The organism is Fusicatenibacter saccharivorans, from assembly GCF_027667425.1.
Classification (GTDB): Bacteria; Bacillota; Clostridia; order Lachnospirales; family Lachnospiraceae; genus Fusicatenibacter; species Fusicatenibacter saccharivorans.
Map to the genome: position 1 here is coordinate 1 of NZ_JAQEGR010000013.1, position 57,671 is coordinate 57,671.

Annotated in this window: 43 protein-coding genes and 1 pseudogene (1 of these 44 running past the window's edge); 33 read left to right on the forward strand and 11 right to left on the reverse strand. The window is 45.8% G+C overall.

Translation table 11 applies throughout. The features are described 5' to 3' along the window. Positions 1-239 precede the first annotated feature (239 nt). The 5 genes from PGS38_RS12550 to PGS38_RS12570 all read left to right on the forward strand — a co-directional run bounded on the left by PGS38_RS12550 (position 240) and on the right by PGS38_RS12570 (position 14,160). Positions 240-1,694 carry an Rrf2 family transcriptional regulator gene (locus tag PGS38_RS12550; RefSeq protein WP_118601325.1) on the forward strand — a complete coding sequence of 485 codons (1,455 nt, stop codon included), beginning with the start codon at positions 240-242 and terminating at the stop codon, positions 1,692-1,694. 21 nt (positions 1,695-1,715) lie between these two features. Further along, on the forward strand, positions 1,716-10,598 hold the full coding sequence (locus PGS38_RS12555; protein ID WP_118640994.1) for a Cna B-type domain-containing protein: 8,883 nt from the start codon (positions 1,716-1,718) through the stop codon (positions 10,596-10,598). A gap of 115 nt (positions 10,599-10,713) precedes the next feature. Further along, positions 10,714-12,483, forward strand: a complete 1,770-nt coding sequence (locus PGS38_RS12560) for a SpaH/EbpB family LPXTG-anchored major pilin (RefSeq protein WP_118640998.1) — start codon at positions 10,714-10,716, stop codon at positions 12,481-12,483. A 137-nt stretch (positions 12,484-12,620) separates the two neighbouring features. Beyond that, entirely contained in the window at positions 12,621-13,475 is an 855-nt protein-coding gene (locus PGS38_RS12565; RefSeq protein WP_118601328.1) for a class C sortase, read from the forward strand. Next, positions 13,459-14,160, forward strand: a complete 702-nt coding sequence (locus PGS38_RS12570) for a pilin N-terminal domain-containing protein (RefSeq protein WP_118601329.1) — start codon at positions 13,459-13,461, stop codon at positions 14,158-14,160. The genes PGS38_RS12565 and PGS38_RS12570 overlap by 17 nt, the downstream gene beginning before the upstream one ends. 163 nt (positions 14,161-14,323) lie before the next feature. Here the strand turns inward: PGS38_RS12570 and PGS38_RS12575 are convergent, their stop codons facing one another. Further along, positions 14,324-15,325, reverse strand: a complete 1,002-nt coding sequence (locus PGS38_RS12575) for a relaxase family protein (protein WP_243104930.1) — start codon at positions 15,323-15,325, stop codon at positions 14,324-14,326. Here PGS38_RS12575 and PGS38_RS12580 point away from each other — a divergent pair. The 8 genes from PGS38_RS12580 (at position 15,318) to PGS38_RS12615 (ending at position 23,424) form a co-directional block, all read left to right on the forward strand. Beyond that, entirely contained in the window at positions 15,318-15,587 is a 270-nt protein-coding gene (locus PGS38_RS12580) for an ATP-binding protein (protein WP_242856692.1), read from the forward strand. The genes PGS38_RS12575 and PGS38_RS12580 overlap by 8 nt on opposite strands. A 95-nt stretch (positions 15,588-15,682) precedes the next feature. Beyond that, positions 15,683-16,105, forward strand: coding sequence for an IS200/IS605 family transposase (gene tnpA / locus PGS38_RS12585; RefSeq protein WP_055227164.1), 423 nt, complete (start codon positions 15,683-15,685; stop codon positions 16,103-16,105). Beyond that, complete coding sequence (tnpB, locus tag PGS38_RS12590; RefSeq protein ID WP_055221357.1) at positions 16,105-17,202, forward strand: IS200/IS605 family element RNA-guided endonuclease TnpB; 1,098 nt, start codon at positions 16,105-16,107, stop codon at positions 17,200-17,202. The genes tnpA and tnpB overlap by 1 nt, the downstream gene beginning before the upstream one ends. A 135-nt stretch (positions 17,203-17,337) precedes the next feature. Further along, complete coding sequence (locus tag PGS38_RS17700) at positions 17,338-17,529, forward strand: HTH domain-containing protein (RefSeq protein WP_238033612.1); 192 nt, start codon at positions 17,338-17,340, stop codon at positions 17,527-17,529. A 124-nt stretch (positions 17,530-17,653) separates the two neighbouring features. Continuing rightward, entirely contained in the window at positions 17,654-17,833 is a 180-nt protein-coding gene (locus PGS38_RS12600) for a hypothetical protein (RefSeq protein WP_028086473.1), read from the forward strand. Positions 17,834-18,265: 432 nt separating this feature from the next. Beyond that, positions 18,266-21,139, forward strand: a complete 2,874-nt coding sequence (locus PGS38_RS12605; RefSeq protein ID WP_118640990.1) for a response regulator — start codon at positions 18,266-18,268, stop codon at positions 21,137-21,139. A gap of 80 nt (positions 21,140-21,219) precedes the next feature. After that, positions 21,220-21,423, forward strand: a complete 204-nt coding sequence (locus PGS38_RS12610; RefSeq protein WP_022462380.1) for a hypothetical protein — start codon at positions 21,220-21,222, stop codon at positions 21,421-21,423. A gap of 78 nt (positions 21,424-21,501) precedes the next feature. Then, positions 21,502-23,424: a hybrid sensor histidine kinase/response regulator gene (locus tag PGS38_RS12615; RefSeq protein ID WP_118640988.1), complete on the forward strand. Its 1,923-nt coding sequence runs from the start codon at positions 21,502-21,504 to the stop codon at positions 23,422-23,424. 93 nt (positions 23,425-23,517) lie between these two features. On the opposite strand, the gene PGS38_RS12620 is transcribed toward PGS38_RS12615, so the two are convergent. Continuing rightward, complete coding sequence (locus tag PGS38_RS12620; protein WP_082424725.1) at positions 23,518-24,573, reverse strand: DUF4097 family beta strand repeat-containing protein; 1,056 nt, start codon at positions 24,571-24,573, stop codon at positions 23,518-23,520. Positions 24,574-24,590: 17 nt separating this feature from the next. Continuing rightward, positions 24,591-24,908 (reverse strand): PadR family transcriptional regulator, encoded by a 318-nt coding sequence (locus PGS38_RS12625; RefSeq protein WP_022463160.1) that lies wholly within the window; start codon positions 24,906-24,908, stop codon positions 24,591-24,593. Positions 24,909-25,121: 213 nt separating this feature from the next. Between PGS38_RS12625 and pflA the strand changes: the two genes are divergently transcribed. The 3 genes from pflA (at position 25,122) to PGS38_RS12640 (ending at position 28,309) form a co-directional block, all read left to right on the forward strand. Further along, positions 25,122-25,901: a pyruvate formate-lyase-activating protein gene (pflA, locus tag PGS38_RS12630; RefSeq protein WP_330415499.1), complete on the forward strand. Its 780-nt coding sequence runs from the start codon at positions 25,122-25,124 to the stop codon at positions 25,899-25,901. Positions 25,902-26,136: 235 nt separating this feature from the next. After that, on the forward strand, positions 26,137-26,484 hold the full coding sequence (locus tag PGS38_RS12635; protein WP_022463162.1) for a HEAT repeat domain-containing protein: 348 nt from the start codon (positions 26,137-26,139) through the stop codon (positions 26,482-26,484). Positions 26,485-26,731: 247 nt separating this feature from the next. Then, the gene (locus tag PGS38_RS12640) at positions 26,732-28,309 is read left to right on the forward strand and encodes a flotillin family protein (RefSeq protein ID WP_226906392.1); all 1,578 of its coding nucleotides are present in this window, start codon (positions 26,732-26,734) and stop codon (positions 28,307-28,309) included. Positions 28,310-28,402: 93 nt separating this feature from the next. Here the strand turns inward: PGS38_RS12640 and PGS38_RS12645 are convergent, their stop codons facing one another. The 4 genes and pseudogenes from PGS38_RS12645 to PGS38_RS12660 form a co-directional block, all read right to left on the reverse strand. Then, the gene (locus PGS38_RS12645) at positions 28,403-29,293 is read right to left on the reverse strand and encodes a LysR family transcriptional regulator (protein WP_022463164.1); all 891 of its coding nucleotides are present in this window, start codon (positions 29,291-29,293) and stop codon (positions 28,403-28,405) included. Between the two features lie 147 nt (positions 29,294-29,440). Continuing rightward, positions 29,441-29,677, reverse strand: a complete 237-nt coding sequence (locus PGS38_RS12650) for a response regulator (RefSeq protein WP_242998512.1) — start codon at positions 29,675-29,677, stop codon at positions 29,441-29,443. Between the two features lie 48 nt (positions 29,678-29,725). Further along, a pseudogene (locus PGS38_RS17835) lies at positions 29,726-29,905 on the reverse strand (sensor histidine kinase); the annotation flags it as partial. Then, positions 29,817-30,026, reverse strand: coding sequence for a hypothetical protein (locus PGS38_RS12660; RefSeq protein WP_226906391.1), 210 nt, complete (start codon positions 30,024-30,026; stop codon positions 29,817-29,819). The pseudogene PGS38_RS17835 and the gene PGS38_RS12660, both read right to left, overlap by 89 nt. Before the next feature lie 238 nt (positions 30,027-30,264). Here PGS38_RS12660 and PGS38_RS12665 point away from each other — a divergent pair, with 238 nt between their 5' ends. From PGS38_RS12665 to PGS38_RS12675, 3 genes are all read left to right on the forward strand, one after another. Further along, positions 30,265-32,136, forward strand: a complete 1,872-nt coding sequence (locus PGS38_RS12665; RefSeq protein ID WP_117802545.1) for a beta-N-acetylhexosaminidase — start codon at positions 30,265-30,267, stop codon at positions 32,134-32,136. A gap of 215 nt (positions 32,137-32,351) precedes the next feature. Next, the gene (locus tag PGS38_RS12670) at positions 32,352-33,341 is read left to right on the forward strand and encodes a glycoside hydrolase family 130 protein (protein WP_055221374.1); all 990 of its coding nucleotides are present in this window, start codon (positions 32,352-32,354) and stop codon (positions 33,339-33,341) included. A 115-nt stretch (positions 33,342-33,456) separates the two neighbouring features. Then, positions 33,457-36,567 (forward strand): alpha-mannosidase, encoded by a 3,111-nt coding sequence (locus tag PGS38_RS12675; RefSeq protein ID WP_117802517.1) that lies wholly within the window; start codon positions 33,457-33,459, stop codon positions 36,565-36,567. Between the two features lie 132 nt (positions 36,568-36,699). Here the strand turns inward: PGS38_RS12675 and PGS38_RS12680 are convergent, their stop codons facing one another. After that, positions 36,700-37,722, reverse strand: coding sequence for a LacI family DNA-binding transcriptional regulator (locus tag PGS38_RS12680; protein ID WP_022463170.1), 1,023 nt, complete (start codon positions 37,720-37,722; stop codon positions 36,700-36,702). Positions 37,723-37,773: 51 nt separating this feature from the next. Further along, entirely contained in the window at positions 37,774-38,841 is a 1,068-nt protein-coding gene (locus PGS38_RS12685; protein WP_022463171.1) for a carbohydrate-binding family 9-like protein, read from the reverse strand. 217 nt (positions 38,842-39,058) lie between these two features. Between PGS38_RS12685 and PGS38_RS12690 the strand changes: the two genes are divergently transcribed. From PGS38_RS12690 to PGS38_RS12720, 7 genes are all read left to right on the forward strand, one after another. Beyond that, entirely contained in the window at positions 39,059-41,299 is a 2,241-nt protein-coding gene (locus tag PGS38_RS12690; protein WP_022463172.1) for a glycoside hydrolase family 3 N-terminal domain-containing protein, read from the forward strand. A gap of 455 nt (positions 41,300-41,754) precedes the next feature. Next, positions 41,755-42,690, forward strand: a complete 936-nt coding sequence (locus tag PGS38_RS12695) for an ABC transporter permease (protein ID WP_022463174.1) — start codon at positions 41,755-41,757, stop codon at positions 42,688-42,690. 14 nt (positions 42,691-42,704) lie between these two features. Beyond that, complete coding sequence (locus PGS38_RS12700; RefSeq protein WP_022463175.1) at positions 42,705-43,634, forward strand: carbohydrate ABC transporter permease; 930 nt, start codon at positions 42,705-42,707, stop codon at positions 43,632-43,634. A 138-nt stretch (positions 43,635-43,772) separates the two neighbouring features. Beyond that, positions 43,773-45,413, forward strand: coding sequence for an extracellular solute-binding protein (locus PGS38_RS12705; protein WP_055264780.1), 1,641 nt, complete (start codon positions 43,773-43,775; stop codon positions 45,411-45,413). Positions 45,414-45,543: 130 nt separating this feature from the next. Next, positions 45,544-46,896 carry an alpha-L-fucosidase gene (locus tag PGS38_RS12710; RefSeq protein ID WP_330427594.1) on the forward strand — a complete coding sequence of 451 codons (1,353 nt, stop codon included), beginning with the start codon at positions 45,544-45,546 and terminating at the stop codon, positions 46,894-46,896. Positions 46,897-46,923: 27 nt separating this feature from the next. Continuing rightward, positions 46,924-47,937 carry a glycoside hydrolase family 18 protein gene (locus PGS38_RS12715; protein WP_117510263.1) on the forward strand — a complete coding sequence of 338 codons (1,014 nt, stop codon included), beginning with the start codon at positions 46,924-46,926 and terminating at the stop codon, positions 47,935-47,937. Between the two features lie 153 nt (positions 47,938-48,090). Further along, entirely contained in the window at positions 48,091-50,628 is a 2,538-nt protein-coding gene (locus tag PGS38_RS12720) for a transglutaminase domain-containing protein (RefSeq protein WP_117802544.1), read from the forward strand. A gap of 48 nt (positions 50,629-50,676) precedes the next feature. On the opposite strand, the gene PGS38_RS12725 is transcribed toward PGS38_RS12720, so the two are convergent. Next, complete coding sequence (locus PGS38_RS12725; RefSeq protein ID WP_117802516.1) at positions 50,677-51,279, reverse strand: HAD family hydrolase; 603 nt, start codon at positions 51,277-51,279, stop codon at positions 50,677-50,679. Continuing rightward, positions 51,276-51,512: a hypothetical protein gene (locus PGS38_RS12730; protein WP_055264772.1), complete on the reverse strand. Its 237-nt coding sequence runs from the start codon at positions 51,510-51,512 to the stop codon at positions 51,276-51,278. Before PGS38_RS12730 ends, PGS38_RS12725 begins: the two co-directional genes overlap by 4 nt. Positions 51,513-51,703: 191 nt before the next feature. Between PGS38_RS12730 and PGS38_RS12735 the strand changes: the two genes are divergently transcribed. The 7 genes from PGS38_RS12735 to PGS38_RS12765 form a co-directional block, all read left to right on the forward strand. After that, positions 51,704-52,105, forward strand: a complete 402-nt coding sequence (locus PGS38_RS12735; protein ID WP_270476358.1) for a zinc ribbon domain-containing protein — start codon at positions 51,704-51,706, stop codon at positions 52,103-52,105. 21 nt (positions 52,106-52,126) lie between these two features. After that, positions 52,127-52,966, forward strand: coding sequence for a DUF5685 family protein (locus tag PGS38_RS12740; RefSeq protein WP_022463183.1), 840 nt, complete (start codon positions 52,127-52,129; stop codon positions 52,964-52,966). Between the two features lie 6 nt (positions 52,967-52,972). Further along, on the forward strand, positions 52,973-53,680 hold the full coding sequence (locus PGS38_RS12745; RefSeq protein ID WP_022463184.1) for a J domain-containing protein: 708 nt from the start codon (positions 52,973-52,975) through the stop codon (positions 53,678-53,680). 288 nt (positions 53,681-53,968) lie between these two features. Then, positions 53,969-55,348 carry an aminopeptidase gene (locus PGS38_RS12750; protein ID WP_055221450.1) on the forward strand — a complete coding sequence of 460 codons (1,380 nt, stop codon included), beginning with the start codon at positions 53,969-53,971 and terminating at the stop codon, positions 55,346-55,348. A 25-nt stretch (positions 55,349-55,373) separates the two neighbouring features. Beyond that, positions 55,374-56,723, forward strand: coding sequence for a hemolysin family protein (locus PGS38_RS12755; RefSeq protein WP_022463186.1), 1,350 nt, complete (start codon positions 55,374-55,376; stop codon positions 56,721-56,723). An 8-nt stretch (positions 56,724-56,731) separates the two neighbouring features. Next, positions 56,732-57,208 carry an Lrp/AsnC family transcriptional regulator gene (locus PGS38_RS12760; RefSeq protein ID WP_055221452.1) on the forward strand — a complete coding sequence of 159 codons (477 nt, stop codon included), beginning with the start codon at positions 56,732-56,734 and terminating at the stop codon, positions 57,206-57,208. A gap of 110 nt (positions 57,209-57,318) precedes the next feature. After that, on the forward strand, positions 57,319-57,671 hold the 5' portion of the coding sequence (locus tag PGS38_RS12765; protein WP_022463188.1) for an SEC-C metal-binding domain-containing protein. Its footprint extends 154 nt past the window's final position; only the first 353 of its 507 coding nucleotides appear in the window; the start codon lies at positions 57,319-57,321; its stop codon lies beyond the right edge, outside the window.

A 57,671-nucleotide genomic window follows, 5' to 3' on the forward strand; every position in this document is an offset into this window, starting at 1 on the left:
CGTAATTCATGAGTAATGTAGCAATATTTTGCGCTTACCATTAATCGCAAATGGAGCACTTTGAATAAAAAAACGTTAAAAATTTTTCATCCTTTGTGCATTATATTTTTAAGTTTAATAGCGTATAATATCACACTTGATGAGAAAGATTATCAGCGAAAAATATTGAAGATATCAAATTTTGATATTTTTTTTGATATAAACTAAGACCTCGCAGGGTTTAGATTAGAGGGATAACGATGCAACTGAAAAATTCGACAGATTACGCAATTAGAATTGTATGTTACTTAGCGGCACAGGAACGGATGGTATCTACATCAGAATTGTCACGGAAGCTAAATGTTTCTGCTAATTATGTTCCTAAAATAGCAAAAAAACTGAAAGATGCAAAAATAGTCAATGCCTGTGAAGGTATAAATGGTGGCTATATGCTGGCAAAACAACCGGAGAACATTTCTTTAATGGATATTATATCGTGTGTAGAGGAAACAATGGCAATTAATCGTTGTTTGGAAGAAGATCGTTTTTGTCCCAGAAATTTAGAAGATACCTGCAAGATACATAAAATATTGTTGAGTTTGCAGAATACATACAATAATAAATTAGAGAGCGTAAAGGTTTCAGACGTTATCCGTCCTGGAGAAGATGAATATTTTGGACGATTTTATGTTGTATTAAAACTGAACTTGAAAGAAAAAAGCTACGAGTGTGTATATTCACATATCCGTGAAGTGTATGAGAAAGTAAGGAAAACAAAAAGTTATGAAGAGTTCATAAATCAATATATAGAAAGATATGTGTATACTTCTGATAAAAAAATGGTTCATGACTTCTTATCAAGTGAAGGATTAGAAGAAAGACTAGTTGATGGATGTATGGAAAAAGATCTTCCGTATCGCAGAATTACTGGAAAAGATAAGAATGCATATGTTTGGATGGAAGCAAAAAAATATATAGATGCAAATGAGAATACTGCAATTATTACCTTACATAATGAGAAGATTGTCCAGAACACAGTTATAAGGATGGAACAGGAACTCGTAAAGAAAGAACAGGATATGGCAAAGCAGTATTGGGATATGGTATCACTTTTAACTACTGTATTGAATCATAATCAGTTAGTTGAATCAGGGTATCAAGACGATATCAGCTTCTATACGAAACAGGTATATCTTCAATTGCAGAAGAATTATCCGGAATATGGAATTACGGATGAAGAAATTGCTTCAGTAGCCCATTTGGCACCGATTCATGATATTGGAAAGATAAAAGTACCAATTGAAATTTTGAATAAAAATGGAAAGTTGACAGATGAAGAAATGAATGTAGTAAAACAACATCCATTAGTAGGTGCAGCGATGACCCAGAGATTCCCAGAGGGGATAACAACGGAAAAGCTGAACAAATATAGCTATGAAATATGCAGACACCACCATGAAAGATATGATGGATCAGGATATCCAGACGGTTTAAAAGGGAATGCGATTCCGATGTGCGCACAGGTCGTTGGGATTGTTGATGCTTACGATGCATTGATCAATGATCGTCCATACAAAAGAAAATATGAACCAGAAGAGGCGATACGGATGATTTCAAATGGTGAATGCGGAGCGTTTTCTAAAAAACTGATCCAGTGCTTGACGGCGGCAGCAAAGCAGCCAGAGTGGTTAAAAGTAACAAAAAGTCAAGCATGACAGAAGATTTGAGGCGATTTTATGAACAAGAAATTGAGTGTTTTAAGACGAATTACAGCAGTTGTTCTGTGTGTTACATTATTATCTTCGCAAGTCGTAGTTGCGAATGCTGAAGATTCAGAAAGAATGAATGTGCAGACCAATAGTGAAATTACAGATATATCGGAACAGGATGGTTTCAGCAGTGATACATCTGAAATATCTGATATCACGGAAAGTGATATTCCTGATTCTTTTGAAGGAGAATCAGAGCCAAATACAGATATTAGTTCTGAAGTAACAGAGGAATTTGGTAATTCTGAAGATCAAGGATTTACAGATGGAGAAGAAACAATTATCGAGGATGAAAACACCTCAGATACTTTGGAAGAAGCAAATCCAGATTATGAAGATGGAAAAATATGTATCTACAATTACCAGCAACTTCTGCAAATCGGTACAGGAACACAGATGTTTTCCGGAGACAAAGATGGAAATGTTGGTGAAGGGGATAAGGTTCTTGCAGATGGTGCAGAACTTACCTATGCATCAGACGCTTCCTATTGTTTGATGAATGATATTCCAATAGATAATGAAAATGTCTGGAACTTCCCATCAGATTTTACAGGTAGCATCACTTCATCATCAGAGCGCACGGGCAACACAGTATATGATTCAGTGACTGATACGATTTATGTGTATAACCGATACCAGCTTGAATTGATGAAAGGGGAATCTTCAGACAGCGAACCTGTAATGAGCGAGGATTATATTGCTGAAAAAGTTGGAATGGGACAGGTTTTTACACTGGAAGATGGTTCCTATCTTACTTACAGCAAAACACATAATTATGTGCTTGCTTCTTCATTTACAACAGAAACACCGGAGCTTCTTGCAAATAAGGCTGGGACAGAGGAGACAACTAAGGATATTACTAGCGCTTATCCATCTGATTATGAAGGAAGAAATTATTTCGGTCAGGTGGTAAAAAAGATCGGTGATAAAAATTATATTCTGATTGGAAATGAAACACAGCTCCGGGCAATCGGAACAGATGCGGATGTGACAGAACCAATCTGGCGAGTATATGAAACAAGAGAGAAAAATGAGGGAATACTGGGGGGATATACAGACTGGAAACCGGCAGCGGATACATCAGAATACAAAACGGAACTGTATTATCCGGGTGATGCGGATATTGTAAAGTTTAATGATACATATAATTGGTCCGGAAAGGAATTGTATGCTAATAAAAACGGTGCTCATAAGCTGAACGATACAGAATATTTGGATAATCAATCTTGGGATATAGCTGGTACAAAAGCTACACAGTGTTATGTGTATGTAAGTAGTACGATTCAGGAGTCAGCCGATATGACAGTAACTGCAACAGAAAGTACTGCCAGTGATTCCGAAGCGGCATCCGTTGAAGCAGATGAAACTGTAAATGACAGTGATTTGATTGATATGATTCCGTCAGATAGCGAGGAAGCAGCTGAGACAGGAAGTGATGATGCAGAAGCTTTTACAAGCAGTGGGGATGAAAGTGGTTTTACTGATGATATAGATTCGGAAAGTATAACAGTTGATGAGAATAAAACTTATGTACTTACTTATGATACGTCAAAACATAGCAATACCAATATTGCAGGATCTGGATATAAATACAGTAAGGATGCGAATTATATTATCTTTCGTGATATTGATCTTTCCAAAGAAGGGACTAATTCTAATGGGAAAGATGATAACTGGACTCCTATAAAGAACTTCCAGGGAAATATGGAAGGCCGCAAGGGAATGACAGAAGGTGCTAATGTCAAAATCAGTAATGTAAAGATGGTACAGGACACAGCAATTAATCAGAGTGCTTATTCAAATGGAAGTAGCTCGGACACGGAATATGGTGTTGGATTTTTCAGAAGTTTATCGACCCCATATGACAGTTCATTACAGATTTCATCAAAACAGGTTGTCGTAAAAAATCTTACCTTATCAGGAGTTTCTGTATCAACGACAACGAATTCTATTAAAAAAGATTTTAGTTTGCTTGGTGTAGTGTTGACCAGAGTTTTAAAAATCCTGGGATTATCAAGTGGGTTGGAAAAGGATCCAAAATCTTTTTCAACAGGAGCTTTTGCCGGTGTTGTAAAAGGAAACGTACAAATATCAGACTGTCATGTAGAAGGATTATCAGGAGTGTCTAATGCAAACAGCTGGACAGGTGGTTTTGTCGGGTACATTTCAGGTATTACAAAATATGAAGCCCTTTCAGGAGTGCTTAAAGGAGTAACGGACGCACTTAGTACTTTATTAAACTTGATTCCAGTATTAGGTCTTGGGGATCTGATTACAACGCTTTTGAATGGAGGCGTTCTAAGTGTTGGAAACCTGATTCCAATTGGCTATGTGAATCCGGTGTTCAGCAATTGTTCAGTATCTGGCAATGATACGATATCTGGGCAGAATTATACAGGTGGATTTGCTGGTGAAACAATAGGTGCTGTAATGACTGGATGTTCAGTTAATGGTACTGAGAGTGTTAATGGTACAGATTACTCAGGAGGATTTATTGGTCGTGCTTCCAATGCAGTTGTTGCAGGTGCACTGGATCATCTGGGAATCCAAATAGCTGATTTCCCGGTCAATACAGTAATGCTTGGATGTAGCATTAATGGCAGTGCAAATGTATCTGCGACAGGAAGCTCTGGTAAGGAAAGTGGTTATGCAGGTGGATTTATAGGAGAAATGCGTAACAGTTATGCCGTGAACTGCAGTATTTCTTCTCTTGGTACAGTGTCCGGAAAAGATTATACCGGAGGATTTGCCGGCTTAGCAACCCTTGGTGCTGTTACATCTATTGATGAAAATAAAGGTCTTCTTGATCTTGTGAAAAAACTTCTTACAGGTTTGTTGAACGGTAATATTACGGATATGGATATTTTGAACCTGGTGGGACTTCGCCCTTCTGTTATAAGCGGATGTACCATTGACGGAAGTACGATATCCTTAGATGCCAGTGGCAAATATGCCGGCGGACTTGTAGGATATGCCGGAGCTGTTCAGGTTTCTAATACTTCAGAACTTGCAGATGGTTCAAAATCAACTACAAAAGCTTTGAATCGTATGCTTGCAAAAAACAGTATTTCTTACAGTTTTAATGAGCATTCTAATAGTATTACTGCATCAGAAAGCATGTCTGTTTCAGCAACAGAGAATGCTGGAGGAATCTTAGGTTACGCTAAAATGACCAGTGTCAGTGATGTCCTTGGCGGAACAGTTACAGCAGCAGACTACATGCGTTTTGAATGTAAAGATTGTTCCGTAAACGGAGGCTCTTTGGGACTTACAGTTACTGCGTCAAATCAGGAGAATGGTCGTGCCGGAGGTGCTATCGGTTATGGAACAGGTGGAGAAGTAAGGAAAACATCCGTCACAAATCTGAATTCTGTAACGGCTGGAAAGTGTGCAGGAGGATTTGCCGGATATTTCGGAAGTGGTACTCTTGCTAATGTTGGTGGTATTAAACTTCTTGGATTACCGCTTTTGAAAATTGACAGCCTTCTTTCTGTAGGGCAGATGATTGAGACGTTTACAGTTGACAGCACTGTTTCAGGTGTTTCGTCAGGATATAGTGTGTCTACTGGCAATGAGAAAGGTTATAGTGGTGGCTTTATTGGAGAATGCATTAGTGGACGAGCAAGGGACACTAAGATCAGCAACCTGAAAACTGTTACTGCATCTGCAACATCAGGAAAAGCCGGAGGCTTTGCAGGTTTTGCTAAAGCCGGAGATGCATTAAGTGCTGGAGATTCCACTACATCAAAACTGACAGGAATTGAATTAGAGAATCTGCTTGGAGTTGTCAGTGCCCTGAGACCGGAGTTCAATAATACTTCTATTGCCTATGTTTCGAATGGTTCTGACCCTCAGGTATCCGCTGATATGGCGGGCGGCTTTGTGGGAGACGGACAGGCAGTAGATATCAACTATGGAAACAACAATTCCGGATTCAAAGCAGACACGAATAGTGAGGATGGAACAACCGAAGGTGAGGCTGGTGCGATTGCAACAACAAATATTACCGGACTCTCTTATATAAAGGGAACCAGCTATGCCGGTGGTTTTGCAGGAAGGCTGATGCCTGGTGATGTGGCACAGACAGGTTCTATTAAGTTACTGGGCCTCTTAAATGTAAATCAGCTTCTCAGTGTTATGGATGTGGCTTATCCGAGAATTTCCGACTCTTCTATTGAGGGAGACAGCTTAGTTGTAACAGCATCCGGAAAAAATGATGATGTGGCTCTTGGAGATGCCGGGGGTTATATCGGTAATGGAAAAGCAGTCATGGTTAAGAATTCTGATGTGACCAATGTAAAAGAAGTCACAGCACCATATCATGCCGGTGGCTATATCGGAATTATGCGCTCCGGAAGTGCAGCGGAGGCAGGAGATGCCACAGGAGATTTTTTGAATAGTGTCCTTGGTAAGATCCTGAGTCTGAAAGAGCTGGCAAGTGTCCTTCAGGCGGCATCCAGCAAAATTACGAATTGCAAAGTTGCTGGTACCGCAGATGGTTTGACAGTTACGGCTGACAGCGGATTTGAAAACGCAGAAGGCTATGCAGGTGGCTTCGTTGGAGAGATGCAGAGCGGTCATGTAGATAATTCAGCAAATGCTGTTGATTCCGGAAAAGGAACGGCAGTAGAAAATCTTCTGAAAGTAGAAGGCCTTCGTTATGCCGGAGGGTTCGGAGGTCTTGTAAAAGCTGGAGCAGTTGCAGAGATTGGAGCTAAATCATCAATTCTTACAAAACTGGTTGATCTGACAGGATTACTATCCCTGGTCAATGCTTTTGTTCCGGTGATCAGTAATGCCAGTGTTAATTCTGTAGAAAAAGGGTTTACTGTTACCGTTACAGGTACTCTTGAAAAAGACAGCACCAACGATGCGGATGCCGGAAGTGCCGGAGGCTTTATCGGATGCGGAACTGGTGTACAGATCAGCAATTCCGATGTAAATAAATTGCAGCATACAGGTGTCAGTGAGCCAAAGAATCTGCAGCAGGAAGATGGTAGCAGTTATTACGGAAGCGACAGTGCATATGCGGTAAATGGTTATCGTTATGCCGGCGGCTATATTGGGAAAGCTGCTATGGGAAGTACGGCGGCTATCGGAGGTGCAAGCGTTCTGGATAAGGTACTTTCTGCCTCAAATCTGTTATCAGCGTTGACCGTAGTTGCATCTATCATAGACAGCTCAGATGTTTACGGAGCAACAGGCGGATTTAATGTTCTTGCAACAGATGGAGATGGTGATACCGGAAAAGCCGGTGGATATGCAGGAGAACTTCTTGGAGTTCAGATTCAGAATAGTAATTCTTATAATTTTGCACATATCATAGGGCGTGAAAGTGCCGGTGGATATGTTGGAACCATGGAGCCGGGGAGTGCGGCAGATGTGGTAGATGGATTAAGTGCTCTTGGAGGACTGATCAAGGCAGATAATCTTTTTGGCGTTTTACAGGCATTTGTTCCTGTGATCAAAAACAGTGAAACAACCTGTGTACCTTGTGGAGGTGCTGTGAGGGCTCAGGCTGAAAGTGATGACAGCATTTACCGTGGACTTGCAGGAGGATATGCAGGTTACAACTATGGCGGTCAGATCTGGGGAAACAATACGGATAACTGGAAAGGCTCTACATATGCAGGAACCGTAAGAGAATGTGCGGCCTATCGTATCCGTTCCGTATATGGAACGGAATATGCCGGAGGTTATACAGGACTGATGCGGTGTGCGAATGTTGCAGATACAGGAAGTCTGAAGGTTTTATTTGGTCTTATCAAACTAGATAATCCGCTGACGCTTCTTCAGGCGGTGTATCCGACAGAAAAGAATACAGCTGTTTATGGACCGCTTCGTGGACTGGATACGGATACCTGGAACAAATGGGTTGGTGCTGTCGGTTCTTATGGAAGTTACGGTAATAAATTACAGGCACTTGGTGAAGTCAATGATCAAGAACAGTTAAATGAGATCATTTCTCAGTATGCATATGGATACGCAGTCACAGCAGGAAGGAGCATTCTGGCAAGTAAAGCAACACAGGGCGGTTCTGCCGGAGGCTATGTAGGCCGTATGGAAGGCGGTACCGTGACAAATGGAACTGCAACAGATCTTCAGTCAGTGGAAGCCTTCAGAAGCAGCGGTGGATTTGCGGGTGAGATGCTTACCGGTTCTGTGGCAAACACAGGTGACGTTTCACTGGCAGGTCTTAAGATTATCGGTGCAGACGGTCTGGCGGCATTAAAAACCTTTGTGCCGGTTGTAAAACAGTCCCATGTGGACGGATATCGTTCCGGAGCAAGGATCAAAGCAACCGGTATTGCAGACAAAGACCTGGCAGGATTTGCCGGAGGCTATGTGGGAAGAATGATCGGCGGTCAGATCTGGGGAGATGAAAATACCTCTTGCAGTATCACAAATTTAAGGCGTGTAGATGGAACTTCCTATGTAGGCGGTTTTGCTGGAAAAGTAGATCCAGGTAGTGTGGCAGCTATTGATACAGCTACAAAGCAGGGACTTTTGAATAAGCTTCTGGATGTTCTTATGGTAAATGCTCCGGCAGAACTGATTAAGGTTCTGAATGCTACTGTTTCTACCATCCGCTGTGCATCTGTGTCAGCCTGGGATGACTGGGGCGTGATCGTAAACGGAACCTATCAAAATGGAAGCAATACCGGGTACGCAAAAGCAGCAGGAGGATTTGCAGGAAGTCTCTGCGGAGCGGTCCTCGGCGAGAAGGATACGCCGGGAAGCGGAATCCGTGCAGACAAGATTCGTTCCGTAGTAGCCGGTGAATATGCCGGTGGATGCTTCGGTATTGCGGATGTTTCCGGTGCCGCAAACATTAGTGCAGGTAATGAGACCTCGGTATTACAGTATCTTTTAAAACTTGGAAAAACCGATGTGTTGGATGCGTTCCGAAGTTATGTATATTACGGAAATGTCACAGGAAGTCCAGATGCAGGGCTTGGCGTCAGTGCTAACACAGCGACAAAATCAGGCCAGAATAATGAAGTAACATATAGCGGAACGGCTGGAGGATTTGGCGGTTCCCTGTTAAATGGCTCTGTCAAAAACAGCAGCGTAATGGGATTAAATTATGTAACTGGACTAAACAGCGTCGGCGGTTTTGTAGGATACTCCGGAAAAAGCGGAGTTGTAAAAATGGAGAAGCTGGATGTGCTGGGAGATAATGCAGGACAGCTCCTGGGCGGTGCCCTCGGCGTTCTGGATATTTTCGGTTCCCACATTGATGACAGCAGTGTGACAGGCATACCTGGAGGTTATACTGTTCAGAGTAAAGGCGGAGATGAGCAGATTGCGGGAGGATTTATCGGCTACGCAAATCTTGCCAGAATGTCAGGCTGTAATGCAGGAGATGCTCAAAATCAGGAAAACAGCCTGAAACTGGTAGAATCCGGTGGAACAGCTGGTGGCTTCGCAGGAAGAACAAGCTTTGCCTATCTAGCGGATGTAAAACTGGATTCCACAGTGGTGGATGCGTTGCTCGTAGTTCTGAATCAGCTTGTACAGGCGTTATATCTGGATAAGATCCAGGATTCCAACCTTTTGCATATCAATCTTGGAATTGTGAAGGTTGATGCACTGTATGAGGGAAATCTTCTCCATGTGAATCTGCTGGGACTGGATATTTCTGTCGGGCTGTCTAAAAAGTCGACAGAAAATAATCAACAGACAGATCTTGCAATCATCAAGATCGGAGATTCATCCATCAAGCTTCCTTGTGATAAAGATGGAATCATAACAAAAGATAATGATGTAAAGTCTAATATCAGTATCAATCTGATCAAGGCAAACAGGACAAAGATCACGGACAGCAGTGTGTATGGAATTAGTACAGGATATGATGTCTATGCAGGCGGAGCAGGAAATGATGCGGATGGTTCTGCAAATGATGGACGAAGCGGAGGTTTTGTTGGATACAACGATGAAGGACTGCTGAAGAATAACAATATGTATTACTGCGATGTGGTCCGTGGAACATCTAAGCTGGTGGGACCATTCAGCGGAAAAAGTGATCTGGACTCTGCATATGACTTTAATACAAAAGCAGGTGTAGAAGGCGAGAATAACAATTATCGTATCTACCGAAAACCGGCGATTAGTTTTGATGAGATCAAAAAGAATTCTAAACTTCTGACAGATACGTTCAGTCAGGAAAATGGATGGAGTATCTTCTCGATAAAACATGTCGTGCAGGTAGATGAGTATAACACCTTGCAGAATGCAGTTATGGCAACAAAAGATTCTTCTGAAACAGCAGATCTGAATGCATATATATCAGATGCAAAAGCTGTTCTGATGTCAGATGCCAAAACGACAGTCAATACAGGTGACAGCACATCACCGGAACCGTCTGATACGCAGGATCCATGTGATGAGAATGTAAACCTGACGATAAACAAAGTCTGGAAAGATTTCCGAAATATGGACAATCTCAGACCAGACTCTATTACGGTCACAATTTCCAGAAGCTGGACGGATGCGGAAGGAACAAAACAAACAGAAGTTGTGCCGGGATATGAAAACTATGAAATAAAAGGTGATATTTCAAAATCTACATGGCAGAAAGTGATTGAAACTCTTCCAGCCTACATAAAAGATGATGCTGACAAAACGCATTATTATGAATATTCTGTTACGGAAACGGAAATAAACGGATATACAACTACAATAAAAAGCTCTGATGATGGATTTACCTTCACGATTATCAACCGACATTTTGCACTTCTTCCGGACACTGGCGGAAAAGGCATCATGATGTTCATCGTAGCAGGTGGTTTGTTGTTAGCGTTCCTGCTTTATACCGGACGCAGAAGGAAACGGAAACAGACGATGTAGGAAAGGGGGAGTAGAGTCATGAGAGAGATATGGCTGCGTGGGGAACTTCCACCGTAAAAGCTGAAGGAATCCCAAGCGAACCAATAAAAAATCAAAAGAAAGTGAGAAGAGGAACATGAAGAAATTAGTATCAAGATTTATGGCAGTTCTGATGGCAATGACCATGATACTGTCCATGAGCATGACTGCATTTGCAGCAGATGCAGCAGATGCTCCAAAAGGAACCCTGACAGTCAACAATACAGTGGAAGGAAAGACTCTGGATCTGTATCAGATTTTTACAGCAACAAAAAGTGGCGAGAATGTAGCATATACACTGAACAGTGCATATGAAGGATTTTTTAAGAATAATACTAGAATTCCAGGATCTGAAAGTTTAACAGGCGAAGCTTTAAGTGAAGCGGCATATAACTATGTTAAAGAACAGGTCGGAGCAAATGGAGAGGCTGCTACAGCGAAAACATTTGCTAAAGATGTGCTTGGATGGATTTTAGATTCAAAGAACCATATTACAGCAACAAAAACAGTTAATACGACAGCAACTTCTACAGTAGTTTCTGATTTAGCATATGGATACTATTTAGTTTATCCAAAAGGAGCAACAGATACCTCCACAGCACCAGGAAATCAGACTTATACATCTGCAGCATCTTTAGTTAGCATTACAGCTGATACAGCTACAATTAACATGAAGAGCAATTACCCGACAGTAGACAAGAAAATCATTCCGGCACAGAGTGGAAGCGGAATTACAGTTGGTGCTATTGTAGATGCTTCATGGGATGGCAGCCATCAGATGGAATTGGACGATGAGAATAATCCTGAAGATACCATCGCACCACACAGCGAATCAGATGAAAAGAAAGCTGGAGATTTTGGAATTGGCGATACTGTCACTTATCAGCTGACTTCTAAAGTGCCGGACATGACAGGATATAATTCTTATACTTTTAAATTTAGCGATACTTTGTCCAAAGGACTGGACTTAAAAGAAGTACTATCTGTAAAAGTTGGAAATACAACACTTACTGCTAAGAAATCAGGAACTAATACATACGCACTTGCATATGACCAGGCTAAACGTACTTTAACAGTTACCTTAAATGATTTCTATAATTCCTATAAGAATCATACAGGCGAGACAATCACAGTTGTTTACACTGCAACCTTAAACAAAGATGCTGTAATCGGTATGAATCCAAATACCAACAAGGCGGTCGTTGAATACAGTAATGACCCGACAACAGGTGGAACAGGTACATCTGAGCCAAGCATCGTAGATGTACATACTTTTGATTTTACAATTTATAAATATTATTTAAAAGACCAGAATAATAAAGAAGATAAGACTGCACTTGCAAAGGCAGAATTTGAGCTTTACAAGGGAAACACAGAAGGTACTGCAGCAGATGAACAGGCGAAGGTTAATATTGTAGACGAAGGAGAAGGTGTATACCGTCAGGCAACAGCCGATGAAGCTAAAGCAACAGGCTTTACTTCTGCAAAAATTGTATCCGATGCTGACGGAAAAGTACTTGTAAAAGGTCTTGATGCTGGAACTTATTACTTAAGAGAGACAAAAGCACCAGAAGGATACAATAAGCTTCTCAGCGATATCAAGGTTGAGATTAAAGCAAACTATGATCCAAAAACCGGAAAACTGACAAGCTATTCAGTTGATTACACATACAATGGAACTACAACAACAGGTAAAGAAATTAAAGATACAAAAACTTCTCCAGAAGTAGCTGTAGAAAACAAAACAGGTGCACAGCTTCCATCTACTGGTAGCAAGGGTGCCCTCATGGTAACACTGGCTGGTATCGTTCTTTTCGGTGTATTAACAGCAAGCAAAGCTTTTGGCAAAAAGAAAGCAAAAAACTAAGACATTCTGAAGTTTAAGAATGGATAAAAAGACAGTTCATCTTCCCGGTATTGTACCGGGAGGATGTCTGCTTTTTCTGAAATGTCCAGTGTGGACTGGATATTTCAGAAGAAACAGACGAAAAGGTGAAAGGTATTATGAAGAAAGTAGTAAAAATACTAAGAGGAATCGGATATCTGATGGCATTTTCTTTAATCCTGTATCCGGTAGTGAGTAATTACATTAATCAGATGAACAGCACAACCATTGCTACAGATTATGAACAGGAAGTTTCGCATTTGTCGGAAGAACAGGAAAATGCAATGATCAAGCAGGCACAGGACTACAACGAAAGCCTGATCGGAATTGGTTCCATAGCAGATCCATTTTCAGAAAGCAATGAAAACCAGACAGAAGATGATGAGTATAACAAACTTTTGAAAATTGATGATACTGGAATGATGGGATATATTGATATCCCAAAGCTTGATGTTGTTCTTCCGGTTTATCATGGAACATCCGAAAAAGTACTGCAGTCAGGTGTAGGACATCTGAAAAACACCTCGCTTCCGGTAGGCGGTGAGAGCTGTCATGCGGTATTATCCGGACACCGTGGACTTGCAAATGCCAAGATATTCACCGACCTGAACAAGATGGAGGTTGGAGATGTATTTTATATTAAAGTTCTTCATCATACCTTTGCCTATCAGGTGGATCAGATTCTGACAGTATTGCCATCAGATACAGATGCTTTACAAATTGAAAAAGGCAAGGATTATGTAACGCTGGTCACATGCACTCCTTATGCAGTTAATACACACAGACTGCTTGTACGTGGCACCAGAATTCCGTATGAAGAGGCACAGAAGATAGATGAGGAAGTTGGTCTTCATCATACAATTCCATTCAATTTGATTCTATTGATTGGGGGAATTGTTGCTTTGATCATCATATGGGTGAGCATTAAATCTCATAAACGCAGGAAGGAGAAAAAACATGAGCAGAATAATTAAACATAAGCGAATATATATGTGTATGGCCAGTGTGATGTGTATGCTTTTACTCCTCATTCCGTTACCTGTGTCTGCGAATGATCAGGGAAGTATATTATTAAAAGCAACTGTTGAAGATGAGACCACGGTATATAAGCTAAGTAATATTGAATTTACGATGTATCAGGTTGGAACATATAAAAATAATTCATGGGCATTAGTGAGTGAGTTTGCAAAGTCTGGAGTCATATTTGATTTTGAGGATTCTTCTGCTCAGGCAGAAGCTGCAAAAAAACTGGGAAAATATGTACAGGATAACGGCATCCAAGGAATATCAGGGAAGACCAATTCCGATGGAGAAGTTATGTACAGAGATCTGGAAAAAGGTGTGTATCTTTTTGTGCAGACACAAAAAACACAAATTGGAAATCAAGTATATCAAAGCGAACCTTTTATCATAACAGTTCCAGGTAATTATGATGGTCAGATAATTTGGAATGTAACGGCAGAGCCTAAATTTAAAAATGAATCGATACCACCAATTACCACGAATACGCCACCAGTTTCAGAAGAACCATCAGGTGATAATAGCAGTCATACTCCAAATGTAAAAACGGGAGACGATACGAATGTAATTATGTGGCTTTCCTTAATGGGAATATCCTTAATCATATTTAGTATATGCAAAAGAAAATCCCATAAATAATATGAGAAGATCGGGAAATCCCGGTCTTTTCGTTTCGTTATATAACTGTCATAATCCAAAAACAAATACCTCCGGAGGTGCACCGTATGGCGTCACCTGGGAGAAAATGGGTTTTAAACCATGGGAAGATTTGAAAGAAAATGAGTGAGTTGCCAGTGCAATCTTATTTATCTCTTGTGACAGAAATAGGTTCCCGTTTTGCTGGAAGTAAGTCTGAACTGATCTCAGGAGAATTAAGCAGTGCTGTGAAATTCTGTCTGATGATATCCAGTGTCTTCTGCTTTTTCTGTAATTCCTGCTTTTCACGGACAGTAGCAGCCTGTTCAGATTCAAGATTTTCTATCCGCTTCTGGATTTTATTAGAGCTTGGGATTTTGGTAACACCGAGATCCTGAAGCTCTTTTTTTAGTGAATCGTGGAGTTGGTATTCTGCTTGATGTTTGGTCCGGTATGCGTTTGGATTTTTAGCAGATTTGCAATCTTCAATCACTTTACGGCAGAGCCGGTAAGAATCACAATGTTTTTGAATGACTTTCTGCGTGTTCAGTTCATTGTTGATTTGTGTTATTCTCTGTTCAGCCGCTTTAACAGAAGCATCAACATCAGAAACATGCTGTTGAAAATCTTCATAATTCAGCAGATTATTTTCAGAAAGATAGTTGAAGGTGCGGGTTGCCTCTTTTAGATTATTTAGTTTTGCCCAACGTTCAAATCCTTCTCGATTGCCGGTTGTAACATAAGTGGAAATATTGATATACAGGCGAGCACCTCTGGACAGATGCTTTGGAGTTTTCACTTTGCTACGATTTTTTGCCAGACGGATGCGGATATTTTCTTCGCTATAATAACTTCCGAGAGATTTCATGTAAGTGAAGTCCTTCTGCTCCGGTGCACGGAAGGACAGGTGTTTTCCTTGGCGGACTTCATATCCGGCTAACTGCATTTTTTGTAGAAATTCCTCATAGTTGATGGAAGTCCAGATTGCCTTATCAACTGCAACACGTAGCTTGACTTTCCAACTGGTGCCATGATGATATTCCATGTTCTCTTTATAGCTTTTTCCTTTTTCTCCGGTTGGCATACTGGTGGCAAGTCCATTTTCTTGGCAGATGCGATTACTGATCCGGCAGATTTTATGGTAGCTCCGCTTATTGGAAATGATCATTAACGCCCATTGTCACTGTAACCTGTTGGATGAATCTTATATTCAGGTCGCAGTTTATGATGAAAGACTGGAGGTGACTTCTCCGGGTGGATTATATAACGGATTAACTTATGAGGAAGTCATGAATGGTCATTCGAAGATCCGGAATAAAGGCATTACCAATATATTCAGTCAGATGGGACTTGTAGAAGCATGGGGAAGCGGAATAAAAAGAATCCTTAATGCTGCAGAAGAGTATGGACTTTCGAAGCCGAGATTTTAGGAATTCGATAAGACGCGTCCATCGAATTTACGCAAGTAATTGAGATGGACAAAATAGTGGTTGTATTAAATGAAAAAATATAGTATAATACAAACATGAATACAACATATAAATTAAACAACAATGTCGTCTATTCGTGCAAATACCATGTAGTATGGTGTCCTAAATATAGACGAAAAGTATTAACCAATGGTGTAGATACCAGGTTGAAGGAACTGCTCACAGAGTATGCTGCAAATCTTTCTGTAGAGATTCTGGAAATGGAAATCATGCCGGATCATGTTCATATGCTGCTGGAAGTAGACCCTCAGTTTGGTATTCACAAAGCCGTAAAATCTTTCAAAGGCTATACTTCCAGAATTTTAAGACAGGAATTTCCATATCTTAAAACTAAGATGCCGACGCTTTGGACAAATAGCTATTTTGTATCTACCGTTGGCGGTGCCCCGCTGGAAGCAGTAAAACAGTATATCGAAAACCAGAAAACATCGCAGAGACAAAAGGATAAGATGGGCTAATGCAAAAAGGGATCAAATTCAGGATCTACCCGAACAGAGAACAGAAAAACTTCATCCACCAGACGCTGGGATGCTGCAGGTTCATCTATAACCGGGGACTTGCCATGCGTAAGGAAGGCTATGAAAAAGGGAAAAAAATCGGCTATGGCCAGACTTCTGCCATGCTGACGGAACTGAAAAAGCAGGAAGAGTTTGCTTTTCTGAAAGAAGTCGATTCCATCGCATTACAGCAGTCATTGCGGGATCTTGACCGGGGATTTGTAAACTTTTTTCAAAAAAGGGCGTCCCATCCAACTTTCAAAAGCAAACATAACCATTTTCAGTCGTACAGAACGGTAAATCAAAAAGACAACATTCGTATCGTGGGAAGATATATCAAACTTCCGAAGCTTGGATATGTGAAAGTGCGTCAGTCAATGGAAGTGGGAAACATTCGTCACGTAACCATTGAGCATACGCCATCCGGAAAATATTTTGCGGTTCTGAACGTTGAATTTGAACCGGAACCGCGACCTAATCAGGGTGGAACGATTGGGATTGATGTTGGAATCAAAACGTTCTATTCTGACAGCAACGGAAATACAGTAGCGAATCCCAAATATCTGGAACGCTCGATGCGAAAACTTGTAAGGGAACAGCGCAGACTTTCCCGAAGAGAGAAAGGATCCCATAACCGGGATAAGCAGCGAATTCGAGTTGCCAAAGTACATGAAAAAGTAACGAATCAAAGAAATGATTTCCTGCAGAAACAGTCAACGATGCTGGTGTGTGAAAACCAAACCATCTGCATCGAAGACCTGCATGTAAAGGGAATGATCCGGAACCATAAACTGGCAAAGTCGATAGCCAGTGTTTCGTGGGCAAAGTTTTTCGAAATGCTGGAATATAAAGCTGTGTGGTATGGAAATGAAATCCGCAAAGTACCAACGATGTATCCGAGCAGCCAGACCTGCAGTGCCTGTGGCTATCGGAATCCGCTGGTGAAAAATCTGCGCATTCGTATCTGGGAGTGCCCCGGCTGTCATGCAGTTCATGACCGGGATACGAATGCAGGCATCAATATCTTGAAAAAAGGACTGCAGCTGCAGTCGGCATAAAGATAAGAAAACTGTACCGCAGGGCATGCGGGAACAGTATAAATATAGCCTGTGGACACCGTGTAAGACATTGCAGTACCGTAAGGTATTTGCCAATGCAATGGTGGAAGAAACAGGAATCCCCCTGCTTTAGCTGTGGGGAGTGTCAAAAAGTTACTTTCAGAAGATCATCAATTATCAGCAGTTAAGTTAGCTGAAAAAATTGGGGTTGCCAGTCGAAATATTGAGAACAATATTAAGAAGTTAAAAGAGTATGGTATTCTTATAAGACATGGATCTCCAAAGAATGGTTACTGGGAGATTGTAGATAAAGATCTACAGGAGTGAGAAGTAAATTAGTCCAAGATAGCTCAAGATTAGTCCAAGAGAATATATATATAAATAACAAAAATAGATTGACATTTTGTAGTAATCAGTAGTAAACTGTACTTGTGGAAGGGAAGTGATATGTTTGGCTAGAAAAACACCAAAAGATGGCAAAGAAGAAAACATACGAGTACGGGTGACTCCAGAACAAAAACAGAGACTTGTTGAGTATGCAGAAAGACACTATCAGAGCATGAGTGGTGTTGTATGTCAGGCATTGGATCTCCTGTACGCAAGAGAAGAACAACAAAATAATAAAGAGTAAAATGGAGTTATTTTGGAGTTTATTTCTTCATAAGCGGTGCGAAAAACACAAAATCAGAACGCATGTTCGAAACATAAACTTCTAATAACAGCCTTTGCGTGTCATGAAACGCAGTCCGCAAAGGAGTTCGAGTAACGGACTAAAATGCCGAAAGCCTGTATTTATGCGGGTTTTCGGCATTTGTTTTATCGAATGGCTCTAGTTTGGCTCTATTTGTGGGGAGAGTAATAGCAAGATTAAGGAGTAAAAGAATGTAATTACTCTGTTAGTAAATTGACACAAGTTGGCTGTAGAGTATAATTATAGTAAAAGTACAGCAGAAGCTGTCGCAAAGATATTTATAAAAATGTTGTGGAGGTATTGAACATTAATGAATGTAAAATTAAAATCTGCAAGCAAGCAAGCGACTGTAGCCTGGAGGGTGGGAGAAAGATGAAGAAGTGCAAATTAGTACAGAATATAAGAAATTTCAAATTTTGTTATTTTATATTTTGCATAATGATATGTTTGGTTGTTTTTCCTGTTTCCACATCTGCCCAAGAAAATTCTGATCATGTTATTCGGGTAGGATCTTTTGAGGAAACTTATAATGTAGTCAATGAAAAGGGAGAAAGAAGCGGCTATGGTTATGAGTATCTTCAAGATATTGCAGGTTATGCAGGATGGACATATAAATACATAACAAGTGATTGGAAAAACTGCTTTACACAGTTGGAAAATGGAGAAATTGATATTCTTGGTGGCATTTCCTATACAGACGAACGTGCTGAAAATATGCTTTTTTCCGATATGCCTATGGGGGAAGAGAAATATTACATCTATACGGATGCATCCAATATGGATCTTACAGCAGGAAATTTGGATTCTTTTGAGGGAAAAAATATTGGTGTGCTTAAAGATAATATAACGGAGGATGTGCTTAACGAATGGGAGTTAAAGTATGGTCTGCATACGCAGCATGTCAATGTTTCTAATACCGCAGAAGTTATGGACAAACTGTCGAAACACGAAATTGACTGCTTTGTTTCGGTAGAAGAATCCCGTTGGGAAGAATCGGATATTTCACCGATTACAAGTATTGGAGAGACAGAAATCTATTTCGCTATAAATCCAGAACGTCCGGATATCAAAGAAGCACTGGATAGTGCTATGCGCAGAATCAAGGATGACAATCCATTTTACATTGATGATCTCTACAGGCGTTATCTTTCTGCACAGAGCAGCTCGTTTCTTTCAAAAGAAGAAAGGGAGTGGATCGGGCAGCATGGAGCAATCAGGATAGGGTATCTGAATCAGGATGGAGGTATCAGTAGTGTAGATCCATCAACAGGCAAATTGACAGGTGTTATCACAGATTATGTGGATCTTGCAGAAAATTGTCTGCAAGGTCAGACTCTGGAATTTGAATTAAAGGGGTATGATACAAGAAGTGAACTGCTTCAGGCATTGCAGGATGGAAAAATAGACCTGATTTTTCATACAAACCAGAATCCATACTTTGCAGAAACAAAAGGAGTTGCTTTGTCGGATACGCTATTGACTCTCAATATGGCAGCAATTACGGCAAAGGATTCTTTTGATGAAAATAAAGAGAATACAGTTGCCGTTGAAAAAGATAATTTTTCATTGAAGGCATATCTTTCATACAATTATCCAAAATGGGAGATTATAGAATATGGGACATCAGATGCAGCAGTAAAAGCGATGCAGAAAGGGGAGGCAGATTGCATTGTAAGCAGTTCAGGTACTGTTTCTGACTATTTGAAAAATAATAAGCTTCATAGTGTTTTCCTGACAAAAGAAGCCGATGTTCCATTTGCTGTTCGGCAGGGAGAACCGGTTCTTTTGTCCATTCTGAATAAAACACTGACATCTATGCCTACAACTCAATTTTCAGGTGCAGTAGTTTCGTATAATGCTTCCTCACGAAAAGTTACAGCGAGGGATTTTATTCAGGACAATTTACTGACAGTATCACTTATCGCTGGAATTTCTTTTTTCGTTGTTCTGTGTATAATTCTTGATTCTTTGAAAAAATCAAAACGTGCGGAAGAAAAATCCAAGAAGTCTGCTGAGCAGGCATTGAAGCTGAATCAGGAGCTTGAAGAAAAACAGCAGGAATTACAAAATGCACTTGTAGAAGCACAGAGTGCCAATAAGGCTAAGACTTCCTTTTTAAATAACATGTCTCATGACATCAGGACACCGATCAATGGCATTATGGGCATGCTTACAATTCTTGAAAAAAGCGGAAATGATGGTGAGCGGACAAAAGATTGCCTGAATAAAATAAATGAGTCTTCGAAACTGCTATTATCATTGGTAAATGATGTTTTGGATATGGCAAAGTTAGAATCGAATACCGTGGTTTTTAGTGATGAATCCATCAATCTGGATCAGGTATGTAAAGAAATCACGGAGTCGCTATACTTTCAGGCAGAAGAAAAAGGACTTCATGTTATAGGAGAACATGATGATTACAGTGGTATATATGTTTGGAGCAATGCAGTTCATCTGAAAAAAATATTGATGAATCTGTTTACAAACAGTATGAAGTACAATAAGGTGAATGGTTTTATTTACATGAGTATGAGAACGATTGAAAGATCAGAAGATCACATGACATGTGAATTTAAAATAAAAGATAATGGAATTGGAATGTCAGAAGAATTTATAAAAAATGAATTGTTTACTCCATTTGTACAGGCAGATAATTCCCCACGTTCTGATTATAATGGGACAGGTCTGGGAATGCCTATTGTGAAACAACTTGTAGAAAAGATGGGCGGAACCATAACCGTTGAAAGCAAGCTTGGTGAAGGAAGCTGTTTTACTGTAATACTTCCATTTAAAATTGATACGAATGCACGGTCAGAAGAAAAAGAAGATTTTGATGCAGATATATCAGATATCAGGATATTGCTGGTTGAAGATAATGAGCTGAATGCGGAAATAGCAGAATTCATGCTGACGGAAAATGGTGCTAAAGTAGAAACAGTGAACAATGGGTTAGAAGCTGTTCAGCACTTTGAAGCTTCCGCACCGGGAACGTATGATGTTATTTTGATGGATGTTATGATGCCGGTGATGGATGGTCTTACAGCTGCAAGAACAATAAGAGCTCTGGAGCGGCAAGATGCAAAAACTATCCCTATCATTGCTATGACTGCAAACGCATTCAGGGAAGATGCCGAAAGGTGTATGGAAGCAGGAATGAACGCACATCTTGCAAAGCCGTTGGATGATGAAAAAATTAAGCAGACCATAAGCGAAGAGTTGAGAAAGCAAAATGCCTGTCATGAATGATTATGAGGCAACCGCAGCAATCAGGAGCCTTCTAGGTGCATGGGATAAGCAGACAGGAAACATAGAGAGAGGATTTGGTTATGACAGAACAGAAACTGTATCAGTTTTGTGATACAATGGCTGCATCTGAATACCGCTCGCTGATCCGTCCATTTCTGGATATCTCTACACTTTCAGCAAGATTGAAGGCGGAAGAATGCATTTCCACAGAATACCGTATGTGTGATGGCAGTTGGCACAGAATGCTTTTTACTGTAAAAAAAGGGATGAGTCTGGAAATGTAACCCATGTTTGTAAAATACGTGAAGAGTTGAGACGTTTTTGTATTAAATTAAAATTAGATAAAAGGCATGTGAAATACGATGATGAAAAATAACTATATAAAACAAAAAAGAAAAGATCAAAATCCGGTAAATCATTGGAAAATTTTTGAGGGACGGTTGGTATTCCTTCTGGCAATGGTGATTTTGGCTGTTGTCGCATATACTTTTATTTTACAACAAGCATATACCAAAACTGCTCTGAAAACAGAAATTGAACGAGATATTTCCAGTGCAGATGCGGTTCATAAGCTGGTAAATGACAGACTGGGACGAAAAGATTTTAATGAAATAAAAAGTAAAGCTGATGAGAATACAGAACTATTCAAGAATATGTCGACATATATGAATGAAATCAGAACGCTGAATTCTACGAGATATATTTACACAGCAACCAGAAATGAAGACGGTAGATTGATTTACGTTGTAGACGGACTGGATCCATCGGCTGGTGACGTCAGACATCCAGGAGATCCGATTGAAAAGGAGATGGTTCCTTATATAGAAAAAGCACTTTCTGGAAAAACAGTATATTCTCAGGATATTGTTGATACAACATGGGGACCTATTTTTACAGCCTGTTATCCTGTGACAGCGGAAGATGAATCTAATGAAGTGATAGGTGCTTTCTGCATAGAAATGGATATGCAGAAAGCATATGGAATGGTTGAGAAGACGAATAAGTTAAGTATTGTACTGGGATGCATTACAGCGTGTATTTTGGTAATATTATGTACCTGTGGATATTCTGTATATAAGAAGCAAAAAGAAAATGAGCAGAAACAGCAAAAACTGTTGCAGGAAGCTGCAAGACTGGCCGATTCAGCTAATAAAGCAAAATCAACATTTCTATTTAATATGTCTCATGATATTCGTACCCCTATGAATGCAATCATTGGATATGCAGAATTGGGAGAGAAACATTTAAAGGAGCCAACTATATTAGAGGATTACTTTGAAAAAATATTATTGTGCGGAAAGAAAATGCTGCATTTGATTGATAACATTCTTGAATTAGCACGAATCGAAAACAACCAGGCAACGCTGGATGAAACAATAACAGATGTTTCTAAAAACTTTGATTTATGTATTGATATGTTTAGGAAACCGATAGAAGAAAAACATCAAACACTGAAAGTCAATAAGAACATTCGATATCCATACCTGTATATGGATGATGCAAGATCATCTGAAATTACGATTAACATTTTGAGTAATGCTGTGAAATACACGGGTGAAGGCGGTAACATAAGCTGTACATTGAACCAATATCCCGGCGAAAAAGAAGGTTGGAGTGTATTAGAGCTTATCATAGCAGACAACGGAATCGGAATGTCAGAAGAATTCCAAAAACATATTTTTGAATCATTTTCACAGGAACGATCTTCGTCAGACAGCGGAATAGAAGGTAGCGGACTTGGCATGGGAATCGTGAAGAAACTGGTGGATTTAATGGATGGCAAGATCACAGTTCAGAGCAAACCGGGAGCAGGTTCTACTTTTACAATCACGCTTCCATTAAAAATAGCAAATGCGGAAGAAAGGAATCCGAAACATGCAGACGGTCAGTTGAATATCAAAAAACTGGAAGGAAAAAGGGTTCTTTTGGTAGAAGATAATGACTTGAATGCAGAAATTGCAACGGAACTTTTGACGGAAGAGGGAATCATGATAGAAAGAGCGGAGAACGGCGTTGCATGTATTGATATGTTTAACAAAGCAAAGCAAAATTACTACAGTCTGATTCTGATGGATATTCAGATGCCGATTATGAACGGATATGAAGCATCCAGGAGAATTCGAGAACTGAAAGACGGTAACAAATCGCAGATTCCAATTGTTGCAATGACAGCAAATGCGTTTGAAGAAGATAAGAAGATGGCTTTGGCAAGTGGCATGAATGATCATGTTGCAAAACCAATAGATATGAATGTATTATTGCCGACTATTATGAAATATATGTAAAGGAAGAAAGAAGGACACTGATTTTGTAGTCAGTGTTCTTCTTACATATCAGTCGACTAAAGAAAAACATTTTATCCAGTCCATTCTTTTTTGTCAGTTTTCTGCCGGCAAGTCAGAGAGCAGGACATTTCCGTTGACGGTACTTGCCTGAATGGTGAAGGCAGAAATACCGGAGCGGGTGAATGTTTTTGTGTAGGATTCCGTTCTTCCATTGGAGACGAGGCGGATTTTTCCGGTTGTCGTGGATGCATGAATGGACGCATCGGCAAGGTCGTGCGGGAGATGGAGTTTCACGGAACCGTTGACGGATTTTGCTGTCAGGGACTCGGAACAGGTTCCCTCGAAGAGGACTTTGCCGTTGACACCGTTTAAAGCTGCGCGGGAGCAGTCGCCGGTGATTTCAAGTCTGCCGTTTGTGGCGGAAACATCGAGGCTGTCTGTGCGCAGACGGGTCAGGACGATCTTTCCGTTCGCAGCCTGTATGCGGCAGCTGGATGCGGAAAGGGAATCGCCGGTGATTTTGCCGTTTGTGGCGGAAATTTCGAGCGTAGTAAGGGAGAGGGTATCAAGCCCGGTCGCGCCGTTCAAAGAGCGGAGCGTCAGCTTCTGTACGGTGGACGGCACCTGGAAGGAGAACACCTCTTTCTGGTGATTATTGCAGAAAAGATGTTTCCAGAATACGGAAGGGATGAGCTTTTTCTCTCGCAGACAGAACGTATTGCCCTCAATGCCTGCTTCGAAGCGGTCCGGATCGAAGTCGCCGGAAAAGTCAAACTCAACCGAAGCGGAAGTGCCCGGAGCAAAGTCGGCAGAAGCGTTCCGCAGGGAGATTTCCATAGCGGTGATGGCGGTGGAAGGGGCGTACGGGTAGTTCGGATGTGTTTCTTCAGAATTGGAGTGGGTTTTCTCCTGTGGCAGCACGTTTGCAACAGGCTGCTCCGTTGTGGCATATTCCTGACGGAAAAATTCGAGGACATCGTCGACATTGCCGAGTTCCGCACAGATTTCCTCATCGGAGAGACCCTGGCTGCGGGCGTCGGCGAAATGGGATTCGAAATCGTTTAAAATTTCCTCTGCGGCGGCAGAATCAAAGGATGCAAGGCCCTGTTTCAATGCATTCATATAAGTTTCATACGTTGTATTCATCATGATTTTCCTTTCTATCGTCAGATCGTTTCATCTGAAATCAGTCGGTTGATCTGCTGGGTGAAATCCAGCCATTCCTGTTTTTTCTCCTGCTGATAAGCTGTTCCTGCTTCAGTCAGATGGTAATATTTCCGGGCAGGGCCGGATGCGGATTCCTGTAGATACGTTTCCACGTAACCGGCTTCCTTGAGTCGTTTTAAAATCATATAGAGCGTTCCTGCGGCGATGGACATTTCGCGGGAAATGGCGTCTGTCAGCTCATAGCCGTATTTGTCCTCTTTTGTCAGCTGGGAGAGGACACAGAGCTCTAGGACGCCCTTTTTGAGTTGTGGATTCATATGAACACCTCCTTGTTGAGTAGATCATAACACACACTATATCATAATGCAATATAGCAAACCAAATTTTTATCCTGCCATGTGTTCGATTTTGTACATGGAAAAGCCTTGAAAAGAACCGCGGATTTCCGTATAATCAAGCAGAACCCTGAAATTTGACCGGAAAATACAGAAAAATAGAAAGATAGTAAGTTGGAAAGAAGAGGAAAAAATATGAGTGAAATGAATCAGAATAACAATGGCCCGGTAAAGGGCGCGATCCATTCGATCGAGAGCTTCGGATCCGTCGACGGACCTGGCGTACGCTACGTGATTTTCGTGAAGGGCTGCAACATGCGCTGCCAGTTCTGCCACAACCCGGATACCTGGACGATGAAAGATGCCGACTGGCAGACCGCAGATGAGGTGCTGAAAAAGGCGCTCCGCTACAAAAATTACTGGGGCGAAAAGGGCGGCATTACTGTAAGCGGCGGAGAACCGCTGCTGCAGATCGACTTCCTGATCGAGCTGTTCCGCAAGGCAAAAAAGAACGGCGTTCACACAACGCTGGATACCAGTGGAAATCCGTTCACAAGAGAGGAGCCGTATTTCAGCAAATTTAATGAGTTGATGAAATACACCGACCTGCTGCTGCTCGATATCAAGTTGATTGACGACAAGGCGCACAGAGAGCTGACCGGCTGCACCAACGAGAACATCCTCGACCTGGCGCGCTACCTTGACGAGATCGGCAAACCAGTCTGGATCCGCCACGTCCTCGTCCCGGAACGCAGCGACTACGACAAATATCTGATTCGCCTCGATGAGTTTTTACACAGCCTGCACAACGTACAGCGCGTAGAGGTTCTCCCATACCACACCCTCGGCGTATTCAAATGGGAAACCTTAGGAATCCCATACAAACTCGAAGGCATCAATCCGCCGACCAAAGAGCGCGTGGAAAACGCCAATAAACTGCTGCATACGGCGGAATATACGGGATATCTGAAATAAAAAGCAGAACAACAAGAAAAAAATGTGAAAAAGTAACAATTTTTATAAAAACTTTATAGTATTTCTGTTCAAAAACCAGAAGAAAAGGAGTATAATTTCTGTTATGGACGAGAGCATGGTTACAATGTGGCGGACATGACAGGGACGACAGCAAAAACACTACGAACCTTTTTGATTCGCCGCGGCAGTTGCTGCATCCACCAAAAATAAGAGCAAAAAGAAAGAAGGATTTACAATGTTTGGTTCAAAAGAGGCATCGGAAGACAAGCTGAAAAAAATGGTGGAAAAAGGAAAATGGGACAAATTAAGAAAACAGTATCTGGATTCGGACAAGACAACGCAGGTAGCGCTTGCAAAAGCCTGTGCAGCTTCGAGAAATGATGGTTCTGTTAATATTCTGACTTCTCTTCTGGAAGTAGACGATGTAGACGTAAAAATCGCGGCCGTTACGAGCCTTGGTGAGGTTGGAGACGATCACGTAACAGCACTGATCCGTCAGCTGGCCGTCAAGACACCGGCAGATCAGACGGAGCTGAAAGCAGCGATCACAAAAGCGCTGGAGAAGATTGTCGAAAGAGCATAAGAGCAGGATCAGTGAAAAAAAGGAAAGGCGAAGAAGTTTCTGTAAAAAGAAGCTCCTTCGTTTTTTTGTTGCAAGGCATATCAGAATCTGCTCCAGCGGATTGTTTTTGCCCGAACAGAAATCTTACAAAATCGTAATAATAATGCAGTTGTATCTATCCCGCAAAAAATGCTATAGTGAAAATAACACAGACACAAAAGCAGAACGCGGAGCGAAAAGCATCCGCAGAAAAAAGGGAGGAAACAAGATGGAATTTGTATTCGAACATGCAACCATGATTGCCGTGATCGCCGTTGTGGTGATCATTCTTGCCATTCTGGCGAGCGGTTATGTGAAGGCGCCGCCGGATACCGCATTTATTATTTCCGGTTTCCAAAAAGGCCAGCGGATCCTGATCGGTAAAGCCGGCATCAAGCTCCCATTCTTTGAGCGGCTGGACAAGCTGAGTCTGAAGCTGGTAGCGATTGATGTGAAGACGAGCGACGCCGTGCCGACCGCTGACTACATCAATATTCAGGTGGATGCAGCCGTCAACATCAAAGTCGGGGACGAACCGCAGAAGCTCCAGAAAGCATCCCAGAACTTCCTGAACCGCGACAGCGAATATATTGCCAAGGTTGCAAGAGAAGTCCTTGAAGGAAACATGCGTGAGATCGTTGGAAAGATGCGTCTGGAAGAGATGGTTTCCGACCGTCAGAAGTTTGCGGAGCTGGTCAAAGAAAATGCAGAACCGGACCTGGCTGCGATGGGACTTGACATCATCAGCTTCAACGTACAGAATTTCGTTGATTCCAATCAGGTCATTGAAAACCTCGGTATCGACAATATCGTAAAAATCAAGAAATCCGCGGCGATCGCCCGTGCCAATTCCGAGAAAGAAATCAAAATTGCCCAGGCGCGTGCAAATAAAGAGGCGAACGATGAGCGCGTTCTTGCCGAGACTGAGATCGCAAAGAAAAACAACGATCTGGCAATCAAGTCGGCAGAGCTGAAAAAAGAGTCCGATATCAAAAAGGCAGAGGCAGATGCAGCGTACAAGATTCAGGAAGAGCAGCAGAGAAAAGAGCTGGAAATCACTTCCGCGAATGCGAACATCGCCCGTCAGGAGCGCGAGGTTGAGCTCCGTGCCAGAGAAGTAGAAGTAACCGAGAAATCCCTCGAGGCAGAAGTCAAGAAGAAAGCCGAGGCCGAGCGTTACGCAAAACAGCAGCAGGCAGAGGCAGATTTGTACCGCCGTCAGAAAGACGCAGAGGCAGACCAGTTCGAAAAAATCCGCGAGGCGGAGGCAAAGAAAGCCCAGGCAGAAGCCCAGCGCTATGCGATGGAGCAGGAAGCACTCGGTATCAAGGCAAAAGGTGAGGCGGAAGCCGCATCCATCCGTGCCCAGGCACTTGCAGAGGCCGAAGGTATGGAGAAGAAAGCTGAGGCTTACCAGCGCTACAACAAAGCCGCAATGGCAGAGATGATGATCAAGGTTCTGCCGGAGATCGCCGGAAAGATCGCAGAGCCGCTCAGCCAGATCGACAAGATTACGATCATCGGCGGCGGAAGCGAAGACAACGGCATCGGCTCCGTAGCGGGCAATGTGCCGGTGGTGATGGCAAAGCTGTTTGAGTCGATGAAAGAGGCGACCGGTGTCGATCTCTCCGAAATCATGAGAGCCGATACATACGATGCAAAAGTAAACCGCAACATTCAGATCTCCAGCCCGGAAGAGCTCAAAGAGTATCTGAAAGCAGAAGCCGGAAAGGCAGCAGCGGATGCAGAAAGCCCGGAAAAAGCGGAAGCATCCGAACCGGTGCAGAAAGACGGCAGCGAGCAGTAAATCCAGAACGGATCATAAAAACAGAAAAAGAGGCAGGGATCCAGAAAAATTTCTTGAGGATCCTGCCTCTTTTGACGTATAGATCGGAAAAAGTTATTCGGCGCCTTTTTCCAGCATGCTCATGAACTCTTTTGCCGCCTGCGGGATCGGCAGATGGGAGCTGTGGGCAACGACAAGCTGGCGCGGCGGAAGCTCCTCCACGAGGTCGAGCTGGAAGGCCGCCGTCTCTTTTACAAGGCAGTAGTCCGGCACAAACGCGATGCCAAGGCCGATACTCGCCAGGTCGATCAGAAGATCGTTGCTGCCAAGCTCAATTTCCGGCACGAGGTCGAGCTGGAACCGCTGAAACTGGCTGTGCAGGAACTCACTCGTCGTACTCTTGCGGTCGAGCATCAGAATCGGGTACTGCAGCAGCTCTTTTAAGTGAACCGGCCTGTTTTCCAGTTCCGGGTAATATTCGCCGTTCGCGATGAAGATATCGTGGAACGAATGAATCGGAATCGTGTGAAGACGGCTGGAAAGATGCGAGTTTGGATAATTGGTCACGATGAAATCCACCTGGCCGGATTCCAGCAGATCGACACACTGGGTCGAAGTCTGGTTTGTCACCTTGATGTGGACATTCGGAAAGGAGCGGTGGAAACGGTTCAGGTACGGAACAAGGAAATAGCGGCAGATTGTGTCGCTCGCGCCGATGCGGAGCTGGCCGCCGCCAAGCGTTCCCGCTTCCATAATCTGTGCTTCACCGCGCGCAATCAGGTTGATCGCAGGCTCTACGTGGCGCAGCAGCGTTTCTCCCTCCGGCGTTAACTGCACGCGCTTTGTACTGCGGATAAAGAGCGTGATTCCAAGCTTTTTCTCCAGAACCTTGATCGACTGGCTGACCGCCGACTGCGAGATAAAAAGCAGCTTGGAGGCCTCGGAAAAACTGAGTGTGGTGGCAACGTAATAGAAAACCTTATATAACTCGTAATTAATATCCAAAATAAGCACCTCTTATAAAATATGATATCTTCACTCTAGCACACTTCCCCGAAAGAATGCAAGAAAAAATCTGCCGGAACCGTGAACTTTTTCTCCTCTTTTTCGAGTAAGAGAAAATTCACGGTTCCGGCAGATAAGAAAGGGGAATCAGCCAAGCACTTTGGCAATGGCGCCGTCCGGCGTGCGGATCTGGCGCGTTGCAGAGTATCCGTCGAGTTTCGGCATCTGAATATCCATCAGCACCAGATCGAACTGATCCGGCGCTGCGGTGCGGAGCGTCTCAACGGCAACATCGCCGTCGTCTGCAAGGCTGACGGAAAATCCGGCGTTCGAAAGGAGCTCCATCGCGATTTCCTGTACCATATGGCTGACGTTGATCGCCATGCCAAGTCCCGTACCCTGAATGCCGCTGACCGTAGAAGTCTCCTCGCGTGTAAACGATTCAAAGAGGTGCTCCTGGAATTCCCGGCTTATGCCGATGCCGTTGTCGCGGACGTGGAATTCGTAGAGCGCATACCCTTTTTTATAGTACGGTTTCTGAATAATACGGACAATGATGGTGCTGCCGTTCTGTGTGAATTTCGTGGCATTGCTCAGCAGATTCAGCAGAATCTGGTTCAGGCGGAAAAAGGTGCTGGCCGGAGGTGGAAATCTTGTTCAGGTATTCCTGCACCTGGTCCGGCTGATTGACGTGGGCGGCAGCCAGAGCGGTAAAGCCGATGATCGCATTCATCCGAAAAAACAGATTTTGTTCCGGAATGAAAATGGGAAACAAAAGTTACTTTACATATAAAAGAGCAGAACAGGAAGAAATTTTGAAAAAAATTGAAGAAAATTACAAATTATTGTGGAATATGTGGAAAAAATATGGTAGGATGGGGGAGAAGAGAAAAGTGGTTTCAAAATGTTACTTAACGTTCAGTGAAAGTTCTATGGTTACAAAGAAAACAAAAAACAAGAGGAGAAGGAAAATGAAATTTTTACCAAAACCAAAAGAGGTAAAACTCCTGACGGGGGAACATGCACTCTGCTATGACGGCAGAATTGTACTGGATGGCAGACTGCTGGGAAATGGGGATACGTATGCGAAAGTGCTGCAGAAGGGAATCAAAAAGGAAACCGGAATGCAGTACGATATCGGATACGGCGTTCCGGGAAGAAAAGAGACCGGCGCGATTGTGCTGGAACTGGATGAGACAAGGAAAAGCCAGCAGTATGTGCTGCAGGTGACAGAGGAGGAAATCCGCATCCAGGGCGGAGACGGAGCCGGCGTGCTCTACGGTGTGCAGACGCTGTGCCAGATGATGCACGAATACGGTGCACTGCTTCCTGCCGTGCGGATCGAGGATGAGCCGGATCTGCCGGTGCGCGGCTATTATCTCGATGAGACGAGAGGCCGTGTGCTGACACTTTCCTATTTAAAACAGGTGGCAGACCGCATGGCGTACTACAAGCTGAACCAGCTGCAGCTCTATGTGGAGCACACGTATCTGTTCTCCGGACTTTCCGAGATGTGGCGCGATGAGACGCCGCTTACGGCAGAGGAAATCCGCGAGCTGGATGCGTACTGCGCAAAGCTTCATATCGAATTGGTGCCGTCGATCGCAACGTTCGGCCATCTGTACATGCTGCTCTCCACAAAGAGCTATGGCGACCTCTGTGAATTCCCAGACAGCTGGAAAGAGCCGTTTTCCTTCTGGGACCGGATGCAGCATCACACGGTGGATGTCTCCGGCGGCAGAGCGATCGAGCTGATCAAGGCCATGATCGAGGAGTACATGGCGCTTTTTGCCACGGATAAATTCAACATCTGCGCGGACGAAACGTTCGACCTTGGAAAAGGAAAATCGAAACCGCTGGCAGACGAGAAAGGCGTTCACCGCCTGTATATCGACTATGTAAAAGAGCTCTGCGAGTTTCTCGTGGCAAAAGGCAAAAAGCCGATGTTCTGGGGCGATATCATCTGCGCACAGCCGGAGCTGATCAAAGAGCTGCCAGAGGAAACCGTCTGCCTGACCTGGGGCTATGCAGCCGAGCAGAGAGAGCATGAGGCAAAAGTGATGGCGGAAGCTGGTGCAAGACAGTATCTCTGTCCTGGGGTCGGCGGCTGGAACCAGTGGATGAACCTGGTGGAGAACAGCTACAAAAATATCGCACGGATGTGCGGCTATGCGAGAAAATACCATGCGGAAGGTGTTCTGAACACAGACTGGGGTGACTGCGGCCACATCAATCAGCCGGACTTTTCCCTTCCTGGCATGATCTATGGAGCCGTCTTCTCCTGGGGAGACGATACCGACAGCTTTGAGGAGCTGAATGAACAGATTTCCCGTCTGGCCTACGGCGACCGGAGCGGAAAATTCGTTTCCTATATGGCAAAAACGGCAGAATGCTCCATCTTTGACTGGTGGGATGCCAACGTCGTTTACGAGGAAAAAGTGCTCGGTCATCCGAACAACCGGAATGCGCTGTTTGACGCGAGAATCCAGGATGAGGCGAAGCGTGCAGCTGCAAAGGAAACAATTGCGGCTCTGAAAAAAGAACTGAAAAAGACAGCCGGTGCTCTGGAAGAATCCTGCCGTCCAATGGTTCCGGTGCTGGAACTCACGATGGAAGCGATTGACATCTGGAATGAGACGGGTGCGAGACTGTGTGATATCGAGCTTGGAAAAGAAAAAGATGAGGCAGCCTGCGCGGCACTTGCGGGACGGCTGGAAACCTGGTTTATGAAGTATAAAGCGTCCTGGAGAAGCATCAGCAAAGAAGGCGATCTGCACCACATTGCGGAAATTGTATTCTGGTATGCCGATATTCTGCGGGGAAGAAAACCGTACGAAAAATAAAAAAATCTGTTTGTAAACAAAATGAACAGAAAAAGAGAATAAATGAACGATAAAAAGTAACAAAGAAAACGAAAATTTACATAAAAGTGAACAAAAACACTTGACTTTTGCGCAGAAATGGACGAAGATAGAAGTATCGGATCGAAAGATCAAAAATGTCCGTATGGCGTGACAAGAGAGAAAGAAAAAAATAATTTTCACAGAGGGAAACAATCATGAGTAAAATCATCGGAAACAATCTGCCGGATATGCCTTGGCAGGAAAAACCAGCAGGAGAGCACATGCCGGTATGGCGCTATGATCAGAACCCGATCATCGGCCGTTACGAGCAGAAACGTTCCAACAGTATCTTCAACAGCGCAGTCGTACCGTTCGAGGACGGATACGTAGGTGTATTCCGCTGCGACAGCCGTTCCATCAGCATGGACATCTTCGTTGGAAGAAGTAAAGACGGTATCCACTGGGAGATCGAGGATGAACCGATCAAATTTGAGGGCGCTGACGAGGAGATTCTGACAAGAGAGTACCGTTATGACCCGCGTGTCTGCAAAATCGACGACAAATACTATGTAACCTGGTGCAACGGCTATCACGGCCCGACCATCGGTGTTGCTTACACCTATGACTTCAAGAAATTCGTTCAGCTTGAGAACGCATTCCTTCCATTCAACCGTAACGGCGTGCTGTTCCCGAGAAAGATCAACGGCTACTACATGATGATGAGCCGTCCAAGCGACAACGGCCATACACCGTTCGGCGATATCTTTGTCAGCCAGAGTAAAGATATGGAATTCTGGGGAAGACACCGTCACATGATGAGCCCGGTCCGCGGCGATGAGTCTGCATGGCAGTGCACCAAGATCGGTGCCGGCCCGGTTCCGATCGAAACAGATGAGGGATGGCTGCTGATCTACCACGGCGTTATCACAACCTGCAACGGATACGTATATCGTATGGGATGCGCACTGCTTGATATCGACGAGCCGTGGAAAGTAAAATACAGAACGAAAGACTATATTATGGCTCCGATCACCCAGTACGAGTGCATGGGTGATGTTCCGAACGTAGTATTCCCGTGCGCAACCTTAAGCGATGCAGCAACCGGAAGAATCACTATCTACTACGGATGCGCAGATACTGTAACCGGTATGGCATTCACAACCGTAGATGAGCTGCTGAACTATGTGAAAGAGAATAGCCTTTGATTTATAAGATAACTTAAAAAGCGACAAGTCCGCCGGGCTTACGGGTGAAAGAAGCCTGCAGGTCCGGCGGACTTTCTTTTTAAAAATGACCCCATGGAAAGCATAAGGAGGCACTATGAAATTTGTAAAAGAGCGTGTGAACGTGATCTGCCAGGAACTGGCAAGACTTTCGATTTCACAGAAAATCAAAATCACCGATATGCAGGTGAAAAACGGATGCTATATCACACCGGCAGAGGCCGATGCATCAAAAGAGCCGTGGACATCGTTTGATACGGTCAATGACCGCTGGTACGGACCGGACAAACATTACTGGTTCCGCACCACCATCACCATTCCGGAGAGTTTCGATGGAAAAAATCTCTGGATGAGAGTCCATGCAGGACTGGACGACTGGGATGACGGAAGAAACCCGCAGTTCCTGCTGTTTGCAAACGGCGAAGTGATCCAGGGTATGGATATCAACCACCGCGAAGTACTTGTAAGAGAAAACGCAAAGGCCGGTGAAAAAATCCAGCTTGACCTGCAGTCCTACACCGGAACGCTGCACAGCGAGTTCCGTCTGCTGGCAGACCTTGAGGAGCATGATGCGAAAATCGAGGAGATCTATTACGACCTTATCGTTCCGATGCAGGGCCTGAACCGTATGGACGAGGATAATAAAACGCGTCTGGATCTCGAAACCGCACTGACCAACACGATCAATCTGCTGGACCTGCGCAAGCCGTACAGTAAAGAGTTCTACGCTTCCATCGAAGAGGCAGAAAAATGCATCCAGGAAGAGATCTATGAAAAAATGGGCGGCTGGGACGAAGTTGTGGCAACGTGCATCGGCCACACCCACATTGATGTGGCATGGCTGTGGACGATTGACCAGGTTCGCCAGAAATCCTGCCGAAGCTTTGCAACGGTATTAAAACTGATGGAGGAGTATCCGAACTATCACTTCATGTCGAGCCAGCCGAAGCTCTACAGCTTTGTCAAAGAAAGACACCCGGAAGTGTACGAGAAAATCCGCCAGAGAGTCAAAGAAGGACGCTGGGAGCCGGAAGGCGGCATGTGGGTTGAGGCAGACTGCAACCTGACTTCAGGAGAGTCCCTCGTGCGCCAGTTCCTGTTCGGAAAACGCTTTTTCAAAGAAGAGTTTGGCGTGGACAACAAGATCCTGTGGCTGCCGGATGTCTTCGGATACAGCGCAGCGATGCCGCAGATTCTGAAAAAATGCGGAATTGACTACTTCATGACGACCAAACTGGCATGGAACGAGTTCAACAAAGTGCCGTACGATACGATGAACTGGGAAGGCATCGACGGAAGTGAAGTATTCACTCATATGATCACAACGCTCGGCGTCGGACAGCCGGAGACGAGCTTCTTTACCACATACAACGGAATGCTGCACCCGGATGCCATCATGGGCGGATGGGACCGCTACCAGAACAAGGACATCAACAACGATATCCTGATCAGCTACGGCTACGGAGACGGCGGCGGCGGCCCGACCAGAAGAATGCTGGAGACATCCAAACGTATGGAAAAAGGCATCAAAGGTGTGCCGAAAGTACGCCAGGCATTTGCGAGAACGTATTTCGACGAGCTGCATGAGAAGGTAAAAGACAGCAAACGCCTCCCAACCTGGATCGGCGAACTGTATTTTGAGTTCCACCGCGGAACATACACCTCGATGGCACGCAACAAACGCGGCAACCGTAAGAGCGAGTACGCGATGATGGAATTAGAGCTTCTGTCCGTTCTGGCCGAAAACGCCGGAAAAGCATACCCGACCGAAGAACTGAACCGCATGTGGGAGATGATCCTGACCAACCAGTTCCACGATATTCTGCCGGGCTCCTCGATCCATGAGGTATATGAGCAGACGAAGAAAGAATATGCAGAGATTGCGGAGACATCAGCAAAACTGATCGGCGAGCGCATGGAAGCACTCTGCGGAACAAAAGACGAGAGCGTGACCGTATGGAACACTCTCGGCCACAGAAGAAACGACGTTGTTGTACTCGGTGAGACCGCGGCAGAAGCCATGACCGACGGAACCACCGTATATCCGGTACAGCAGACGAAAGACGGAGCCATTGTCTATGCAGAAAACCTGCCGTCCAAAGGATATCAGGTTCTGCGCCCGACGAGCGGAGCCGCTGCGGAAACGCCATTTGCTGTAACAGAAGCTGGAGAGGGCTATACCCTTGAGACTCCGTTCTACACGATCCAGATCGATGCAAACGGTGAATTCACTTCCTTGTTTGATAAAGAGAATGACCGCGAAGTGCTTCAGAGCGGAACAACCGGCAACGAGCTGCGTATCTATGAGGACAAACCTCTGCAGTACAGCGCATGGAACCTGGATATCTTCCATACCGAGAAATCCTGGAAGGTGGAGGGTGTACGCCGCATGGAGTGGACAGAAAACGGTCCGGTCCGCGCAACACTGGAAATTGAGCGCGAAGTGATGGACACCGTCATCCGCCAGCAGATCCATTTCTATGCAAAAGACCGCAGAATCGACTTCGAAACCTACGTTGACTGGAAGTTCGCCGAGCATGTACTGAAAGTTCACTTCCCGGTAGACGTTCACAGCGACGAGGCAACTTTCGATATCCAGTTCGGTAATGTGACAAGAAAACTGCACACCAACACAAGCTGGGATCAGGCAAGATTCGAAGTATGCGGCCACAAATGGGCTGATATCTCAGAGGGAAGCTACGGCGTCAGCCTGATGAACGACTGCAAGTACGGCTATTCCATGAAGAACCGTGTGATGACGCAGACTCTGATCAAATCCGGAACTGAGCCGAACCTGACCGCAGACCAGGAAGAGCATTTCTTTACTTACTCTCTGTATCCGCACGCAGGAACATGGCGTGAGGCAGGCACCGAGCAGGAAGCTCTGAACCTGAACGTACCGGCAAAAGCAGTTGCAGGTGCAGCAGAGAAAGACCGCATGGAATTCCTGTCTGTAGACAAACGCGACGTAGTGCTTGAGACTGTGAAGAAGGCAGAGGACGGCGACGGCGTAATCGTTCGTCTGTACGAGGTGGAGAATGCAAGAACGAAAGTGACCCTGCACTGCGCAGAGGCAATTGCATCCGCTGAGGAGACCGACCTTCTCGAGAACCCGATCGAGGGCGCGCTTGGTGTGAAGGAGAACGAGATTGAGCTTACGATCAAGCCGTATGAGATCCGTACGATCCGCATCCGCACCGCGAAGTAAGAAAACAGAAATAAAATATAGAAATCACAATTGGTCCACTGGACCAATTGTTGATATGCCGAGCAACAGAAAAAGACACCGTGTCCCGGAAGGGAAGACGGTGTCTTTTTTGAAAACAGATGAAAAATAAAATCAGTCACCGGTGGAATCGCGGTACAGCACGTTGGTGCCGAGATACGTAATTTCATGCGGCGTGTTCGGATATTTGATCCGGTACAGAATCTGGAGTGCCAGACGTGCGCCGAGTTCTTCGTTGAAGACCTGAACGGTCGTCAGATGTTCTGCCAGAAGATCCTCTGTATTGTTGTCGAAGCCGGATACTGCAACGTCCTCCGGTACGCGTAAGCCCCGTTTTTCGAGAAGCTGCATCAGAATGCAGGCAACGTAGTCGCTGGCGCAGACGAAAGCGTCCGGCATGCGGGACAGGGAAGAAAGGAAGGTATCGATTTCTTCACGGTACGTATCGATGCCGAGCGGTGTCGTCAGGCAGAGAGAAGAATCCACCTTTTTACCGGCATCCGCCAGAGCCTGGCAGAAACCTTCATATCGTTCGCGGTTGGACTGTGCGTAGCTGATATCACCGATGAAGCCCGGAAGGGTGCGTCCCTGCTCGAGCAGATGGCAGGTGATGCGGCGGACACTGGTGCGGCTCTCCATGAGAAGCAGGTCGCCGTTCAGCTCATCCGGGGCAACAAGAGAGGAAGTGTCCAGGAACACTTTCGGAATCTGTGTCTCTGCGAGCAGGCGCAGAAGACGCTCGTTGTACACATTCAGAACGATGATGCCGTGAACATTTCCGTTTGTAAGAGTCGGCGGGAGAAAATACGTTTTATCCGCCGAAGTCGGAAGATACGTGTAAACGAGATTGACATTGTGTGTCGAAAATACTTTTGCAATTTGGTGGATGATGGTCATCCAGAAAAGTGAGGTTTCCGGTCTGCAGACGGCAACTGCAATGTTGACCGGCGTGGTCTCCTCTGCGCTCTGCGGATACTGAAAATCCTCCGGGATGGCATAGCCGAGTTCCTGGGCTTTGGCGATGACCTTGGTGCGCAGGGAATCGGAGACGCCTTCGTGTCCGCTGAACACCTTCCAGACCGTAGTCCGGGAGATGCCCAGGGAGTTCGCGATTTCCTGTAACGTTACTTTTTTCATAGTTTAAACCGATCCTGTTACAAATTTTGAGTGCTAACACATATTATACACTTAACGTGTAACTTTTTCAACCTTTCCATTGGAAGACAGAAGGAGTAAATGTGCTCCGTCGGCACTCGGGCAGGTGATCAGGTAAGAGTGGCTTGTGGTCTCAATGGTGTAGTCAAGAGCTTTGACGGTTTTGTTGAAGTCATTTGGAGCGTAAGCGGCAAGGGTCTCCTGTAAGACGGTAAGACTGTCGCTGTAGGAACCGGTTGTCTCAAACAGAATGTTTTCTGCGTAATACAGCTTGCGGAGTTCCCATTTGCGGTATTCGTCCTCCGGAATCGTGATGTCACACGGTGCGTCGTCGCGGTCGTCAGAGAAGAAAACGAAAGACCAGAGTTCCGGGTAATGAATGTTGATGACACCGGTCGGAGCCCATACCCAGTTGTCCTCCGGGAGAACGTTTCCGGCTTCATTGGTACGTTTTACATAAGTGTTGTCCTTGATGTCCACTTTCCACTGAACACGGGAGAAGTTCATACGGTAGAATTCTCCGTTTTTCGGTGCGCGGCGTTCTTTCTGATACTCATAGAGAGCAGCGAACGGAATGACAACCTCAACGCTCCAGCACTTGTTTTCTGCGGATGGATCGTTGATGGAGCCATCTACATGAACAGCGGTGCGCAGACCGTGCATGTCGTAGCCATTGAGGCCGCTTCCGCCGTCACGGTATGGCTCGGAAAGAAACAGATCCCATACCGTGTTCAGAACGTTCATTTCGAACTCATAGTAATGGTACGTATCAGAATCCGGGTCAACGAAGATTTCAAAATCGTTGTCGAGGAAAATGACGGAGTCGCGCTCGGTCTGGTGTCCCCAGATTTCATCGCCGTCAAGCACGGCTGCTACGTAAAGGTTCTCGTCATCCCAGAGCATTTTTGCACGGGTGACAAAGCGCGGAAGCGGCATGTGGCTTCCTTCGATATCGAGAAATTCGTCGGTATACGGGGCATCTTCCCAGAATGGTTTGTTGATGTTTCCGTCTAACTCGAACGGCTTTTTTGCGCGGTGGCAGGTGTAAACCGGCGGTGCGAACGGGACTGCCGGAACCGGAATTGTGATGTTTGTACTCATAGTAAAAATCTCCCTTTCAAATATTTACTGTTAAGCTTTTTTAGAAAACACGCGGAAAACGTGTCGACAAAAGGTATCATAACACCAGAAGTAATAAAATTCAACATTAAAATGAACAAAAATGAACGAAAGATAACTTACTGTGGACAAAATGAAAAGAATGCGGTACAATAAAGCCACTTGAAATAAGGAGAAGGACAAGGAGGAAACAAAAACAATGGAAGCATATCAGAATGCGGCCCTTTCCCCGGAAGAGCGCGCAAAAGACCTGCTCGGAAAAATGACGCTGCAGGAAAAAGTAGGACAGTTAAATCAGCGTCTGTACGGATTCCGGATTTACGAGAGACAGGGTGAGGAGTTTACACTGACAGAGGAATTTAAAGAGGAAGTAGAGCGCATGGGAGGGCTTGGCGTCCTGTACGGCCTGTACCGTGCCGATCCGTGGGCAGATAAAGATGAGAAGACCGGCATTGTGCTGGAACTTTCCGCAAAAGCCTATAATATAGTACAGAAATATGTGATCGATCATTCCCGCCTCGGCATCCCGATGATGATGAGCACCGAGTGCCCGCACGGCCATCAGGCGCTCGGCGGCGGTCTGCTTCCGGTCAACCTGGCAGCAGGCGCAACATTCGACCCGGAACTTCTTTCCGAAGGCTACAAGGCATGCGGAAAACAGTTAAAGAGCGGTCATGTGGATCTGGCGCTGATGTCGGCGCTCGATATGGCGCGCGACCCGAGATGGGGAAGAAGTGAGGAGTGCTACTCTGAAGACCCGTGCCTTGCCGCATCCATGGCAAAAGCGGCAGTCACCGGTATGCAGTCCACCGGTGTCGGCAGTGTGGCAAAACACTTCTGCGCACAGGGCGAGACAACCGGAGGTGTGAACGCGAGTGCTGCAAGAATCGGCGAGCGGGAGCTGCGGGAAATCCATTTTCCATCGGCAAAAGCGTGCTGTGAAGCAGGCGTGGAAGGCATCATGGCGGCATACAACGAGATCGACGGCGTGTACTGCCACAGAAACGCATGGCTGCTCCGCGATGTTCTGCGCGGTGAAATGGGCTTTGACGGCATTGTGATGGCAGATGGTTTGGCTGTAGATTTCCTTAAGAATACCGAGGGTGATACTCTGCATGCAGGCGTTGCAGCGAGAAAAGCCGGTGTGGATGTGAGCCTCTGGGATGAAGCGTTCAGCCGTCTCGGCGAGGCCGTAGAGCAGGGACTTCTCGATGAGAGCGAGATCGACGAGTCTGTTCTCAAAGTTCTGAAGCTGAAATTTGAAAAGGGTCTGTTTGAACATCCTTATATGGAAGAAAACATGCTCACCCCGGAAGAAGCCGGGATCCCGGAAGTATCTCTTTCCCTGGCACGGGAGTCCGCTGTTCTTCTGAAAAACGAGGAGAGTGTGCTGCCGCTTGCTAAGAAGTACAAAAAAGTAGCTGTGATCGGCTATCACGCAGCAGACCGTTATTGCATGCTCGGCGACTACACCCCGCCGGTTCCGGAAAGCGAGTGCGTCACCGTCCTTCAGGGCATGAAACAGGAAGCACCGGAGGGCGTGGAAGTTTCCTATGCAATGGGAAGTGAATTTTCAGAGGCTGACGAGGACGAGAAAGCAAAAGCACTGGCACTTGCAGCAAAGAGCGATGTGATCGTAGCTGTTGTCGGCGGTTCTTCTTCCCGTTTCGGCGGAGCTGTGTTCGATGCAAACGGTGCAGCATCCAAGGGAACCGGCAGCCGTTCGATGGACTGCGGCGAGGGAATGGACACCGCAAAGGTTCACATCCCGGCAGCACAGGAAGAACTGGTTGCAGAGCTTGCCCGCCTTGGCAAGCCGATGGTAACCGTTGTGATCGCAGGAAGAGCATACTGCATCGAGGATATCGAAAATGCTTCGAATGCCCTTCTGTATGCGTTTTATCCGGGTCCGATGGGCGGCAAGGCCGTTGCAGAGATGCTCTACGGAACCACGAATCCGTCCGGCCGTCTCCCGGTATCCATGCCGCGCCACGCCGGTCAGATTCCGGTGTGCTACAATTACCGTACCTCCGTCGTTCCGGCATACTGCGATATGACGAGCCAGCCGCTGCATACGTTCGGTGAGGGAAAATCCTACACGACGTTTGCGTGCAGCGATGTTTCCGTGAACAAAGAAGAAAACGGTGCTGCCGTTTCGTTTACCGTAGAGAACACCGGTGCCATGGCAGGAACCTCCGTTCCGTGTCTGTATGTGCGGAAACGTTCCGGCGGTGTGGTAGCGAGAATCAAAGAGCTGAAAGCTTTTACCAGAATTTCTCTTGCACCGGGTGAGAAAAAAGAAGTTTCGTTCCAGCTTTCCAAAGAGGAGATGAACTTTGTCCAGATTCCGGGAAAACCGGAAGTGATCTGCCATGACTATGAGCTGATGCTCGAGGATGGAGCAGAGAAATGGTGGAGCGGAAATGTAACTGAAATGTAAGGCTTGACGGAAGATAATATAAAAAGTAATAAAACTGAACAAAGGGAGAAAATATGTTGCGAAACAAAACGACGTATTTTCTCCCTTTTTGTTTCTTTGAAATGGACGAAAATACGAAAAAAGATAACATGGATCACGGCCGCAAGGGACAGAAAAACCGAAAAACGCGTCGAAATATAGGAAAAGTGCCTAAAAAACGCCTGCTTAAATTGCGTAAAAGTAACAAACTGGTATATATGTTCAATTAATGGTTGACAAATAAGGTAACAAAAGGTAAAATAAATTCAACAAAACAGTGTTGGATAAATCTTAAATCACAGATTTGATTGTAGCAGTTGCACAAAAAAGAAGGAACACGCGAGGATGATGCGAAAGCAAAATGTTCAAAATGTTTACGACCGGAAATGCGACAATCAAGGAAAACACGAAACCTTTAAAAGGGAGGAAAAAGAGAAATGAAAGAGAAACCAACAAAAGCAAAGAAAAAAGGCCGTACCATCCGCGCCTTTAAGAGAGACATCTCGCTTTGGCTTTTCTGTGTTCCGGGCGTGATCCTGACATTCATCTTCAGCTACATTCCGATGTATGGTGTACAGATCGCGTTCCGCCGCTTCAATGCGACGGCCGGAATCACTAAGAGCCCGTGGGTAGGCATGTACTACTTTGAGAGATTCTTCAACTCTCCATACTTTGCATCCACCATCAAGAACACGTTGATCCTGAGTCTGTACGGACTGGTCGTATCATTCCCGATTCCGATCATCCTGGCACTGATGCTGAACTCCTTCCGCCATAAGAGATACCGGAAAGTGATCCAGACCGTCACCTACGCGCCGAACTTCATTTCTACCGTAGTTATGTGCGGTATGATCATTCTGTTCCTGTCTCCGTCCGTCGGTGTTATCAACCACGTACTGGAAGCAATCGGAATTCCGGCGGTCAACTTCATGGCGAAGAAAGCGTACTGGAGACACATTTATGTGTGGACCGGCGTATGGCAGAGTACAGGATGGAGCTCTGTTATCTACTTCGCAGCACTCGCCGGCATCAGCCCGGAGCTGCATGAAGCGGCAAAGGTAGACGGCGCGACGAAATTACAGCTGATCCGTCACATCGACCTTCCGCTGATCATGCCGACCGCGACCATTCTTCTGATTATGAACTGCGGAAGCATTCTTTCCGTCGGCTTTGAAAAAGCCTTCCTTCTGCAGAACAACCTGAATGCCAGTGTATCCGAGATCATTTCCACCTACGTCTATAAGGTCGGTCTGATCAACAACGATATGTCGTATTCTTCAGCAATCGGTCTGTTCAACACCATCGTAAACATGGTTATGCTGATCATTGTCAATACGATATCTGATAAACTTTCGGGCAACAGCCTGTGGTAGGAGGAAACAAAAACATGAGTAAAGAAAATACCGCAGTGACAAAAAAGAAAATAAAACGCTGCAAAGAGGACGTCGTTTTTGACGCAGCCTGCTTCATTATCCTGACGCTGGTTCTGTTTGTTGTGGCATATCCGCTGTACTGGGTTATCATTTCATCCATCAGTGCGCCAAGCGCCGTATCGAGTGGTAAAGTACTGCTTCACCCGATCGGATTTACCCTGAAGGGCTACGCAGAAGTATTTAAAAACGACCAGGTTATGAGAGGCTTTTTAAACTCCCTGATCATCACCTTCTGCGGTGTCATGGTCAACCTGATCGTAACGCTTCCGACATCATATGCACTTTCCAGAAGCAATTTCTCCGGAAAGAAACCGATCACCATTTTTTACCTGATCACCATGTTCTTCGGCGGCGGTCTGATCCCTACCTATCTGGTTATTCAGAGACTGCAGATGCTGAACACGATCTGGGCACTGATTCTTCCGGGATGCTTAAGCGTATACAACATGATCGTGGCAAGAACCTTCTTCAAGTCGAACATTTCGGAAGAGCTGTATGAGGCAGCTGAAATTGACGGCTGCACCCAGGCGAGATTCTTTTTCCAGATTGCACTTCCGCTTTCCAAAGCGATCATCGCAATTCTGGTTCTGTACTATGGTGTCGGTCACTGGAACTCATACTTCTCAGCACTCGTTTATATTTCGGACAAAGCAAAGTATCCGTTGCAGCTGGTTCTGCGTAACATCCTGATCACGAACCAGACCGCGCTGTCCCAGACAGCAACAACTGCGGCAGCAAGAGCAGCACTGCAGGAAAAACAGCAGCTGATCGACGTTATGAAATACTCGCTGATCATCATCAGCAGTATCCCGGTTCTGGTTATGTACCCACTGGTGCAGAAGCACTTTGTAAAGGGTGTTATGATCGGATCCATGAAGGGTTGATTTACAAGAAGAAGTTTTTTTAACGATTTATCTGCCGCACGGGAAACGGCGGTATGTAAATAAAGAGTCCGGACAACGGACAGGCAAAAGCGCTTCCGGCGGGAAAATGCCGCCGGAACAACACAGGAGGGAAAAATCATGAAAAGAAAAGCAGTCGCAGCAGTTTTAACTGCAGTAATGGTGGCATCTATGTTTACCGGATGTGGAAGTGATAATGGAAGCAGCTCGGCAAAGAGTGCTTCTGCAGCATCCGCAGCATCCGCAGCAAACGACACCGTGGATGAGGACGGAAAAGTAAACGGCATTATGTATCAGGAAGGTCTTCCGCTGGTAGACGAGGGAGATTACACCTTCTCCATCTTCTGCGATGATTCCAGCGAATCCGGCGAGTTTATCATGCTCGATGAGTTCAAAAAACAGACCAATGTAGACGTTGACCTGAAAATTTATCCATACGAAACAGCAACGGAGAGACTGAATCTGGATCTGAACTCCGGAGATTACGCGGATGTGATCGGCGGATGGACCTTAAGCGATAATGCAATCCTCACCTATGGTGTAAACCAGGGCGTATTCATTCCGCTGGAAGATTATTTTGAGAAATATTGCCCGAACATTTCTGCGATCCTGGATCTGCCGGGTGTAAGAGAAAAAATGACAGCACCGGACGGACACATCTACACAATTCCGTACGTATGTACCGATACAACCGTTGGATACAGCCCATACATCAATACGAAATGGCTGGAGAATGTTGGCATGAGCATGCCGACCACTACAGACGAGTTTGAGGCAGTCTTGAAAGCCTTCAAAGAGCAGGATGCAAACGGCAACGGTGACGCTTCCGATGAAATCCCGTTCTCTACCGACCCGAACAACAAACATATCGAGGCTATGGCCGGTTACTTCGGACTTCCGATGAACAAACTTGGTATTGCAATCCAGAATGAAAAGGTTGTTTACGGCGGTGTCAGCGATACATACCGTGAGTTCCTTTCCTGGTTCCACAAACTGTATGCAGAAGGACTCGTAGACGTAGAGCTTTACACACAGGACAGCTCCACATGGGAAGGTAAAGGAAATCAGGACCTGTACGGCGTTTCCATCGCATACGGAAGCAACGAGTTTACCGGAATCCCGGCTGCAGAGGAAAGAGGCGATTTCGACTCCATGCCTGTTCTGAACACAGACAAAGACGGAATCTGGCTGCGCGATACGGAAGGCTTCAGCGTATACAGAACCCAGGCTGTCATCACAAACAAGGCAGAGCATCCGGAAATCATCTGCCGCTGGTTTGACAATGCATTCGCACTGGAGAACGGCATCGGCTGCAACAGAGGACCGGTTGGTGTGATTGTAAACAAAGAGGATGACGGATACCATGCGATTGACACCACCACACTGTCTGAGGAAGATCAGGAAAAATATTCCTGGGGCAATCTGTGGCCGCAGTCTCTGCCGAAATATCTGCCGGTAGACTTCGAGTTTGTAGAAGAGCATCCGATGTATGATGAGAAAAAAGCAACAGAGGAAGCTTATGAGGCAAATCTGACCAAAGAAATTATTCCGTCCTACTGGATTGACTTGGATAAAATTGATACCTTCTCTGATACGAACACAGCAATCAAAGATTTCTTTGAGCAGCAGCAGGCGCAGTTCGTATGCGGCGAGCTTGACATTGACAACGATGCTGACTGGCAGGCTTATGTAGATGGTATGTACTCTCTGGGACTTGAGGACTGGGTAGCAACTCAGGGTATCGAGGAAATCGCGAAATAAACAGGAAAAGGTAACGATATTTCCTGTGGCGTGAAAAAAGGCATATTACAGTGTAAAACGGTAATATGCCTTTCTTTTTGGGCAAGAACTGATATAATGGGAAGAAACAATAAAGGGGTAATTAGATCGGATAAAAAAGCTATGCCCGGAGTCTTTTAATCCGGGAGTACAAAAAAAGGAGGAGCTGGAAGAGATGATGCAGGACTGGTTTCGGAACGCGAAGCTGGGCATTTTTATCCATTATGGGATTTATGCGGTGGGTGATGTGTCAGAGTCATGGTCGTTCCACAACGGAAATATTTCTTATGAAGATTACATGAAACAGTGTGAAGGCTTTACAGCATCGAAGTTTGATGCGAAAAAATGGGCGGAGCTGTTTCAAAAAGCAGGTGCGCAGTACGTGGTTATGACAGCGAAGCACCATGACGGCGTGGCACTGTTTGATACCGGATACAGTGATTTAAGTGTTGTGAAGAAAACACCGGCAGCGCGCGACCTGGTAAAAGAGTATACAGCTGCCATGCGTGAGGCAGGTCTGAAGGTCGGTCTTTATTATTCACTGATCGACTGGTCGGATCCGCGGTATCGCACGGTTTACCCGGAAGGAATGAAAAAAGAAGACTGTTTGAACGATATCTATGGTTCCCCGGCCGGAAAAGAGGAGGAGCCGGAGAAATGGCAGGAGTTTCTGGAATTCAACAACCATCAGCTAAAAGAACTGATGTCGAATTACGGAACGGTGGACCTTTTATGGTTTGATGGTGACTGGGAACGGAGCGCGGCACAGTGGAAGATGCCGGAATTCAGGGAATATCTGCATACCCTGAATCCGAACGTTGTATTGAATTCGAGAATGCAGGGCTATGGAGATTATGAGACACCGGAGCAGGGAATCCCGCTGTACGGACCGAAAGGCGAGTGGGAATTCTGTACGACAATCAACGATTCCTGGGGATATCGTCCATCGGACAATGATTACAAGAGCAGCGGTCAGATTGTGCGCATGTTCTGTGACTGTATTACCCTCGGCGGAAGAATGCTGCTGGATATCGGACCGAAGGAGGACGGAACGCTGGATGAACGCCAGGAGAAAGTTCTTCTGGATCTGGGCGGATGGATTCATGACCATAAGGAAGCGGTATTTGGAACAGAAAAAGGACTGGATTACAATCATTTCCTCGGCGGAAGCACGATTTCGGCGGATCAGAAGACGATGTATCTTTTCGTCTATGATAAGCCGCAGGAGACACTGTGTGTGAAAGGCATTAAAACACCGGTAAAAAGGGTGACGGTTCTGCATACGGGAGAGGAGCTCCGGTTCTCCTACACAGGTTCACTTCCATGGAGCGGTATTCCGGGAACGCTCTGGATCTGGGCCGGAGAGATGAGTATTCATCCGTTTGCAACGGTTGTGAAGGTAGAGCTTGAGGATGAGATCACCTACAATCTGGGACACGGGGAAGTCGTAACCTTTAATGAGTAAAACGATTCGGACAGAGGAGCTTATGAGATGAAGAGAATAATTGGCTATGTAAATACGGCGGACTTAAATCATATGCGAGAAGAGGATGTGCGGGCACTTACCGTGATCAATATTGCATTTGGTCTGATCCGGGACGGAGAAGTTGTATGGGATGCAAAGGATGCACGGGATGGAATAGTATCCATTCGGAAAAGCAACCCGGAGCTGAAGATTGTATTGTCCGTAGGCGGCTGGGGAGCAGACGGCTTTTCCCAGGCTGCAAGAACAAAAGAGGGAAGAGAGCGGTTTGCTGCGAGTGCACTTGCAATTGTGAAGGAGTATGGTCTGGACGGCATTGACATTGACTGGGAGTATCCGGGCACATCGCTGGCAGGAATTGCGTCGGACAGATCGGATAAAGAGAATTATACGCTGCTTCTGGCGGAGCTTCGGAAGACACTGGACGCGTACAGAGAAGGCATGCTTGTAACGACAGCAGTCGGCGGAGATGTTTACTTTGCACTGCAGACAGATATGAAGGAGGCCTCCCGGTATCTGGATTATGTGCAGCTGATGACGTATGATCTGCAGGGCGGTTTCCAGAAGGTGACGGGACATCATGCGGCGCTGTATCACAGTGAGGGAAATTTGTTTGATGCATGTGTGCAGAAGGCAGTGAACGGTTTTGTAAATGCAGGCGTTCCAATGGAGAAGCTGATTCTTGGCGTACCGTTTTATTCCAGAAAATGGGATGGAGTAAAAGGCGCCGGATGCCGCAACGGGCTTGGAATGGAAGCAGAGACGGTCGGAGGATATGGCGGTGACTATGGCGAGCTCAAAGAGAGCTGGATCGGAAAGAGGGGATTTATCCGGTATTGGGATGAGCAGGCAAAGGTTCCGTATCTGTTTGACGGGGAAACATTTATCAGCTATGAGGACTGCGAGTCACTTGGGGTGAAAATTGCGTACCTGAAAGAAAAGGGCATGGGGGGCATTATGTTCTGGGAGTATAAATGCGATCCCAGCGGAGAATTACTTTCATTTATAAAGAAAAATATGTAGCGTAGTGACCCACAGCCGGTATGTGAAAAGGCTCCTCGCTCCGGTGTTCCTGAAAAATCGCAAGGAATCCTTTTTCACATGGCGTCTGCCGCCGGTGGGCGGATGTACGTTGTGGAGACGGATAGGAAAAAAGAGAAAGGGATAGATAGAATCATGATCTCAGAAAATTTGAAAAAATATGCAACGGAAAAATTTGAGGGACGGAGAGAGCTTCTGGCTCCGGTGATGCCTGTTATCGAAGAAAAATTGAAACAGTGCAGTGAAGAAGAGGTTGTGCTGATGAAGTTTCTGTATGGTACGATGCCGGTAAGGGATGCGGGAGAATATGGATTTAACCTTTTTCTTTCGTACGTGAAGCATGCGCTGATGCTGCGGGAGAAGGTGGCATGGTGTAAGGAACTGCCGGAGGATGTGTTTGTAAATTATGTGCTGTATGACCGGATCAATTCCGAGGATATTACGGACTGCAGACCGTTTTTTTACGAGCAGATTATGGGGCGTGTAGCCGGAATGAGTCTTTGGGAGGCAATTCTGGAGATTAATTACTGGTGTGCGGAGCATGCAACGTATGAGGCGACGGACAGCAGAACGGCATCTCCGATGACGATGTATCGGAGCGGAAAGGGACGCTGCGGCGAGGAGTCAACGTTTGCAGTTACGGCGTATCGGAGTGTCGGTATTGCGGCGCGGCAGGTCTATACACCAAGATGGGCGCACTGTGATGACAATCATGCGTGGGTTGAGGTGTTTGTGGACGGCGAGTGGCATTTTCTCGGTGCCTGTGAGCCGGAAGAAGTGCTGGATACCGGCTGGTTCTCGGGTCCGGCGAATCGGGCAATTCTGATTCATACGCGGAACTTCTCGGATTATGTGAAGGAAAGTAACGAGGAGTATCTTGGAAAAGAAGGAGCGCTGTACTACTTTAACCATACAGATTTTTATGGCAGAACGAAGCTGGTGAAGATTCTTGTGAAGGATGAGAATGGAAAACCGGCTGCAGGAGCGCATATTGCGGTTGAAATCCTGAATATGGCAGAGTTTTTCCCGGCTGCAGTGATGATTGCGGATGCGGACGGAGAAGTTCGGATGACACTTGGCCTTGGCGATATCCGGGTACGGGCATTTGACGGAATACGCCGGGCAGAGGCAATGATGCGGATTGAGGAGGAGGATTCGCTGGAACTGGTGCTTCGTGAAGAGGCGGTTCCGGAAGCGGATGACAGGTGGCAGACGCTGGAAATCCGGGCACCGAAGGAGGTGCCGGTACGGAATGTCGTTGCCACAAAGGAGCAGAAGGAGCGCAATGCGGCACGGATGGCAGAGGCGGAACGGCTTCGGAAGGCACGGTTTGCAGCATGCTTTGATGAGAAAAAGGCTGCTGCGTATCCGGAAGCGGAAGAGATTTTCCACCGGGCAGGAGAGAATTTTGAGGAGGTTTATACATTCCTTTCCAAAGATGAAAATCCGAACCGGAAGAAGCTGCTGTTTTCGCTGGCTTTAAAGGATGCGAAGGACTTGAAGGCATCCGTTTTAGAGGATCATCTCGACTGCGAGCAGGGGGATCTGCCGGAGGAGATTTTCAGGAAGGATCTTCTTTGCCCGCGTATTTTCCTCGAGGAGCTGACGCCGTATCGGAGCATGATCCGCGGATTTTTTGAAGAGGAGACAAAACGTAGCTTTGTGGAGCAGCCGGAACGGATTCTGGATTATCTTAAGAAGAATATTACCTTCCATGCAGAAGAAGAGTATGACACGATCATGGCAACACCGGTCGGCGTCCTTACGATGAAACAGGGAAGTCCTCTGGCGCAGAAGATTCTGTTTGTGGCAATCTGCCGGAGTCTCAATGTAGCGGCAAGACTGAATCCGGTGACCCTGGAGCCGGAGTATTACCGTGATGGGGCATTCCACAGTGTGGAAACAGAAGCTGCTGTTTTGAAGGATGAAACGGAAAGTGCGGTTCTGACACTGAATGCGGAGGATGGAAGCGCATGGAAGTATTATCAGACGTGGACCATCGGAAAGTGGAACGGAACAGTGTTTGAGACGCTGAATTACGAAGAAACCGCATTCAATGGCAAAACACTGGCTCTGACCCTGGAGCCGGGCTGCTATCGTCTGATTACAAGTATGCGTATGCCGAACGGTGACCAGCATGCTGCATACCGCGTGTTTGAACTGAAGGCGGGAGAAGCAAAAGAGATTTATCTGGAAGCCGTGAAAAAAGAGCTGGATGAGCTGTTAGAGCACATCGAACTGCCGGAGATCACGCTGGAGGATCTGGATGGAAAGGCGCATACCCTGAACGATCTCACCAAAGACGGCCCGATCCTTCTGGCCTTCCTCGGAACCGGAGAGGAGCCGACCGAGCATGTTCTGAATGAGCTGATCGAAATCGCAGAGAAGTGGAACGCAAAAGACGCTGCCATGGCAGCCGTGCTCCGCACGAAAGCCGACCTGGAAAACACGACTTTCCAGAAAGCCCGCGCAGCAATCCACAATATGTCCCTCTACCTCGACCCATCCGACGACGCCCCGGCGATCGCCGAAAAAATGGGAATCGACGCAGAAAAACTCCCACTGCTGATACTCGCATTGCCGGGAAACATCGGCGGACGCGCTTATGCCGGATATAACGTCGGCAGCGTCGGACTGATGCTGCGGCTGATGGAAGAGGCGGCGAAAGCGTAAGTTAATACTAAAAAAACAGGCTGACGCATGAATGCGGCAGCCTGTTTTTTAAAGAACGCCCAGTTTTTTCAACTGTGACACGCCATCTTCATATCCCGTAAAATGAATTCCATGAATCCCTGCCTGCTCTGCGGCCTCGACGTTTGCTTTGGTGTCGTCGAGGAATACGCAGCGGTCCGGGGTGAGGGAGAATTTCTGGATCAGGTGCTGGTAGATCTCCGGTTCCGGTTTTGTTAAATGGCAGGTGTAGGAGAAGAGGGTTCCGTCCATGTAGGGGAGGAAGGGCATTTTCTCTTTGGTGCGCTCGAAGAGGTCTCCGGAGTAGTTGGAGAGGATGTAGAGGCGGTAGCCTTTTTCTTTTAAGGAGCGTACCCAGCTTTCTGCATACGGCAGCGGGGTGATGGTTTCCTCGCAGTGGGCGAAAACCTCTTTGATTTCTTCGGTGTATTCCGGGGCGAGGGAGCAGAATCCTTTTACAATCTCCTCCGGCGCGAGAATTCCGCGGTCGAACTGGCGCCAGTAAGGGCCTTCGAAGGTTGCGGCGGCGATTGCTTTCGTCTTTTCCGGACCGAAAGCAAAGCGTTTCAGATAGGACTCGTAGTCCCAGTTGACGAGTACGCGGCCTACATCAAAAATAATGGTATCAATCATGACTGTTTTTCTCCTTTGTCTGATTTGTCGTTCTCATCGCGGTGCGACAGAACCTTGGCAACCAGCATCATGGCATAGATGAGCACTGGTGCGGTAATTGCACAGTAGAGGCAGACCGTCAGCGCCTTGTGTGCAAACGGCGTGTCGATAAACGCAAAAATCATGGCGCCAAGCCCGAATCCGATCAGGACCGCGATGGAGAGAAGGGCGCCGATCTGTTTGAGTCGTTTCATAAAAATCTCCGATCGTTTACTGAAAATAAAATATAAAGAAACATAACCAAGTGTAGCACAGTTGAAAAGAAACATCCACCGCAAGTTTTAAGAATTTTTTAGAAAAAATTAATGGCGCTTTCGATTGCTTTTTTCCCTCAAAAGGGATAGAGTATTGGCATATACTTTGAAAAAGGAGAAACGAGAACAAAATGGATAAACTGAAAGAAAAACTTTCCCGCCTGATGTACGGCCGCTACGGCATCGATCAGCTGGGCAATTTTATGATGTGGGCGGCAGTTGCCATGATGATTTTCGGAGCGGTTGTACGGAGCTCCCTTATCTACACCCTGGCATTCGTCCTGATCGTCTGGGCGGATGTGCGCATCATGTCCAAGAACCATTCCAAACGGTATGCGGAAAACCAGAAATTCCTGGAACTGAAAAACCGCGTCGTCGGATTCTTCCGAGGCGGAACCCGTGCATTCAAGGATAAAGAGCACTGCTACTTCCGCTGCCCGTCCTGCCATCAGCAGGTGCGTGTGCCGAAAGGAAAAGGCCACATCGAGATCTGCTGCCCGAAATGCGGAACAAAATTCATCAAAAACACCTGATAAAAAGGAGCAGTGCGATTCATGTTTGGTTATGTGACCATCCGAAAGGATGACCTGAAAGTCAAAGATTACAATAAATATCAGGCATACTACTGCGGTCTGTGTCAGGATATCAAAGAGGCGTATGGAAAAAAGGGTCAGGCGATGCTGACGTTTGATATGACATTTCTTTCCATCCTGCTGACCGGGCTTTATGAGTGTGAGACAAAAGAAGAGGAGCATTACTGCTTTCTTCATCCCGGCAAAAAACATAAATGCCTGCGGAACAAATACACAAAATACTGCGCAGACATGAACGTGCTGCTCGCCTATTACAATCTGCTGGATGACTGGGAGGACGAGAAAAACTACGCGGCGTTTACAGTGGCAAAGGCTTTGAAAAAATCTGTGACACGCATCGAGGCATCGTATCCGCGCCAGACGAAAGCAGTGCAGGATTACCTCGAAAAGCTGCATGCATGCGAGAAGGAAAACAATCCAGACCTCGATCTTGCGGCGGGCTATACCGGAGAGGTGATGGCGGAGATCTATATTCCGGAGGAGGACATCTGGAGCGATGATCTGCGCCAGGTCGGCTTTTACATCGGAAAATTCATTTACCTGATGGATGCGCTTGATGACGTGGAAAAAGATAAAAAGAGCGGAAACTACAACCCGTTTCTGTCCATCGCAGATCAGCCGGACTTCGAGGAAACCGCAGAAAAAATCCTGCTGATGATGACGGCGGAAGCGTCGCGTGCATTTGAAAAACTTCCGATCCTGGAAAATGTAGACATTCTGCGAAATATATTGTATGCTGGTATCTGGGAAAAATACGAAATGCGAAAAAGCGCAAAAGAGCGCCAAAAAGAGGAGAAATAAAGACTGATGACAGATCCATATGAGGTGCTGGGCGTGTCCCGCGGGGCTTCGGACGATGAAATCAAAAAAGCATACCGAAAACTCAGCCGGACGTATCACCCGGATGCCAATATCAATAATCCGAATAAAGCAGAAGCAGAAGAAAAATTCAAACAGGTGCAGCAGGCGTACAAACAGATCATGGATGAACGCGAGCACGGCACCTCGTACCAGAGCGGAGGTTCGTCGTATGGCGGAGATGCTTACGGCGGCTATGGCCCGTTCGGCGGCTTCGACCCATTCGGCGGCGCGTACGGAAACGGCGGCTCCGCACGGAATGATTATGGAAATTCCGAGCAGGAAATGCGGCTGCAGGCGGCAGCCAACTACATCAACAGCGGCCACTTCCGCGAGGCGATGAACGTGCTGAACGACATTTCCGACCGCAGCGGAAAATGGTATTTCCTGCATGCGATCGCAAATTCGCGCCTCGGCAACAACATCAATGCCGTGCAGGATGCCGAGATGGCAGTCAAATTAGAACCGCAGAATCTGCAGTACCAGCAGCTTTTAAGCCAACTCCGGGGCAGCGGCCAGTGGTATTCCGACATGGGAAGCGGCTATGGCTACGAGAGAAGTGCAGGTGATCTCGGAAAATGGTGCTGTGAATGTATGGCAATCAATGCCATCTGCAATTGCTGTTGCTGCGGCGGAAGAGGATTTTTCTGCTGTTGATCAAAAAATAATTACAAGAAATGTATAAAAGTGAACATTCAGGGGAGAATAACAGTGTCATCGAAATTCCCCTGTTCGATGATACAAAAGAAAAATAAGGAAATACTTATCCTCCCCTTAAAAGCCCCGCTGCAACCAAAAAAACGGTTCGCTGTGGGGCTTTTTTCTAACAGCCGAAAGTCCTTGTTTTTCCCATCAAAACAGATTATAATGAAAGAGATCGCAATTATGACCGGAGCAAAAAAATACGAACGGATCATAGAAAGAAAACAGAAAGAGAGAAAAGCTATGGAACGAAAAACAGCATGGAATGAGTACAAGAAAAAAGATATGAAAAAGCTGGAAAAATTAAACGCCGGCTACCGCGCATTCCTGGATCACGGAAAAACGGAGCGTGAGTGTGTAAAGGAAAGTGTACGTCAGGCAGAAGAGGCCGGATACGTAAGCCTCGACACCTATGTAAAAGAAAATCGTGCGTTAAAACCGGGTGACAAGGTTTATGCTGTATGCATGAAGAAGGCCATTGCCCTGTTCCAGATCGGAACAAAGCCTCTGACAGAGGGTATGAATATTCTCGGTGCGCACATCGATTCTCCGCGTCTTGACGTAAAACAGAATCCACTGTATGAGGACAACGGATTTACATATCTTGATACCCATTATTACGGTGGTATCAAAAAATGGCAGTGGGTAACGCTTCCGCTTGCAATCCACGGTGTTGTAGCCAAGAAGGATGGCGAAGTAGTGGATGTAGTCATCGGCGAGGATGATAACGATCCGGTATTCTGTGTGACAGATCTTCTGATTCACCTTTCCAGAGAGCAGCAGACCAAACCGGCAAGTACGGTAGTAGAGGGCGAGAACCTCGATCTTCTGATCGGAAGCCAGCCGCTGGAAGGAACAGAGAAAGATGCAGTGAAAGCCATGACCTTAAAGCTCTTAAACGACAAGTATGGCATCGAAGAAGAGGATTTCCTCTCCGCAGAGCTTGAAATTGTACCGGCAGGAAAAGCGCGTGAGCTTGGTATGGATGCCAGCATGATTCTTGCATACGGCCAGGATGACCGTGTATGCGCATACACTTCTCTTGTCGCAATGCTCGAGGTGGAAGCACCGGAGAAGACATCCTGCTGCCTGCTCGTAGACAAAGAGGAGATCGGAAGCGTCGGAGCAACCGGCATGCAGTCTCATTTCTTCGAAAACACCATGGCAGAGCTGCTTGCACTTGCAGGTGAGGGAACGGAGCTTGCACTTCGGAGATGTCTGGCTTCTTCCAGAATGCTTTCTTCCGATGTAAGTGCAGCGTTTGATCCGTTGTATGCAGCAGCATTTGAGAAGAAAAACGCTGCATTTTTCGGAAAAGGTATCGTAATTAACAAATTTACAGGAGCAGGCGGAAAGAGCGGCTCAAACGATGCCAATGCAGAGTACGTCGGAGCTCTTCGCGCTATCTTTGATGATGCAAAAGTAAATTGGCAGACAGCAGAACTTGGTAAAGTTGATGTCGGAGGCGGCGGAACCATCGCCTACATCATGTCTCTGTACGGTATGGAAGTGATTGACTCCGGTGTACCGGTTCTCAGCATGCATGCTCCATGGGAAGTAACCAGCAAAGCAGATGTTTACGAGGCCAAGAAGGCCTATGTGGCATTTTTGAAAAATGCATAAATAATATTGAGGAGGTTTGAAACGTTTGGACAGTGACATAGTCGGCAGTATTCTTTTGCAGGTCGTATTGATAGCGGTCAATGCGGTATTTGCCTGCGCGGAGATCGCTGTGGTCTCCTGCAACGACGCTAAACTGGAAAAAATGGCACAGGAGGGAAACAAAAGAGCGGCGAAGCTGTTTCATCTGACGGAACAGCCATCCCGTTTTCTTGCAACGATACAGGTGGTCATCACTCTGTCCGGTTTTCTTGGAAGTGCCTTTGCAGCAGAAAATTTTTCGGATCGAATCGTTTCCGCTCTTGTGGACGCGGGTATGAAGATTCCGGAAAAGACACTGGATGCGATTGCCGTTGTGCTGATTACGCTGCTTTTATCTTATATCACCCTGATCTTTGGCGAACTGGTGCCGAAAAGGATTGCAATGCAGAAGGCTGAGCAGATTGCGCTCGGGATTTCCGGTCTTGTAAGCGGTGCTTCGAAAGTGTTTGCACCGCTTGTGTGGCTGTTGACTGCATCGACAAACGGTATCCTGCGCCTTCTGGGGATCGATCCGGATGAGGACGACGATCAGGTGACGGAGGAAGAAATCCGAATGATGGTAGATGCCGGCAGCGAAAAAGGCGCGATCGACAATGAAGAAAAAGATATGATTCAGAACGTATTTGAGTTTGATGATCTGACCATTGATGAAATCTGCGTCCACAGAACCGATGTAGATCTTCTGTGGCTGGAAGACTCGATGGAGGAGTGGGAGCAGCTGATCCATGAAAGCCGCCATTCTTATTACCCGGTCTGTGGTGAAAATGTGGACGATATCATCGGCGTTCTGGACGCCAAGGATTATTTCCGGCTTCGCACCAAGGACCGCGATCATGTCATGAAAGAAGCAATCAAACAGCCTTATTTTGTTCCTGAAAACATCAAGGCTGCCACGCTGTTCCAGAACATGAAAAAGACCGGCAACTATTTTGCCGTGGTTCTGGATGAGTACGGCGGCATGGATGGAATTATCACCGTGCGTAACCTGATCGAGCAGCTTGTCGGGGACTTGAATGATGAGGCGGAGATCGGGCAGCCATCGGAAATTGAGCTGATTTCCACAGACACCTGGAAAATCATGGGAAGTGCCTCGTTGGATGATGTGGCGGAGGAACTGAAGATCAAACTGCCGGTCGATGAATATGAAACGTTCGGCGGCTACATTTTCGGCGAACTCGGTGCGGTTCCGGATGACGGCAGCCAGTTTGAACTCGAGACCGACGATCTCTGGATCAAGGTCATGCGGGTCAAAGAACACCGCGTGGAAAATACGGTGGTAAAGAAACTGCCTCCGAAAGAAAAAGGAGAGCAGGAGGAACGTAAGGAGAGGGAATGAAACGTGAACTGGATACAGCAGACCGGAAAATTGTGGAACTGCTGCAGGAAGATGCAAGGCTTCCGCTCAAAAGTATTGCAGACAAGGTAAGTCTCACTTCGCCGACGGTTTCGGCGAGAATCGACCGCCTGGAAAAGGACGGGGTGATCACCGGCTACCGTGCGAGTGTGAACCCGGAGGTTTTCGACTATCGGATCAAGGCATTCATCAATCTGGAGGTTGAGCCGGTGCGGAAAAAGGAATTCTATCCGTACATCACTGACTGCCCGAATGTGATCGAGTGCAACTGCGTGACCGGCGACTATTCGATGCTGATGGAGGTTGTGTTCCACACAACATCTGAGCTGGATCAGTTTATCGGCCAGCTTCAGCATTTTGGAAGAACGAAGACGCAGATCGTGTTCTCTACATCGGTGGAACACAGAGGAATTCCGCTCGGCGATACCAGAATCCCGATTCTGGAGCAGGAAGAAGAAAAAGGTTGATTTTCTGCGGACTTTCCGATATACTAAAGCGTGTTACAAAAACCGGAATCCCGCTAGGGGACGGCGCGAAAAAACGCGCTCAGAGAAACAGATAAAGGATGGATAATAACATGAGTTTATTACAGAATTGGCGTGATATCGCCTATAATCAGGAAGCAGACAAAAGACAGCTCCAGCAGTTCTGGACCAATTATTTCCTGATTGAGAAAAACATTTACGAGCAGCTTCTTTCCAACCCGGATGAAGTGGTAAAAGGAACCGTAAAAGAGCTGGCAGAGAAATACAAAGTGGACGTTATGACCATGGTTGGTTTCCTGGACGGCATCAACGACAGCCTTGTGATCCCGAACCCGATCGAGGAGATGGAAGAGGATACCGTTGTTACACTGGCTTACGATAAAGAGCTTCTGTACAAAAACATGGTAGACGCAAAAGCAGACTGGTTGTACAACCTGCCGATGTG

Coding starts and splice junctions, on each gene's coding strand:
- PGS38_RS12665 (WP_117802545.1), top strand. CDS start 30,265: ATGAAATTTTTACCAAAACCAAAAGAGGTAAAACTCCTGACGGGGGAA.
- PGS38_RS12650 (WP_242998512.1), bottom strand. CDS start 29,677: ATGGCGATCAACGTCAGCCATATGGTACAGGAAATCGCGATGGAGCTC.
- PGS38_RS12690 (WP_022463172.1), top strand. CDS start 39,059: ATGGAAGCATATCAGAATGCGGCCCTTTCCCCGGAAGAGCGCGCAAAA.
- PGS38_RS12720 (WP_117802544.1), top strand. CDS start 48,091: ATGATCTCAGAAAATTTGAAAAAATATGCAACGGAAAAATTTGAGGGA.
- PGS38_RS12680 (WP_022463170.1), bottom strand. CDS start 37,722: ATGAAAAAAGTAACGTTACAGGAAATCGCGAACTCCCTGGGCATCTCC.
- PGS38_RS12700 (WP_022463175.1), top strand. CDS start 42,705: ATGAGTAAAGAAAATACCGCAGTGACAAAAAAGAAAATAAAACGCTGC.
- PGS38_RS12555 (WP_118640994.1), top strand. CDS start 1,716: ATGAACAAGAAATTGAGTGTTTTAAGACGAATTACAGCAGTTGTTCTG.
- PGS38_RS12560 (WP_118640998.1), top strand. CDS start 10,714: ATGAAGAAATTAGTATCAAGATTTATGGCAGTTCTGATGGCAATGACC.
- PGS38_RS12615 (WP_118640988.1), top strand. CDS start 21,502: ATGATGAAAAATAACTATATAAAACAAAAAAGAAAAGATCAAAATCCG.
- PGS38_RS12575 (WP_243104930.1), bottom strand. CDS start 15,325: ATGATCATTTCCAATAAGCGGAGCTACCATAAAATCTGCCGGATCAGT.
- PGS38_RS12635 (WP_022463162.1), top strand. CDS start 26,137: ATGTTTGGTTCAAAAGAGGCATCGGAAGACAAGCTGAAAAAAATGGTG.
- PGS38_RS12735 (WP_270476358.1), top strand. CDS start 51,704: ATGGATAAACTGAAAGAAAAACTTTCCCGCCTGATGTACGGCCGCTAC.
- PGS38_RS12580 (WP_242856692.1), top strand. CDS start 15,318: ATGATCATTAACGCCCATTGTCACTGTAACCTGTTGGATGAATCTTAT.
- PGS38_RS12750 (WP_055221450.1), top strand. CDS start 53,969: ATGGAACGAAAAACAGCATGGAATGAGTACAAGAAAAAAGATATGAAA.
- PGS38_RS12725 (WP_117802516.1), bottom strand. CDS start 51,279: ATGATTGATACCATTATTTTTGATGTAGGCCGCGTACTCGTCAACTGG.
- PGS38_RS12550 (WP_118601325.1), top strand. CDS start 240: ATGCAACTGAAAAATTCGACAGATTACGCAATTAGAATTGTATGTTAC.
- PGS38_RS12675 (WP_117802517.1), top strand. CDS start 33,457: ATGAAATTTGTAAAAGAGCGTGTGAACGTGATCTGCCAGGAACTGGCA.
- PGS38_RS12625 (WP_022463160.1), bottom strand. CDS start 24,908: ATGAATCCACAACTCAAAAAGGGCGTCCTAGAGCTCTGTGTCCTCTCC.
- PGS38_RS12685 (WP_022463171.1), bottom strand. CDS start 38,841: ATGAGTACAAACATCACAATTCCGGTTCCGGCAGTCCCGTTCGCACCG.
- tnpB (WP_055221357.1), top strand. CDS start 16,105: ATGCAAAAAGGGATCAAATTCAGGATCTACCCGAACAGAGAACAGAAA.
- PGS38_RS12730 (WP_055264772.1), bottom strand. CDS start 51,512: ATGAAACGACTCAAACAGATCGGCGCCCTTCTCTCCATCGCGGTCCTG.
- PGS38_RS12640 (WP_226906392.1), top strand. CDS start 26,732: ATGGAATTTGTATTCGAACATGCAACCATGATTGCCGTGATCGCCGTT.
- PGS38_RS12670 (WP_055221374.1), top strand. CDS start 32,352: ATGAGTAAAATCATCGGAAACAATCTGCCGGATATGCCTTGGCAGGAA.
- PGS38_RS12745 (WP_022463184.1), top strand. CDS start 52,973: ATGACAGATCCATATGAGGTGCTGGGCGTGTCCCGCGGGGCTTCGGAC.
- PGS38_RS12715 (WP_117510263.1), top strand. CDS start 46,924: ATGAAGAGAATAATTGGCTATGTAAATACGGCGGACTTAAATCATATG.
- PGS38_RS12605 (WP_118640990.1), top strand. CDS start 18,266: ATGAAGAAGTGCAAATTAGTACAGAATATAAGAAATTTCAAATTTTGT.
- PGS38_RS12620 (WP_082424725.1), bottom strand. CDS start 24,573: ATGATGAATACAACGTATGAAACTTATATGAATGCATTGAAACAGGGC.
- pflA (WP_330415499.1), top strand. CDS start 25,122: ATGAGTGAAATGAATCAGAATAACAATGGCCCGGTAAAGGGCGCGATC.
- PGS38_RS12740 (WP_022463183.1), top strand. CDS start 52,127: ATGTTTGGTTATGTGACCATCCGAAAGGATGACCTGAAAGTCAAAGAT.
- PGS38_RS12610 (WP_022462380.1), top strand. CDS start 21,220: ATGACAGAACAGAAACTGTATCAGTTTTGTGATACAATGGCTGCATCT.
- PGS38_RS12695 (WP_022463174.1), top strand. CDS start 41,755: ATGAAAGAGAAACCAACAAAAGCAAAGAAAAAAGGCCGTACCATCCGC.
- PGS38_RS12570 (WP_118601329.1), top strand. CDS start 13,459: ATGAGCAGAATAATTAAACATAAGCGAATATATATGTGTATGGCCAGT.
- PGS38_RS12660 (WP_226906391.1), bottom strand. CDS start 30,026: ATGAATGCGATCATCGGCTTTACCGCTCTGGCTGCCGCCCACGTCAAT.
- PGS38_RS12705 (WP_055264780.1), top strand. CDS start 43,773: ATGAAAAGAAAAGCAGTCGCAGCAGTTTTAACTGCAGTAATGGTGGCA.
- PGS38_RS12565 (WP_118601328.1), top strand. CDS start 12,621: ATGAAGAAAGTAGTAAAAATACTAAGAGGAATCGGATATCTGATGGCA.
- tnpA (WP_055227164.1), top strand. CDS start 15,683: ATGAATACAACATATAAATTAAACAACAATGTCGTCTATTCGTGCAAA.